The following is a 55473-nucleotide window of genomic DNA, read 5'->3' as shown; positions in this document are numbered from 1 at the left end:
GCCCGCGGAAATTTGTTTTATGCGCCGTGCCTGGATGATGCAAGGCTTTGGTCCCGTCCGGCTCAGGCGGTCTGGGAGGCTTCGCGGTTTTTGTCGCGCAGGAGCCGGATCAGGATGATGCCCCCGGCCAAGGTGGGCACGAACAGCGAGAAGAAGGCCTTGCAGAAAGCGGAGGTGAAGTTGTCCAGGTCCAGGGAGGCGGCGCGCATTCCCACGCAGAGCTCGGCCAGGATCGCCACGTCCACCGCTATCAGGACTATTCTCTGGCGCATGTTCATCGTTTCTTCTCCTTTTGGATGTCCGGGCCGGAGGGCCGGCGGAGTGGGGGGGCCGTTTGTTACTCGGCCCTCCGGTCCGGACTGTATGGCGTCCCGGGCGAGGTGGGGTGTCGTCCCGGTATGGCCTGCTTCCGACTACTTCTTGAAGATGTCGGTCTTGCTGATGTTCATGAACCTCAAGGCCTTTCCGTCTTCCTTGTAGTACACGCGGACTTCGTCGCCGGCGTCCCAGGCCGAATCCGGCAGGGCCATGTACTCATCGGGCACGCTGAAGGTCACGAGCATCTTCTGGCGGGCGGAGTAGATGGTCACGGTCTTCTTGGCCTTGTCCACCAGGGGGAAGGCCTTGGCCTTCTTGGCGGCCTGGTCGAACACCAGCGGGTGGTCGCGGTCCACGTTTTCCTGGATGTCGTGGATCTTGAAGGCGATGGTCTTGAAGGCCTGCGCCTGGGGATCATAGAGCACGATCTGGCTCTTCTGGGTGTCGAGCTTCATCCTGAGGCCGGCCTTGGGGGCGGGGCCCATCTCCTCCGGGTTGGAGGGCACGGAGTAGGTCACCGCGGGCAGGCCCGAGTAGTCGGGGGTCATGGGCTCGGCCTTCTTGTCCCTGATGAAGGTCACCTTGCCCGAGTCCTTGTCGTAGGCCACCACGCGGCCCTGGTCCACCTTGCCGAAGTCGCTGCATCCGATCAGGGAGGCCAGCGCCAGGATCGCCATGAGAAGTGATATGCGCTTCATGTTGTTCGCTCCTTTCGAGTGCGCCGGTTACGCGGCCTTCTTGGCGGCCAGTTCAGCCTTGGCGCCCTGGACCATCTTCACGAAGATGTAGGCGCTCATGCCGAACACCAAGCCCAGAATGAGGGCGGTGGAGCCCACGTCCATGATCGTGTAGAGATCCTTGTAGGCGGAGCCCAGCATCTTCATGGCGATGGACACCGCGCAGCCGATGACCGCCAGGCCGAACGCGACGCGGATGCCGTAGCCCTTGATGTACTTGGTGGCCACGGTGCCCACCTGAGCGCCGATGGAGGCGCCGCAGAGCATGATGATGGCGGCCACGAGTTCGGTGCGGCCCTTGTAGGTGTAGGAGGCGGCGCCGTAGAGGCCGGAGATCATGACTTCGAAGAGGTCGGTGCCGACGGCCACGTGGGTCGGGCAGCCGAGCAGGTAGATCAGGGCGGGCATGCGGATCAGGCCGCCGCCGATGCCCAGGATGCCGGCCAGCCAGCCGGTGAGGAAGCTCACGATGATGGGCAGCCATGCGGAGCAGTAGATGCCGGCGGCGTGCAGGTGCACCATGGGGGGAATCTTGATCTTGTGCAGGGTCTTGTGCCACTCGATGCCGGTGGCCAGGGCGTCCACCTGCTGACCGGCGGCCCGGGCGGCCTTTTCCTTCTGGCGGCGCTTGTTGACGTCGTGGAAGACCATCCAGGCGATCAGGAACAGAAGGATGAGATAGATGTAGCGGACGACCTTCTCGACGCTGCCCAGCCGTTCGAGCCACATGACCATCTGAGCGCCGACCTCGAAGCCGCCGACCGTGCCGACGATCATGATCACGCCCAGTTTGTAGTCAACGTTGCCGAACTTGCCGTGGCGCAGCGTGGCGATGAGCGACTTGCCCGCCATGTGCGCGATGTCGGTGCCGATGGCGAAGGCCATGGGGAAGCCCAGGATGTTCAGGCCGGGCGTGACCATCCACGCGCCGCCCATGCCGAAGAATCCGCCGATGATGCCCACGCCCACGCCCAGGATGACCAGGCCGGGCCAGAAAATCTTAACGCCCGCGATGGGCATGAGTATGTAGAGCCATTCCATGGTGTTTCTCCTTATGGTCTAGTGCTCGGCCAGCTCGCGCGACTTCAGGTCAAGCCCGATCCAGTGCATCACCAGGTCCGCCAGGACGCCCAGGATGATGCCGATGGTCGGGATCAGGATGACGGTCAGGATCGTGAAGTACAGATGGCTCTCGTTGTAGAGGTTGGCCCACCAGGCCATGATGCCGTCGAGCTTGCGGGTGTCGGCCACGAGCACGATGGGCGCGCCGCCCCCGCCTGCCGCCAGGGCGAGCCCGGGCATGGTCATGAGCGCCAGAAGCGCTGCGAAGATGTTCCTGATCCTCTTCATGTCCTTACTCCTTAGTTTCAGGGTTTATCTGACAACCATGACCGAGCATGGCGCGTGCGAGACGACCTTGGAGGCCACGCTGCCGACCAGGAAGCGGTCCAGGCCCTTCTTGCTCCTGTGGCCCAGCACAATGAGGTCGGCGCCGTTGGCCGTTGCGAATTCGATGATGCTGTCGGCGGGGGACTGGGCGGTCTCTACGGCGGTCTTGGCCTCGATGCCCATGGCCTTGGCGTCCGCCTGGGCCTGCTTGAGGCCCTTCTCGGCGGCGGCGAGGAGCTTTTCGCCCACGTGCGCCGTCTCGAGGTAATCCCCATAGGCATTGAAATTTTCCGCCACGCTGAAAAGGATAAGCTCAGCGCCTTGCTGCTTGGCCAGTTCAACCGACTTCGCAAGAACCGACTTGCCTTCGTCAGAGATGTCCAGGGCCGCCAGAATCTTCATGGTGTCCTCCTTGTTATTTTTCGCGCAATGTCGGCCAGTTAAGAGCAATGGGTGTGCCATGATGCGGAACTTGACGAAATGATTGTGAAATCGTAAGAACGCGCAACATTGCGCGAAGAGGCGGGCAACGCGGGTTGCGCTATTATGGCGTGTAATTCAGGCCAGTCGCGCAGGAAAGGGGGCAAGACGATGCCTTTTTTCGGTCCTCAACGCCCTGTGTGGGGCAGCCTGGTCGCCACCCTGGGGTCCTTTTCCGGCTGGAGCATCAGGCGCAAGCTTTTGGCCACTGTCATTCCCCTGGTGGCCGTCATGCTGGGCGTCACGGGCTACGCCACCAAGCTCGTCTCGGGGCGCTACCTGGGCATGTCGCTGGAGCGCACCACGAAGGTCCTGACCATGGGCCAGGCCGACGCGGTGGCCAGGCTCTTCGAGAGGGCGCGGCAGGACATCCTCTTCCTCGCCGCGGCGAGCGACGGCGAGGAGGACGCAAAGCGCTTCCTCCTGGTCAAGTCGCGCGTCACACCCGGCGTCTACCGTGAGGTGGCCTACGTGGCCGCCGACGGCGGCGACCGCTGGCTCTATGTCGATTCGGGCCGTGACGTCAGCCGCGTGGACACCGAGCAGGCCGGGCGCATCAGCAACTCGCCGCTCATGGCCCCGTCCAGGGGCGTGGACCAGCAGCCCGGGACCGTGGCCATGCTCGGCATGTCGGAGGCCGTCTATCCTCCCGGGATGCTGCCCGGAGCGGCCGCCGGCGCGACCCTGGCGGTCTTCAGGCTGGTGGCCCCTTCCGCCGACGAGTCCGGCGCGGTGAAGGGCTACTGGATCCTGAGCGTGGACGCGCGGGCGGCCCGGGACATCCTTTCCCTGCACAACTCACCGGAATCGCCTTTGGCCGCGTTTTCGCGCACGGCTGAAAAGCGCTACAGCTTCTTCTTCGACGGTCAGGGCTGGATACTCTTCCAGTCCGGCAACGTGGGCGAGCGCGACTATCCGCTCACCACCGACGTGGCCCGGGCCGGGCTCACGGGCGACCACGGCATGCCGGGCTTCCCCGGTGCGTTCCGCCCATCGCCCTCCAACGAGGCCTACTGGCGCATGGTCGTGGACGTGCAGGGGGCCAGTCCCGGGCTCGAAACCGTGGACGCGGAGATGGACGAGGCTTCCATCAGCCAGAGCAGCTACTCCCTGGGCTACGCGCCGGTGCTCTTCCGCGGGGCGCCCGACCGCGAGCCCGAGGTGGTCGGCGGCGTGGCCTACATGGACAAGACCAGGGTCCCCCTGGTCATGAACTACCGCATCTACGACCTGCTCTTCGTCATCTTCGTGGTGGCCGTGGCCGTGTCCGTGGTCATCGTCTACGTGGTCTCGCGCGTCATCACCAAGCCCATGCTGAACCTCGCCGCAGCCGTGAACGCCATGCTCCCGGGCGAAGGCCTCAAGCCCCTGGACGTCCAATGCCGCGACCGCGAGTCGCAGACCCTCAAGGACTCCATCAACCACCTGGTGGAGGCGGTGCTCTCCCAGCGCGAAGAGCTGCGCGTCAAGGACGCCCGCATCCAGGACCACATCAACCGCCAGCCCCTGGACCTGGGCGGCAGGATCCAGGCCCCTCCGCCCGCCGATTCCATGGAGGGGGTCATAGGCGAGAGCCCGGCCATGCGCGAGCTCAAATGGCTGATCCGCAAGGCCGCCTCGGTGGACCCGGACGTGCTCATCGTGGGCGAGACCGGCACGGGCAAGGAAGTGACGGCCCAGGCCATCCACAAGCTCTCCCGGCGCGCTCCGGGGCCGTTCATCTCCATCAACTGCGGGGCGCTCGACGAGAACCTGCTGCTGGACGCCCTGTTCGGCCACGTCAAGGGCGCGTTCTCCGAGGCCAAGACCGACCGCAAGGGCGCGTTCCTGGCCGCGCAGGGCGGCACGCTGCTCCTCGACGAGGTCGGCAACGCCTCGCCCAAGGTCCAGCAGGCGCTCCTGCGCGCGCTTTCGGTGCGCACCATCATCCCGCTCGGCAGCGACGAGGAGATCCCCTTCGACGCGCGCGTCATCGCGGCCACCAATGTGGACCTGCTGGAGAGCTCCGAGGGCGGCTCCTTCCGCGACGACCTCTATTACAGGCTCAAGGTGCTCACCCTGCGCACGCCGCCCCTGCGCGAACGCCGCGAGGACATCCCGCTCCTGGCCGACGCGTTCCTCAAGGACTCGGCCCGCGTGATGAACAAGCCGCCCGCCACGCTTTCGCGCGGGGCCTGGGACCGCATCGCCGCGCACGACTGGCCGGGCAACGTGCGCGAGCTCAAGCACTGCATCACCCGGGCCGTGGCCATGGCCGATTCGAGCACCATCCAGGCCGAGGACCTGCGCTTCGACGCACTGGCCGGATGGCGTGTCCCCGGCTCGGACGCGCAGCCGAGCCGCGCGGCGAGCCCGCAGGCGCGGGCGTCCGCCGCGCCCGGTCAGCCGGTCCCGGCCCCGGCTCCGGCCCCGGCAAAACAGGAGCAGGAGCCCGGGACGCCGGTGAGCGCCAGAGAAGAATCCGCGCCGGGGCTCAACGAGCGCCAGCGCATAGGAGTGGCCTACCTGCGGGAGCACGGGGTCATGTCACGTTCGCAGTACCAGGCCATCGTGGGCCGAAACGTCCCCTCGCGCACCGCGCAATATGACTTGCGCGATCTCGTGGACAGGGGCGTGCTGGTGGTGAAGGGCAAAGGTCCCGCTACCCGGTATCACTTGGCTCAGGAGCGCTGAGTGAGGCGGGTGTTGCGCGATGGGCGCGCTGCGGGATGGTTGTTTGGCGCGATTTTGCGGGCTTGCGCGATGCGCGTCCGGAAAAACCGGAAGAAAAATGAAAGGATATTGTAATATTTTCGAGTGAGGGGCGCTGCCCCCGGCGGGAAGGGTCCGGAGAGGGCAGCTCCCTCTCCAGTTCACCCGGCGCGGGATTCGCGGCGGGCCATGGCGGCCAGTATCTTCTTCTCCAGTTCGTCGGTGGGGCAGGGCTTGAGCAGGTAGTCCGAGCCGCCCCGGCTCATGATCTCGGCCGCCACGTCCACGGAAGCGTGCCCGGTCAGGGCGATAACCTCGATGGCGGGATCGCGCGACTTGAGCTCCTTGAGCAGGTCCACCCCGTCCATGCCGGGCATGCGGATGTCCACCACGGCCACGTCGAAGGCGCCCGGCCGGAAGGAGGCCAGGGCCTCTTCCCCGCCCGGGGCCGTGGTCACGTCCATGCCGCGCATCCCGAGAAGCTTGGCCATGGTGGAAAGAAAGCGTTCCTCGTCGTCCACGGCGAGAATCCTCGGCTTGCCGGTCATGGCTTGACTCCTGTTTCCTGGGCCTGGGCGGGCAGGGTGATGGTGAACGCCGCGCCCTTGGCGGGCAGGTTCTCGACGCTGATGAAGCCGCCCAGCTTGTCCACGATGCGCTGGGTGATGGAGAGCCCGAGCCCCGTGCCCTTGCCGGGCGCCTTGGTGGTGAAGAAGGGGTCGAACACGCGGCTTATGTGCTCGGGCCGGATGCCCGGGCCGTCGTCGCAGACCCGGACGGATATCCTGCCGTCGGGCGCGAGCGCGGTCTCCACGGTCACGGTGCCACCTTTCCCGGCCGCCTGCATGGCGTTGACCAGCAGGTTGAGCACGGCCTGGCGGAAGAGCGGCGGGTCCAGCGGAGCCTTGGGCAGGTTCGCGGCGTAGGCGCGCACCATGTGCACCCCGCCTGGCCTGGCCTCGCGCTCCACTAGGCGGACCATGTCCTCGATGCAGCGGTTCACGTCCGAGGGCTGGCGCACCGGGGTCCAGGTCCTGGCGAGATTCAAGAGGTTGCGCGTGATGTCGCCGCAGCGCGCCGTCTGGGACTGGATCACCTGAAGGCTCTGCTGGGCCTCTTCCGGCTGCGGCGGGTCGCTTCTCAACAGGTGGCCCAGCCATTCGGATTCCTGGGTGATCACGGCCAGGGGGTTGTTGATCTCGTGGGCCACCCCGGCCGCGATTTCTCCGATGGCGGCCAGCTTTTGCGATTGCAGGAGTTGTTCGTCCAGGGCGCATTTCTGGCGGCAGGCTGTGGCCAGCTCGCGCCTGAGCCGGAAAAAGCCCGTGAGCGCGGCCCAGCAGGACAGCCCGGCCGGAGCCAGCGACCACGGCAGGGGCAGGCAGGCGGCCGCAAGCGCCGAACAGGCGGCGAGGCCGGTCAGGAAGGCCGGTGAGGAGGCCAGGGCTCGGAGCGGAAGGGCGGTCATGGCGCTTGCGTCGTTTTGGGGACGCCCGGGGTCATCCGTTTCCGGCCACCAGCTGCTTGCGCTCGAAGGCCTGGGCGATGGCGGCCAGGAGTTCGTCGAAGTCCACGGGCTTTATCATGTAGGCGTTGGCCCCGATGGACATGCCCTGGACGCCGGACTCCACCGAGGCGTGCCCGGTGAGCAGGATGACCTCCATGCCGGGGTAGCGCTTCTTCACCTCGCGCAGCACCTCGATGCCGTCCATGCCTGGCATCATGATGTCCAGGATGGCCACGTCGAACTCCTGCCGGGAGAGCACCGAGAGCGCGTCCGGCCCGGAAAGGGCCGTCTCGGCGGTGAAGCCCCGCCTGCGCAGCCTCTTGACGATGGTCTCGTTGAAATCCCTCTCGTCGTCCACGACCAATACCCTGGCCTGGTCCATGTCGCCTCCCGCCTAGGCTGCCGGAATGATGATGGTGAAGGTGGTGCCCTGTCCCACGACGCTGGTCACCGTGATGCGCCCGCCCAGCTTCTCGATGATGCCGAACGCGATGGACAGGCCGAGGCCGGTGCCTTCGCCGGGCTTCTTGGTGGTGAAGAAGGGGTCGAATATCTTGTCGAGCTTGTCCGGGGGGATGCCGCAGCCCGTGTCCGCGATGCTCACGCAGATTTCGCCCTTGTCCGCCTCGAAAGTGGTGGACAGGTCGATGCGGCCGTTCTTCCCGATGGCGTCGATGGCGTTGTCGATCAGGTTCAGGAAGACCTGCTGCAACTGCGTGGGGTCGGAGGAGGTGGGAGGCAGGTCCTCCTCCAGTGTCTGGCGCACGTCGATGTTGCGCAGCAGGGCCTCGGTCTTGAGGAACTGCACGGTCTCGCTAAGGAGCTTGTTCACGTTCACGGACTGCTTCACGGGCTCCATGCGCCGCGCGAAGCCCAGCATCCGGTGCGTGACGTTCTTGGCTCGCTCCACGTGGTGTTCGATGCGGTGCACCGAGTCGAGTATCTCCTTGTACTGCGGCACGGCCTTGAGCTCGGGCTCCTCGGCCAGGTCGAGTATCCAGCCGGCCTGCTCCTTGATGATGGCCAGGGGGTTGTTGATCTCGTGGGCCACGCCCGCGGCCATCTTGCCGAGGGCCGCCATCTTGCCGGACTGGGTGAGCGTGGCGTCCAGCTCGGCCTTCTCGCGCTCGGACTTCTCCAGCCTGCCCACCATGCTGTTGGAGATCAGGATTGTCCCGGCGATGATCATGGCCACGCCGCCCGCCAGGAGTATCCAGACCAGGTATTCCGCCTCGAACAGCGGCTTGAGGCTGTCCTCGGGGTCTTCGCGGATGACGAGCAGCCAGTCCTTGTTCTCGAGCCAGGTCCATCCGTAGAGGTAGTTGCGGTGGTTCACCGTGTAGTTGGCGATGCGGATGCCCTGGAAGCGGCCCTCCATCCGGAAGGGCAGGGCCATGTCCTCCATGACGTGGCCCCCGAAGCGAGGGTTGGTCTGCAGCGCGAGCGTGGAGTTGACCAGGAAGGCGTCGCCCTTGAGCCCCATCTGCACGCGCTTGACGAAGTTCTCGAAGACGTCGGAGTCGATGGTGGCGCGCATGATCCAGGACTTGCCGCCCTCGCGCCTGAGCACCGCGATGATGATGTGCGGGTACTGCCTGAAGCCCATGAACACGTCCGAGATGTAGACGCCCTTGGCCATGACCTTGGCGAACCAGTCCTCGTTCTTGTAGTTGCGGCCTTCGAGGTTGTACGGCCCGGCGTAGGCCATGTGGTTGCCGTCGGCGTCGATCACGCCGATGTCGATGTAGTAGCGCGAGGTGGTCTGGAGCTGGGAGAAGATGCGCTCGAGGTTGCCCTGGTCCGTGGCTTCCTCCAGGGTGAGGGCTCCGGACAGGGTGGAGAGCTGGGCGATGCGCTCGGTCAGGAAGAGGTCGATGGCGTTGCGCTTGCTGTCCACCAGCGTGCGCAGGCTGCCCTGGAGCACGTCCTGGTAGGCGCTGGAGAAGCGCTGCTTCACGGCCAGCCCCAGCACGAGCAGCGGCAAGAGCGAGAAGCCCAGGGTGAACAGGATGATCGTCAGCCTCAGGCGCTTGAAGTCGAGGTTTTTCATCCAGCTGCCGCTCGTTTTGGGTTGTGGACCGTTTGCGCGTGCATCCTATCCCCATGGACAGCGCGGGGCAAGTCTGTCAATGCTGACGTGGCCTTGAGCCGGGAGTTTCGCATGTCCATCCGCCGCCCCAAGGGGCGTGATTCCTCATGACGCCTGCCAGAACCATCGCCTGGGACGGCCTGGCCCTCGAGGCCCCGGCCGGGTGGGAGCCCGCGCGCCTGGGCCTCGGCTACCTCTTCCTGGAGGACGCCTCCGGCCCCAGGCTGACCCTTCGCTGGCAGAGGCTCGCCCGGCCCATGCAGCCTGAGCGTTTGCTCAAGCGCCTGGCAAGGCGCAAGCAGCTCAAATCCGGCGTCAGGCCCCAGGGAGCCGTGGCCGCCGCGCTCGGCGCGCTGCCGCCGGAGAGCGGGGCGCTGCCCTGCGCGGACGCGGCCGGGCACGGGCCGGACGCCGTGCTCTTCACCCTGCCCGCGGCCGGCCTGGCCGTGCTGGCCGCGCCCCACGCCCGCCCGGACGAGAAGGCCCTGCCCTGGGTGCTGGCGCTCTCGTCGCTGCGCGCCGGCTCCCCCGGCCGCTTCGAGCTCTACGACGTGGCCGGGCAGGCTCCGGACGGTTTTTCGCTCAAGGCCTTTGCCGTGAACCTCGGCCACTACCATCTGCACTACCGCAGGGGCCGCGAGAGCCTCGATTTCCACCGCTTCGCCCCGGCCGGGACTATCCTGCGCGGCAAGACGCTCAGCCAGTGGGCGGATCAGGTCTTTGCCCAGGACCTGGGCAAGCGCCTGCGCTTCGCCCCCGCGAGTTTCGGCGGGCACGCGGCCGCGCTCGCGGACGGCTCCCCCGGTCCCGGCGCGGCGCCGGGCCTGCGCGCCCTGGCGGCACGCGTTTTCGATGCGGCCAGGTTCGCGCGGCTCATGGCCTGGCGGCCGGACGAGGCCAAGATCCTGGCCGTGGCCTCGGCCCACTCGGGCAGCGCGGCCCGGGAAGAATTCATGGAGGCATGCTCGGGTTATGTGGTTCGCACGCCGTAAGAAAACGCCTCCGCCGCCCCCCGCCCCCGGGGGAAGCCGCGAGCGCAGCATGGCCATGCGCCCGGCCGTGAACCGGCTGGTGCGCGAGGAAACGCTCGAATCGGGGTTCACGCGCCTGACGTACCTCTCCGCCTACAAGCCCTGGTTCGCGGGCGTGGCCCGGCGCATGGGCATGTGGGACGGCAGGCCGCTCGAGCGCAAGCTGGAGCTGGACGAGCTGGGCACGTTCTGCTGGAAGCTCGTCGACGGAGAGCGCTCGGTGAGCGAGATGGCCGCCGTGCTGGCGGAGAAATACGGCCTGCCGGGCCGCGAGGCCGAACTGGCCGTGGCCGCCTTCCTGAAGGAGCTCGGGAAGAGGGGAATCGTGGGGTTCAGGGAACCCGGGGACTGAAGAGCCTCCGGCGGCCGGGGGGAGAAGCCTCCCCCCGGACCCCGGCTTTCCGCTTCGCGACGTTCACCGTTCGCGCGGCTTTTCTGATGTAAGGATGATGGTTCTCTGAGCCATTGGCGCCTGTCACGATACAGCTGCGGCACACGAAATCCTCACGGGAATTCTTCTGTCGCTTCGCCCTCGAACCAAAGGGTTCTGCTTTCTGGCGTCGGCAAAGAGTAGTCATTCGCGAGGTATTATTTTCGATAAAGACCCGCCGTTGACCTTGTAGTTTGCCTCACTTGCGCCATCAAATGAGATGACTATCTCCGGGTTTTCTTTTGCGATCTGAAGAGCACGGAATCTGCTGGATGGGTCGTAGTACCCGGGGATCTGCTTTCCATTGCCAGCAATAAAAAACACTTTTTGATACGTGTTGAGCTTGTCTGCGTATGTTCTGTAGTAGCTGCATCGAGATGTGATGAATATTGCGTCTATGAAGAGATTCTTCTTTGAAACGGCGTAGTAAACTCCGTTGATGTTTTTTGATTTGTATATGTCGTAATTCGAATCGTGTGCCCTGGAGAATTCGAGTGTGTTCGCGTCGATCGGTTTCAGCCATTTGAATTCAAAAGCATTTGTGTTGTCGATCGTGTAGTCTGATGCGTGCGAGTTTGCGGGGAAAACGCCGTACACAATAAACAAGATGGCATAGAAGATTGTTCTCATTTCGAGTTTACCCCTATGAAAGTGCTGCTTGGATGTTGTTCGTTGTGGTACTTCGCCTCGTGTCAGAGTGAATGCATGGCGTGCCAGGAGAAAGTTGGCTCGCATCCCGGGCAACTTCGGGTCAAAGTTCCGCCACCACGGCCTTGAGGAGCGCCCCGAGTTGTCGCCCGGACGCCTCGGCCGCGGCCAGCACCTGCTCCACGCTCACCTCGGCCATGCAGTCCGGCAGGTTCTGGTTCACCAGGCAGGAGAGCCCAAGCACCTCGAGCCCCATGTGCCTGGCCGCGATGACCTCCATCACCGTGGACATCCCCACCGCGTCGGCTCCCAGAAGCCTGAGCATGCGCGTCTCGGCCGGGGTCTCCATCTGCGGGCCGTGCACCCCGGCGTACACGCCCCGCTCCAGGCGAATGCCCAGGCGCAGGGCGCAACGCCCCGCTATATCGAGCAGGCGTTTGGAATAAGCGCGGCTCATGTCCGGGAAGCGCGGGCCGAAGGAGTCTTCGTTGGGGCCGGAAAGTGGAGTCTTGCCGGTCAGATTGACATGATCGGTGATGGCCAGTAATCCCCCGGTTTCGTGGAGCGGGTCGAGCGACCCGGCCGCGTTGGTGATCACGAGCGTTTTGACGCCCAGCAGGGCCGACGCGCGCACTCCCAGGCAGACCTCGGCGGGAGAGCGGCCCTCGTAGAGGTGGAGCCGTCCCTCCCAGACCAGGACGTCCTTTCCCGAGAGGCGCGCGGCCGCGAGCACGCCGCCGTGCCCCGGGGCCGTGGACCGGGGGAACCCCGGCACTGCGCCGCAGGGAATCGACTCGAGTGTCTCCAGGTGGCCGAGCGACGCCCCGAGGCCCGTGCCCAGCACCAGGGCGATCCCGGGGGAGAAGCCGGCCGGAAGCCGCGCCTCGATCCAAGCGGCCGCGTCGCGCGCGGCCTGTGCGTCCTGCATGTCCTTCGCCTTCCGCGTTGGTCGTTTTCAAGTGGTGAGGTGACCGATGGACTTCGCGACTCTGCTCGGGCTGACCACAGGCATAGGCCTGATGGTGGGGGCGATCCTCATGGGAGGGTCGCTCTTGCAGTTTCTCGACGCCCCGAGCGCCATGATCGTCCTCGGCGGCACCACCGCCGCCATCTGCGTGAGCCACCCCGTGGAGGAGGTGATACAGGCCTTCAACGCGGGCTTCAAGATTTTCGCTTCCCGCAAGGTCACCGCGCAGGAGGTGGTCAACGTGATGGTGCGCATCGCGGAGATCTCGCGCAGAGAGGGCCTTTTGGCGCTCGAGAACATCCGCACCGACAACGTGGTGCTCAAGAAGGCCTGCAAGCTCATCGCGGACAACGCCGGGCCGCAGCTCATCCACGACACCCTGCGCATCGAGATCCATTCCCTCAAGCGCCGCCACCAGATCGGCGAGACGGTCTTCCGCTCGCTCGGCACCTTCGCCCCGGCCTTCGGGCTCATCGGCACGCTCATAGGCCTCGTGCAGATGCTCGCGCGCCTAAACGACCCCAAGAGCCTGGGGCCGGCCATGGCCGTGGCCCTTCTGACCACGTTCTACGGGGCCGCCCTGGCCAACCTCTTCTTTTTGCCCGTGGCGGCCAAGCTGCGCGCCCGCACCCAGCAGGAGGTGCTCAACCTGGAGATCATCTTCGAGGGCGCGCGCTGCATCCTGCAGAACAACAACCCGCTGCTCGTGCGCGACAAGCTCTCCTCGTTCGTGCCCCCCAAGGAGCGCTCCGGTGGCCGGTGACATGGACTGGATGGAGCCCGACTCCGACGACCTGGGCGAACTGCCGCAGGTCTGGCAGATCACCATGGCGGACATGTCCATGCTGCTCCTGTGCTTCTTCATTTTCCTGTTCTCCCTGGCCACCCTGCGCCCGGAGAACGTGGACGAGACCCTCGAGAGCGTGCGCCAGCGCCTGAAGGTGGAGGCGGGCCCGGAGAAGAAGACCCCCGGGGCCAAGGCCCAGAAGGAGAAGATCCTCGAGCAGCTGAGCCTGCGCGAGCAGCTGATCATGCGCCAGCGCCAGGTCCACGAGGACGCCACGGCGTACTTCAAGGGCCGGGGGGAGTCGCTTCTGAAGACCACGCTGGACGGACCGCGCCTGACCATCTCCATCCCCTCGGACGGCATGTTCGGGCCGGCCGACGTCACGGCCCTGACCGACGCGGGCAAGGCCCGGCTCAAGACCATCGCGGACTTCGTGGCCAAGCACCCGGACCAGCGCGTGCACATCAAGGGCTTCACCGACGACGTGGCGCCTCCGCCCGGGTCGCGTTTCAAAAACAACTGGGAAGTCTCTTCCCTTCAGGCGGTCGCGGCCTTACGCTATCTGATGACCCTGGGGGTGCCCCCGAACCGGTTGACATCCACCGGGTTAGCTGATTTAGAACCGCTGCTCCCCAACACGAGCGACGAAAACCGGAGCAGGAACCGCCGTCTGGATTTCGTCATGGAAGCGCAGGTTGCGGGATGAGCGAGCTATTTTTTTCGTACGAGCCGGAGAAGGAAGCCCAGAGGCAGGCCTACCGCGCCAAGGTGCCGGGCCTCAAGGCCAGGGACCGCGACTCGCTGGCGCTCTACGGAGTGCAGGACATCAGCGCGGGGGGCGTCTGCCTGGACGACCCGGCCGGGACGCTGGCGCCCGGCAAGTCCCTGGAGCTGGACGTGCTCATCAGGGAGCAGATCGTGATCGCCGGGCTTCCGGCCCAGGTGACCAGACGCCAGGGCGACATGGCCGGGCTCAAGTTCACCGGCCTGGCCCAGCGTCAGGAGGAGCGCCTGGACAAACTGGTGCTCGAAGTCCAGAAATACCTCATATCCAAGATGAAAAGCGGCGGGAGCCACATTGACGAAGAGCAACAGACATAAGGTTTTGGTGGCCAACCGTGGCGAGATCGCCATGCGGATCATCCAGGCCTGCCGCAAGCTGGGCCTGGATTTTGTTTGCGTCCACACCAAGGAGGACCACGCCTCCGGCCACCTGGCCTTGGCCAGGGAGCTGGGCGGGCAGGACTTCCGCATAAGCTCCTACCATGACGCCAACGAGCTCATGGCCGTGGCCGACCATTCGGGCGCGACAGCCATCCACCCCGGCTACGGCTACTTCGCCGAGGACTACCGCTTCGCGCGCCGCGTCAGCGAGCGCACCCGGCCCATCATCTGGATCGGGCCAAGCTGGCAGGTGATCCGCACGCTCGGCGACAAGATCAACACCAAGCGCCTGGCGCGCTCGCTGGGCGTGCCCACGGTGCCCGGCTCCGACAGGCCCGTCTACGACGAGCTCGAGGCCGAGGAGATCGCTGATTCGCTCTTCCGCTTCCAGGCCGAGCAGGGCATCGACCACGCCCGCGTGCTGGTCAAGGCCTCGGCTGGCGGCGGCGGCATGGGCATCGAAGAGGTCCAGAACATCGACCACTTCAAGACCGTGTACCGGCGCATCCGCAACTACTCCAAGCGCCAGTTCCACGACGAGGGCGTGCTCATCGAGCAGCGCATCCTCACCTTCAACCACCTGGAAGTGCAGATCGCGGCGGACCGCCACGGCAACCACGTGCACTTCGGCACGCGCAACTGCACCATCCAGTCCACCGGCCGCCAGAAGCGCGTGGAGATCGCCCCGGGCTTCGCCCCGGACCAGATCAAGTACCGCTTCGACGCGGGCAAGGTGCTAAGCGACATCACCGCCCACTCCCTGGCCATCGCCCGGGAGGTCGGCTACGACAACGTGGGCACCTGGGAGTGGATCGTCACCCCGGCGGGCCAGCCCTTCCTCATGGAGGTCAACACCCGCATCCAGGTGGAGAACGGTGTGTCCGCGGCCATCGCCCGCATCAAGGGCGAGGACGGCGTGGACATCATCAAGGAGCAGATCCGCATGGGTCTGGGCGACCCCATGGGCTTCACCCAGGACGACATCACCTTCGAGGGCATCGGCATCGAGTACCGCATCATCGCCGAGGACCCGGCCAACCGTTTCACCCCCTGGGTCGGGCGCATCGAGCGCTTCGCGCCCGTGGACGCGCCCTGGGTCAAGCTGCACACGCAGATCCCCCTGGACAAGCCCTACGACATCCCCACCGAGTTCGACCCCAACCTGGCCCTGGCCATCGTCTGGGGAAAGGACCTGGCCGAGGCCAAGGCGCGCGGCGTCGAATACCTCGACAGGCTCGCGCTCGAGGGCCGCGACCAGGAAGGCAACCCCATGAAGTCCAACATCGCCTTCCTGCGCGAGAAAACGGCGGACATCCTGGTATTCTGATGCCCGCCCCAGGCGTTCGCCCGGCCGCCTCCCCGAAGCGGGGGGAGCGATAACAACACCTGGCCTGCCCGGACGCGAAAACGCGCCGGGCGGCGCGGCGCAGGCTCCAGGCGCCGTCACACGAGAAGCCGAACCAACCTATGGACATAGAAAAAAGCATCCAGGAGCTTGCCGACAGGCTCCAGTACATCCAGGACATTTTCGGCGCCCGCCAGCCCGAGGACGTGGCCCTGCTCGCGTCCAGGCTGGCCGAGTTCCGCACCCGCGAGGGCGCGCTCTCCATGGCCGAGAAGGTGAAGATGCTCTCCCAGGTGGAGGACCTCTTCGTCTTCGTGGAGAAGAAGCTCGACGCCGAGCTCACGCCCATGGACAAGGTGCGCATCGTGCGCCACCCCCAGCGCGTGACCTTGAAGGACATCCTGGAATTCTGCTACGACAACTACACCGAGATCGGCGGGCAGGACGAATACTCCATCGACCCGTCCATGGTCATCGCCCGGGCCTACATCACCCGCAGGCAGGGCGACAAGGTCCACAACCAGCCGGTGATGGTCATCGGCCAGGAGAAGGGCCACGGCCAGGAGTTCCGCAACGGCGGCTCGGTGAAGCCCTGGGGCAACGCCAAGGCCCTTCAGTACATGAAGGTCGCCGAGACCGAGAACATCCCCATCCACGCCTACGTGTTCACCCCGGGGGCCTTCCCCGTGGAGGACTACCCCGGCGCGGCCCAGCAGATCGCGCGCAACCTCTACGAGATGGCCGCCATCCGCGTGCCCGTGATCGCCTGCTTTTCCGAGGGCGGCTCCGGCGGCGCGGAGGCCATCGCCCTGGCCGACACGCGCCTGATGCTCTCGCACGGCTACTACTCGGTCATCTCCCCCGAGGGCGCGGCCGCCATCGAGTCCGGCATCCGCCAGGGCCAGCGCGCCCCGGCCGAGCTGATCGAGGAGTGCGCCTCCCGGCTCAAGATCACCGCCGAGGACAACCTGCGCATGGGCTACATCGACCGCGTGGTCCAGGAGCCGCCGCTGGGGGCCAGGCCCACCCACTACGACTTCTTCAAGCGCCTGCGCCAGGAAATGATCATGGCCACGGACGAGGCCTTCATGTCCGTCAAGGGCCTGCACTTCGTGCGCGCCGCGGCCATCAAGCGCCGCAAGCAGGCCGCCCTGGCCGACGCCGAGTCCTTCTTCGTGCGCTGGGTGCTCGAGGAGCGCGCGGCCGAACGCCTGGTCTGGAAGCGCTACAGCAAGTTCCGCAACATGGCCAAGCGCGCCTGCACGGACAAGACGCCCGTGTCGCGGCGCATGGCGGACTCGCTCCAGCAGATGAGTTGGTCCACCTATTCCTACCTGCGCTACGAGTTCCTGCGCGGCTACGGCAAGCGGCTCAAGCACCTGGCCGAGGAGGCCGAGGCCGAAGTGCGCGTGGTCGCGCGCAAGCTGCTCAAGCCCTTCAAGCGCCAGGGCTCCAAGAAGGTGGACTCCGAGACCATCCAGAAGCTCACCTCGCTCTCCTGCGCGGAAGAGGGCATCTGCCTGGACGGCGACCTGGGCGGCGGCTACCAGAGCCCCAAGGCCCGGGAGGACAAGTCCGTCACCTGCCCCAACTCCGCCACCCACGGCTGCCTGGACCTCTGGGCTCCGGACCTCTTCGGCGACTTCGCGGGCGTGTGCCAGTACTGCGGCCACCACTTCCCCATGGAATACCAGTGGTTCACGCACAACGTTCTGGACCAGGACGCGCAGCACGAGTTCGGCCAGGACGTGGAGGCCGCCAACCCCCTGTCCTACCCCGGCTTCGAGGAGAAGCTGGAGGACGCCAAGAAGAAGAACAAGCTGAAAAGCTCCTGCATCACCATCGAGTCCTCCATCGAGGGCGTCAAGGTGGTGGTGGGCATCCTGGTGGCCCCCTTCAGGGGCGGCACCGTGGGCGCGGCCGAGGGCGAGAAGCTCATCCGGGCGCTCTCTCGCGCGCGCAAGAAGCACTACCCCTTCCTGGCCTACGTGCACGGCACCGCGGGCATCCGCATCCAGGAGGGCACCAACGGCGTCATCCAGATGCCCCGCGTGACCATGGCCGTGCGCCGCTACATCGAGGCGGGCGGGCTCTACCTGGTTCTCTACGACACCAACTCCTACGCGGGCCCCGTGGCCAGCTTCCTGGGTTGCTCGCCCTACCAGTTCTCGGTGCGCTCGGCCAACATCGGCTTCGCCGGGCCCGGCGTCATCAAGGAGACCACGGGCACGGACATCCCGCCGAACTACCACCTGGCGTACAACGCGCTGGCGCGCGGCCACATCCAGGGCATCTGGGACCGCCGCGAGATCAGAAAAAACCTGGTGCAGGCCTTCCAGACCATCGGCGGCCGCAACCTCTACTACCGCTAAGGGGTCAGCCGTGCAGGACGTCAAAGCCATACTCGAGGAAATCAAGGCCTCCCCCTTTGAGGAGGTCGAGGTGCGCGCGCCCCACTGCGGCGTGGTGGAGTTCAAGGTGCCCGGCGACGGGGCCAAGGTGCTCGGCCCCAGCGGCACCTGGAAGGAAAAGCCCGGCACGCTCCTGGCCACGCTGACGCGCGAGCGCAATCCCAAGCCCATCCACTGCTTCCGCAAGGGCGAGGTGCAGAAGGTCCACGCCCACCTGAACGGCAAGTTCGTGGACGCCGGGACCCCGCTCATGGTGCTCAGGCACTTCTTCACCAAGGACGAGGTAACGCAGCAGATCCTGAAAAAGGTGCTGTTCCTCTTCTCGGCCCCGGAGCGCGCCAAGTACTACTTCGTCCCCGAGGTGGACAAGAAGGTCAAGGCCACGGGCTGCCAGACCGTGAAGGTCAAGGACGGCATGGACCTGTTCATCGTCTCGCGCATGAAGCGCGAGAAGGGCCTCGCCTACGCCGGACCCGAAGGCATCATCTACGCCACCTACTTCTCCCACGACCAGAACGTGGACGCGGGCCAGCCCCTCATCAGCGTCTGCCCGGAAGACCAGATGAGCGTCATCCGCGACGTGGTCAACCGCGTGCAGTCCGACTGGGAAGAGCGCGACTAGAAGGGGCGGGAAGGCAGCCTCGGAAGCCTCCGGCGGCCAAAGGGGCAGCGGCCCCTTTGGAATCCCTTCCGGCTTCGCGCCTGAAACCGCGCGAAACGGTTTTCAAGGAGGTTCTCCATGGGCAAGCTTCTGCAAGTCCGCGTGATGGCCTACACCGTGGACCCGCTCAAGGTCGAGGACGCCTGGCCGGTGCTCGGCCACTTGGCCTATCCGCCCGGCCACGAGTACGCCCCGGCCGCCAGGGGGGTGCTCGAACTCATCTCCACGCTGCACGCGCGCATGACCGCTGGAGAGATCCCGCCCAAGGCCGCCGAGGCCCTGAAGCCCGGCGTGGACGAGGCCGTGCGGCTGTCCGCCCAGTTGGAGGCGGCCCTGGCCGCCTGGCAGCCCGACAAGGCCCGGGCGCTCACCGACCGCATCGAGGACGCACTCGACGGCCTTGAAGAGAAGGCCGGATACAGGTAGCACACGAAGGGCGCGCGCGGATTTTCCGTGCGCCGCCCGGTTGTCATCCTTTCGTTAAACTGGCGAAGATCGCCGGAACATATCAGGAGGCCCGCACATGGCTGGCAGCGTCAACAAGGCGATCATCGTCGGGCGCTTGGGGCAGGACCCCAAGCTGACCTACCTCCCCTCGGGCGCGCCCGTGGCCGAGTTCACCGTGGCCACGGACGAATCCTTCAAGAACCGCGAGGGCCAGAAGGAAGAGCGCACCGAGTGGCACCGCGTGAAGGTGTTCGGCAAGTCCGCCGAGTTCTGCTCGAACTACCTCTCCAAGGGCCGCCTGGTGTACATCGAGGGCAGCATCCGCACCCGCAGCTGGGACGACCAGCAGGGCCAGAAGCGCTACATGACCGAGATCGTGGTCTCCGGGCCGCAGCACACGGTGCAGTTCATGGATTCCAGAGGCGGCGGCGCGGAAGCCGCGCCCATGGACGGAGGCTACCAGGGCGGCTACCAGAACGGCGGCCCCCAGGGGGGCTATCAGGGCCAGGGCGGCCCCCAGGGCGGCTACTCCGACGGCGGCCAGCGCCGCGCCCCCCAGGGCGGGCAGGGCCAGGGCGGCCAGCAGCGCCAGCAGTACAACAACAATCGCCAGCAGCAGCCGCGCGAGGACGACATGGGGCCTGCTTTCCCGTCCGAGGCCTCGGGCATGGACGACGTGCCGTTCTAGAGCGCGGTGCGCCGCGCGGGCGGCAGGATCGAGAGAAGAGAAGAACGAAGGCCGGTCGAAGGACCGGCCTTTTTCTTTTGGGCGGGCGAGGGAAGACAGGCAAGCGGATGGTCAGACCACCACGTTGAGGCCGCTCGGGCGGCCGGAGATCTCCTTCAGGACGATCTCGGGCGTGAGGCTCACGATGAGAAAGCGACGTTCCAGCCCGAGCGCGGAATCCTGCGCCACCTGGGCCAGCAAACGCTGGCCGTCTATCTCCACCCAGGCCAGCCCCTGGGACTGCCACTCCATGATCGTCCCCCGCACCTTCTGCCCGGCGCGGTGGGACTTGCGGAACCGCTCGGAGCGGGCGGAGTCGCGGCGTTCGCCGCCGGAGCCGAAGGGGGATGAGCCGTGGCCGCGTATGCGCATGGGGGGAGGATACGGCAGTTTGGGGAAGGCGGGAAGAGGGGGCCGGCGGTGGGGTGTAGTGGCATTGCGTGGCGGGGGGCGGCCCGCTGAGTTCCCTGCGCGCGGAACCGAAACATTACTCGGCGCAAAGCCGCCTGCGGGTTTCGGCCCCGCGCGCCGGGCCCTCCTCGGGCCGCCACCCGCCACGGCCCCGGGAGTCTCGCCGGTCGTGTGCGGGAAAGAGAGGAGAGAGGCTTGTGCGCGCGGGAAGGGCGCGAAGCTGAAGGGGTTTCCAAAGAGCGGGAGCCCTTTGGCCGCCGGAGGCAAGGCACGTCTGGACATGCCGGAACAGACAGGGAGGGGGTGAAACGCAGCGCGTGCGGGAGAGGCGCGAAGCTGATGGGGATTCCAAAGGGCGGCGGCCCTTTGGCCCCCGGAGGGCTCTTATCCCTTGGCCTGGCTGATGATCAGCTCCACTTCGTCCTGGGAAAGGCCCGTGGACTTGGCCAGCTCCCTGGCGGACTGGCCCTTCTTGAGCCCGGCCAGCACCACCTGGCGCAGGAAGTCCGGCGAGCGGCTCACTTCCTCGGCCTGGCGCAAAAGCTTGGAGAGCTCCTTCTCCCGGATGGCCAGCTTGTCCTCCAGGCGGACGAGGGCTTTCTGCCGGTCCTCGAAGGAGTCGAGCAGTTCCTGCTCTAGGGCCGCGCTTTTCTGCAGCTTGCCCATGAGTTCGGCCTGGTTGTTCTGGAGCGCGCTCAGCATGTCTTCGGAGCGGCGCAGCCTGGAGAAGAACCCGACGACCAGCAGCAGAAGCAGCAGTTCGCTTCCCGTCAGGACGATGAGCAGCCATTCTTGCAACGACACGGACTAGACCTTCCTGTTGACCAGATGCCCCAGCCAGGGGGACGAGGTGGCGGGTTGTTCTTCCTCTTCGGGTTCGCGCTTTTTCGCCTTGCGCCCGAGCATGGCGGCTTCGCGCCGCCTGCGGCCCGCCTGCTGCTCGTCTTCGTCCTTGATGGCGTCGCTGCCTTCCTGCTTCTCGACCTTCTGGACCTGCTGGGCTTCTTCCTTGAGGGTCTGCTGGGCCATCTGCGCGGCGAAGATCTGCTGCGCCTCCGGGTGCGCGGCCTGCGCCCCGGCGACGTTCTGCAGATTGGGCATCTGCGCGATGGAGGTAGTGATGTTGATGTCGGACATCATTTCACCAGCAGTTCCTCGAAGAGCACCTGCTCCACCTGTCCGGTGTTCAGGTAGTTGTTGACCACGCCGCGCAGCTCCTCGCGCAGCTGCTCCACTGAATCCTTATCGGTCAGGTTGGCGAAAGATTTATTCTTTAGATTGTAATACAGGCCGTCGCGCAAGGCAAAGTTCTTGGCCTGGAGCTCGTTTGCGAGCTGGGGGCTCTCCTTGTAGACCAGCTTGATCTTGAGCGTGAGCACCTTGGCCGTGCCTTTCTCGTCGATCTTCTCGACCAGGAAGGGCTCCATGGGCGCGAAGACGTCCTGGGGCGGCGGCGGTGGCGGCGGCTCCACGGGCTTGGGCGGCTCTTGGACGGGGGGTGGCGGCGGTGGCGGCGGTGGCGGCTCGGTGGAGCGCAGGAAGAACCACCAGACCCCGAATCCGGCGAGCAGCAGGAGCGCGGCGGCCGCGCCGATGAGCACCTTCTTGTTCTTCCAGAAGGGCAGCTTGAGCGGGGCTTCCTGCTCCACGGACGGGGCCGCGCGCTCGGGGGCCTCCTCCTGCGCCGGCGGCGGGGCCTCGTCGTCCTGCAGGAAGGGGGCGTCGTCGAGGTCGAGCTCCACCTTTTGCAGGGCGCGCGGGGAGCCGACATTGAGTTCGGTGTCGTCGAGCTTGGCTTTTGCCTCGTCGCTCTCGGGGTTCAATGCGTCCGTGCGAGCGCCAGGCGAGCCGTTACCGTCGGGCGGCGTCATGGCGGGGAGATGCGGGCGGGGAGGGCCCCGCCCGGTCCTGATTTATTTGTCGAAGATCTTGTCGATCTTCTGGCCGAGCGTCTCGGCCGTGAAGGGCTTGACGATGTAGTTGGACACCTTGGCCTGCACGGCCTCGATGATGTTCTCCTGCTGGGCCTCGGCCGTGACCATGAGGAAGGGCATGGTGGCGAACTCCTCGCTTGCGCGCACCTTGCGCAGAAGCTCGATGCCGGACATCTTGGGCATGTTCCAGTCGGAGATGACGAACTCGATCCTGTCCTTGTTGAGCGTCTCCCAGGCGGTGGTGCCGTCGTCGGCCTCGATGATGTTGGTGAAGCCGAGCTGGCGCAGGATGTTCTTGATGATGCGGCGCATGGTGGAGAAATCGTCCACCACGAGTACGCGCATATCTTTGTTGTAACTCATACCGCTCTCCTTTTGCGAGCCCGCCTGGGGCCTGGTGTGCCGTGCCGCCCTATCCGGGCGTGGCGTCATGCGTCCACGATGCCGTACTGGGCGTGAAACTTGGACCGCAGCTTGGCCAACGCCTGCGAATGCAACTGCGAAACCCGGCCCTCGGTGATGCCCATGACCTCACTGGTTTCGCGCATGTTCAGTTCTTCCACGTAGTAAAGGGACAGTACGAGTTGTTCCCTTGGTGTCAGTTCATCAATAAGCAGCGCCAGTTTGTCAACGATTTCTTTGAGCGCCGCCGATTTGTAGGGTTCGTTGTCCAACTGCTGCTTGAACGAGGTGAGGTTCTCGGTGATGGCGTCCAGGCTCAGGCAGAGCTGGCTCTGCATGGCTTCCATGGCCTGGGCGACCTCCTTGTGGCTCATGCCCGTGGCCTCGGCGAGCCGCTCCACGGTCGGGGTCTCGTCGGAGACGGCTTCCATGCGCCGGATGGCGTCGTCGACGACGCGCACGCGGTGGCGCTGGCCCCGGCTGAACCAGTCCAGCTTGCGCAGCTCGTCGAGCATGGCGCCCTTGATGCGCGATTCCGCGAAGGTCTCGAATTTGATGCCGAGTTCGGGCTTGAAGCGCCCCAGCGCCTCCATGAGCCCCAGCGCCCCGGCGCTGACCAACTCGCCGAGCTCCACGCTGGGCGGGAGCTTGGCCTTGAGCCTAAGCGCCAGGAGCTTGATCTTCGGCGAGTAGTGCCGGACGATCTCCTGGCGTTCCTGGGCCGAGAAGTCCTGCCAGGGCCTTGCTCCGGCTTCGAAGCTAAGCCACGGACTGCTCTTGGAAGAGGAGTTTTTTCCAGAAGAACTTGATGTTTCCATCCAGGTGCGCGTCGCTGTCCCAGGTGGTGATTTTTCGGGCTATCTCCGCGATCTTCAGGCTCGCCGGAGCCTCGGCCGCCATGTGGCAGACGGGCACCTGCTTGATCACCGCCTGCCGGACCGAAGGATCATGAGGGATAAAATCAACAAAATCCAGAGAAATTCCATCGAGGAAGTGGTCGCAGGCGGCGTAGAGCTTGCCGAACACCTGTTTCGCGGCCTTCTCGCTCGGGGCCATGTTCACCACCACGCGGAAACGGTTCACCGCGTGGCTCGTGTGCATCACCTTCACCAGCGCGTACGCGTCGGTGAGCGAGGTGGGCTCCGTGGTGAGCACCAGCAGCCGCTCGCGCGCGGCCAGGTTGAAGTAGAGCACGTTGTCGCTGATGCCCGCGCCCGTGTCCACGATGAGGTAGTCGATGCGGTCTTCCAGGTAGTCCATGGCCTCCAGCAGGTCGAGCTTCTGGCCCGTGGAGAGCGAGAGCATCTCGGCCACGCCCGAGGACGCGGGCAGGATGTGGAAGCCGAAGGGCGTCTTGTAGAGCACCTTCTTCAGGCTCACGCCCTTGTGGAACAGATGGAAGAGGTTGAGCTCCGGGGCCATGCCGAGGAGCACGTCCACGTTGGCCAGGCCCAGGTCCGCGTCCAGGAGGACCACCCGCTTGTTCATCTTCGCCAGGCTGACGGCGAGGTTGACGGAGATGTTGGTCTTACCCACGCCGCCCTTGCCGGACGTGACGGAGAAGACCAGGGGGAGATTGGATGGCATAGATGTGTTTTCCGTTTACGCGGCCTGCTCCACGTTCTGGCTGTTGGATCCGGCTCCCGGCATCTGATGGGAGAACACCAGCCGCCACAGCGCCTGGGACTCGGCCTGGACCATGGCCCCGGCCACTCCCGGGCCGAAGGACAGGGCGGAAGCGGGCAGGCCGGTCATCTGGGCCGCGTTGACCAGGCTTCCGAAATTACAGGCTTCGTCGAGTTTCGTCCAGATGATGCTTTTCACCAGGGGGGAGCGGTACTGTTCCCAGAGCGTGCGGTAGTGCGCGGGGGCGAAGTGGGGGGGCAGGGCCAGATGAACGGCCACGTCGTCGCGCAGGGCCAGGCTGCGCTCGGCCAGCCACTGGCCGAGGGACTCGGCGCGCGGCAGCGACGGAAGGTCCACGAAGATCACGTCAAAGTTCCGGCATGCCAGCAGAACCTTGATGAAATCCTCGGGCTCCGGGGCCTCGGCGTAGGTCAGGCCGGAGAGCTCCGCGTAGCGCTTGAGCATGGCCTTGCCGCCCACGCCCCGGCCGTCGCAGTTGAGGATGCCGATGCGTTTCGACGGGTCGGCGCGCTTGGCGGCCACGGCCATGCGCAAAAGCACCGTGGTCTTGCCCACGCCCGTGGGGCCGGTCACGATCTGGAACTTCTCCTGGAACTGGGCCGTGGGCTTCACCTTGACCACCTTGCCGAGCTCCGCCAGGAGCGACACTCCGGGGCCGGAAGCCAGGCGGCGGTACAGGCCCAGGCGGATGGACTCGTCCACGCCCTCGCGCTCCAGGTACTCCATGGCCACTTTCTGACGCGGGGAGAGGCTGTCCAGGTTCATGTGCGGCTTGAGGAGGGCGGCCAGGTGGCCCTTCATCTCGTCCCATTCGCGCTCCCAGCCGCTTGACGGGCTCTTGGCGCGTCCGGTTTCCGGCAGGGCCTCGTCGCCTCCGGCCTGGCGGTCGAGCCCGGGCTCCACGGCGGCCATGATCTCGCAGACGGTCCTGCCGTCCTCCTTCCTGGTCTGGTTGGAGAGGATCACGGCCTCGGGGCCCAGTTCCTTCTTGATCCGGGCCATCACCTGGGCGGCGCTTTCGCCTCTGAACGTCTTAACCCGCATGGTTCATTCCTATGGTTGCGAGTGAATGCAGCCTGATCTCGGCCGGGATTTCCGCCTGCGAGATCACCGGCAACGTCGGGAGGAACCTATTCAAGAGTTGGGCCAGATGGGGCCGGGACATGGGGGAGACGAGCAAAACAGGCTGGCCTTCGCTGATCACGGCCCGCTCCATGTTCTGGTTCAGGTTGGCGATGAGGTTCTGGGCCGCGCCCGGGTCCATGGCCAGGTAGGAGCCGTGGTCGGTGTGGCGGATGGATTCCTGCACCAGGCCCTCCACGGTGGGGGCCAGGGTGAAGATGGGCAGGGTGGCGTCGCTGGTCAGGAAAGGCTTCACGATGGAGCGGCCCATGCGCGCGCGCACGTACTCGGTGAGCTGGTCCGGGTCCTTGGTGGCCAGGCCGTAGTCCGCCAGGGTTTCGACGATGGTCAGCATGTCGCGCACGGACACGCCCTCGCGCACCAGGTTCTGGAGCACCTTCTGCACCTGGCCCAGGGTGAGCACGCCGGGCACCAGTTCCTCCACGGCCTTGGGGGCGCGCTTGTGCAGGTTGTCCAGCAGGGCCTGGACTTCCTGGCGGCCCAAAAACTCGTGCAGGCTGCGGCGGAAGACTTCCGTGAGGTGGGTGGAGATCACGGTGGCCGGGTCCACCACGGTGTAGCCCGCCAGCATGGCCTCCTCCTTGGAGGCTTCGGGTATCCACAGCGCGGGCAGGTTGAAGGCGGGCTCGCGGGTGTCCACGCCCTGGATGCGGTGCTTCACGTCGCCCGGGTCCATGGCCAGGAAGTGGTCGATGAGGATTTCCGCCGAGGCCACCTCGTTGCCCTTGATGAGCACGGTGTACTGCCCGGGCTTGAGCTGCAGGTTGTCGCGCAGGTGCAGCGAGGGGATGATCACGCCCATGTCCAGGGCGAACTGGCGGCGGATGGAGCGGATGCGCGCCAGGAGGTTGCCGTTCTGGTCCTCGTCCACCAGGGGGATCAGGCCGTAGCCCACTTCCAGCTCCAGGGAATCCAGGGGCAGGAGTTGCTGGACCTCCTCGGGGGTCTCCAGTTCCTTGAACGCGGGCTTCTGGTCGTCCTTGCCGCCTTCGAGGTTGTCCTGCTGCTTCTTGCTCACGCGCGAGAGCCCGTACATGAGCCCGGCCAGGATGGTGAAGGGGATGAAGGGCATGCCCGGCACGATGCCGAAGAGGAACAGGATGCCGCTGACCAGGGCCAGGGCCTTGGGGTGGCCGGTGAGCTGGGCGATGAACTCCTCGCCCATCTTGGCCTCGGCCGCGGCGCGCGACACGATGAGGCCCGCGGACACCGAGATGACGATGGAGGGGATGATGGAGACCAGACCGTCGCCGATGGTCAGGATGGTGTAGGTGGCGGCCGCGTCCTTCCAGTTCATGCCCTTCTGGAGCACGCCGATGAGGAAGCCGCCCACGATGTTGATCATCGTGATGAGCATGGTGGCTTTCACGTCACCGGCCACGAACTTGCCGGCGCCGTCCATGGCTCCGTAGAAGTCGGCCTCTTTGCGGATGGCCTCGCGGCGCTTGGTGGCCTCCTGCTCGTCGATGAGCCCGGCGTTCAGGTCCGCCTCGATGGCCATCTGCTTGCCGGGCATGGCGTCCAGGGTGAAGCGCGCGGCCACTTCCGCGATGCGGGTGGTGCCCGCCACGATGACGGTCTTGTTGAGCGAGAAGAGGATCAGGAAGACCACGACGCCGATGATGTAGTTGCCGCCCACCACGAATTCGCCGAAGGCCTTGATCACCTGTCCGGCCGCGCCCGTGCCCTCGTCGCCGTGCAGGAGGATCAGGCGCGTGGAGGCCACGTTCAGGGCCAGGCGCAGCATGGTGGTCACCAGGAGCAGCGACGGGTAGATGGAGAACTCCAGGGGCGAGCTCATAAACATGGACGTCACCAGGACCACCAGGCTCACCGAGATGGACAAGGTGAGCATCAGGTCGATGACCAGGGTGGGCATGGGCACGAGCATGACGAACAGGATGAGCACCACGCCCGCGGCCAGCATGACGTCGCCCTGCTTGGAGAACTTGGCGTAATCGAAATTCACTGCGAGCGATTTGGCCATATCTTTGACACCCGGTCGCTGCTTGCCTTGCGGGCCCCTCTCGGGGGCCCGGGCTTCAGCGTCTTCTGTTGCGGAACTTGTCCAGCTGGGCCAGCACGGCGGCCACGGCCTGGAACAGGGCCTCGGGGATCACCTCCCCAACTTCGGCATCCTTATACAATGCCCGTGCCAGGGGTTTGTTCTCCCGGACTGGCACGCCGTTCTCCCGGGCGATCTCCTTGATCTTCTGGGCCAGGTGGTCCGCGCCCTTGGCCACCACGATGGGCGCTGGCGCGAGCATGGGGTTGTACTGCAAGGCCACGGCGATGTGCGTGGGGTTGGTGATGACCACGTCCGCCTTGGGCACGTTCTTGAGCATACGCTTGCCCATGATCTGGAACATCTTCTGGCGCTGCTTCTGCTTGACCTCGGGGTCGCCCTCGGTGTTGCGCTGCTCGTCCTTGACCTCGCTCTTGGTCATCTTGAGGTTCTCTTCGTAGTCCCAGCGCGTGTACCAGGTGTCGAAGGCGGCGATGAGCACCATGGGCACCATGGTGTACCAGAGCATGGTCAGGGAGATGTCCAGCATGTAGGCGGCCAGCTGCTGGGCGTTGGCGTAGAACAGGGGCAGGAAGTTGGGGAACTCGCTTCTGAGCACCAGGAAGGGCGCGATGCCGATGGCCGCGGCCTGGGCGGCCTGGCGGCCCAGGCGGATGAGCGTCTTGGGGTCCAGGATCAGCCTTTTCACTCCCGCCATGGGGTTGAACATCTTGCCCATGTCGAAGTTCTTCCAGGGCAGCACCCACAGCTTGCCCACCTGGAGGCGCAGCACCAAGTAGGCCGTCCCGGCCAGGATGAGCATGGTGGGCAGCATCATCTTGGCCATGCGCCAGGACACGTCCTGCATCAGAATATTGACGCTGGTGGTGGTGAGCTGGGTCTTCATGCCTTCGCCCAGGAACCAGCGGAAAATGTCTTTGAGTTCGCGGTCGTAGATGCCGATGGTGTACTTGGTGGCGATCATGCCCATGAGCAGCAGCGCCAGCTTGGAGAGCTCGCCGCTCTTCGGGACCGACCCCTTCTTGCGCGCGTCGTTGCGGCGTTTCGGGGTTGCTGGCTCTGTTCTTCCCGGTTCCCTCTCGGCCATGGGCTACCTCGGGGTCCTTTGCATCACCGCCGCGAACATGGGGCCGAGCTCCGAGATGTAGTCGGCCACGAAGTGGGCCACGGCGCTGAGGGTGAGGGTCATGAACAAAAAGCCGACGCCGACCTTCAGGGGGAATCCGATCTGGATCACGTTCATCTGCGGCGCGGCGCGCGAGACCAGGGCCAGGGCCAGGTCCACCAGGAAGAGCGAGGCCACCACGGGCGCGCTTATCTTGATGGCCAGCACGAAGAGCTGGGCCGAGAAGCGCAGCACCGAGTCGGCCAGGCCCGGGTCGATGAAGAGCCCGCCCGGGGGCACCAGCCTGAAGCTCTCGGCCAGGCCGGAGAGCAGGAAGAGATGCCCGTTCATGGTCAGGAACATCAGGATGGCGCACTGGTAGAAGAGCTGCGCCGTGACGGTCTCGGAGGTGCCGGTCATGGGGTCGAGCACGCTCATCATGGCGAAACCCATGGAGAAGCCCACCATGTGGCCCCCGAACATGATCGCGGAGAAAAGAAACCGGATGATGATGTCCAGCACGAGCCCCAGCACCACCTCGCCTGCGAGCATCAGGATGATGCCCAGGGTGTTCAGCGGCAGGAGGTTTCCGGGGAAGGAGAGCCTGGGGAAGATGGCCAGGGAGAGCACCAGGCACAAGGCCCCCTTCACGGCCGCCGGGATGGGCCCGGCCCCGAAGAAGGGCAGCATGAAGACCACGATGCCGACGCGCATGATGGTCAGGAAGAAGCTGAAGAAGTCGACGGCCTGTACGTTGAAGATCTCCATGGCCGGTGCGTTAGCAAGACGCGGGCCAGCATGGGGGGAGGAGAATTCGCAAGGGCCGTAACCTTTCGCCCTCCCGCGCGACATACCTGCCGGGCGCGTGCGCCCGAAAGAAAACGCAGGGAAGCGCCATGAAGAAGATCATCGCCGCGCTGGCGGCGCTCGCAGTGCTCGCAGGGGCCGGGTGGTGGGGCATGAGCCGCTACGAGGCCTCCCAGGCCCCGGCCTACAGGACCGTCCCCCTCGGCCGGGGCGAGATCGTCTCGGGCGTGTCCTCCACGGGCGCGCTCACGCCCGTGGTCAATGTGCAGGTGGGCACCCCGGTGTCGGGCATCGTCAAGGCGCTCTATGTGGACTACAACTCGCCGGTGAAGGTGGGCCAGGCCATCGCCCAGATCGACCCGGCCATCTTCCAGGCCCAGGCCGACCAGGCCAAGGGCAACTACCTGAGCGCCCAGGCCAACGTGCTCAAGGCCCAGGCCACGGAAATAGACGCCAAGCGCACCCGGGACCGCTACGCGAACCTGCGTTCCCAGGGGCTCATCGCCAAGAGCGACTTCGACACGGCCGACACCGCCCACAAGACCGCCGTGGCCGCGCGCGAGGCCGCCCAGGCGGTGGTGGTCCAGGCCAAGGGCTCCTACGACCAGGCCCGGACCAACCTGGACTACTCGACCATCCGCTCGCCCGTGGACGGCATCGTCATCTCCCGCAACGTGGACGTTGGGCAGACCGTGGCCGCGTCGCTCCAGGCCCCGACCCTGTTCGTCATCGCCCAGGACCTGGCGCGCATGGAGATCGACACCAGCGTGGACGAGGCCGACGTGAGCAAGATCACAGAGGGCTGCAAGGTCAGCTTCACCGTTGACGCCTACCCCGAGGCGCGCTTCCCCGGCCAGGTGACCCAGGTGCGCAACTCGCCCGTGACCGTGCAGAACGTGGTCACCTACGTGGTGGTGGTCTCCGTGGACAACGCGGACCTGCGCCTGAAGCCCGGCATGACCGCCAACGTGACCTTCGAGGTGGCCCGCAAGCAGTGCGACCTGGTGGCCCCCAACGCGGCCCTGCGCTTCAGGCCCCGCGACGGGCAGGAACAGGCCCAGGCCCCCCGGGGCGCGCGCGAGGGCGGCGCCCAGTCCCAGGCGGGCAAGGAGTCCGCCGGGGACAAGCGCGTCTACGTGGCCGGCCCGGACGGCAAGCCCAGGGCCGTGCGCGTGCGCACGGGCATAGCCGGGGACCGCGAGACGGAGATCTTCTCCAAGGAGCTCAAGCCCGGCGACCAGGTGATCGTCGAGCAGCTGGGCGGCAAGCGCAGGGCCGACTCCGGCCCCGGCCCCATGGGCCCGAGGTTCTGACCATGGCCGACGTCGTGGTGCTGCGCGAGGTGCGCAAGGCCTACCTGGTGGGCGGGGAGCTGGTGGAGGCGCTCAAGGGCGTGTCGTTCTCCGTGGGCGCGGGGGAGTTCACGGCCATCATGGGCTCGTCGGGCAGCGGCAAGTCCACGTGCATGCACATCATGGGCTGCCTGGACACACCCACCTCCGGCGACTACCTGCTGGACGGCCAGAACGTGGGAGGGCTTTCGCCAAACGAGCTGGCCGACATCCGCAACCGCAAGCTGGGCTTCGTGTTCCAGGGGTTCAACCTGCTCAGGCGCACCACGGCGCGCGAGAACGTGGAACTGCCCCTGGTCTACGCCAAGATCCCGGCCAGGGAGCGCAGGGAGCGGGCCATGGCGGCCCTCGAGATCGTGGGCCTGGCGGAGAGGGCCAACCACGCCAGCAACCAGCTCTCGGGCGGGCAGCAGCAGCGCGTGGCCATCGCCCGGGCCCTGGTGAACGACCCGGCCCTGATCCTGGCCGACGAGCCCACCGGCAACCTGGACTCGGCCATGAGCGAGGAGATCATGGGCGTCTTCGCCCACCTGAACGCCAAGGGCATCACCATCGTCATGGTCACCCACGAGCCGGACGTGGCCGCCAGCGCGGGCAGGATCATCACCTTCAAGGACGGCCGCGTGATCGCCGACACCGCCGCCAAGGCGGGGGAGGGCGGGCCGTGATAGAACTGCTGTTCTCCCTGGACATCGCCCTGCGGGCGCTTCGCGCCAACAAGATGCGCTCGTTTCTGACCATGCTCGGCATCGTCATCGGCATCGGCGCGGTGATCGTCATGGTGGCCCTGGGCTCGGGCGCGTCCAAGCGGGTCAGCGAGCAGATCGCCACCATGGGCAGCAACCTGATCCTCATCCTGCCCGGCACCACCACCAGCGGCGGCATCCGCGCGGGAATGGGCTCGCTGCCCACGCTCACCGACGGCGACGTGAAGGCCCTGCGCGCCGAGTGCCCCTCCATCGCCCTGGTGGCCCCCACCGTGCGCGGCACGGCCCAGGTGGTCTCGGGGAACATGAACTGGTCCACGCTCATCCAGGGCGTCACCCCGGAGATGTTCGCCATCCGCGAGTGGGAGGCCGAGGCGGGCAGGACGCTCTCCCAGGCGGACGTGGACGGCGCGCTCAAGGTCTGCGTGCTCGGGCGCACCGTGGCCGAGACGCTTTTCGGCGACCAGGACCCCGTGGACAAGGTGGTGCGCATCAAGCAGGTGCCCTTCACGGTGGCCGGGGTGCTCACGGCCAAGGGGCGCTCGCCCCAGGGCAGCGACCAGGACGACGTGGTCTTCATCCCCATCACCACGGCGGTGCGCAAGATCATCGGCTCGCCCCTGCCCAACACCGTGGGGGCCATCCTGGTCCAGGCAACGGGCGAGGACCGCCTGGACGCGGCCCAGCAGGAGGCCACGGAACTCCTCGACCAGCGCCACCGCATCGGCCCGGCCAAGGAGCGCGACTTTTCCGTGCGCAACCTGACGGAGATACTCGAGGTGGCGGAGCAGTCCTCCAGGATCATGTCCATGCTGCTCGGAGCCGTTGCCTCCATCTCGCTCCTGGTGGGCGGCATCGGCATCATGAACATCATGATGGTCTCGGTGGTGGAGAGAACGCGCGAGATCGGCGTGCGCATGGCCTTGGGGGCCAGGCCGCGCCACGTGATGCTTCAGTTCCTGGCCGAGGCCGTGCTGCTGACGCTCTTCGGAGGGATCGCGGGGATCGTTTTGGGAGTGGCGTCGGCCGTGGCCGTGTCCGCCCTGTTCAACTGGCCGGTGCTCGTCTCGCGGGAGGCCATCGTCGTGGCCGTGGCGTTCTCGAGCGCCATCGGGGTGTTCTTCGGCTACTACCCGGCGCGCAAGGCGGCCAGGCTCGACCCCATCGAGGCCCTGCGCCACGAATGACACGCCCGGGCCGGGCCGTCAGGGCAGGTGCTTCCTGGGGTCCACGGGCGCGCCGTGCAGGCGCACCTCGTAGTGCAGGTGCGGGCCGGTGGAGCGGCCTTCCTGGCCCACCGCGCCGACGGCCTCTCCGCGCTCCACCTTCTCCCCGGCCTTCACTTCCAGGCGCTGCATGTGCGAGAACGTGGTCACGTAGCCGCCGCCGTGGTCCAGCACCACGGCCAGGGTGCCCTCGGCGTCCTCGCCCGCGAAGGTGACGCCGCCCGGTGCGGGGGCGCGCACTGGGGTTCCGGCCGGGGCCATGATGTCCAGGCCCTTGTGGAACTCCTCCTCCCCGGCGAAGGGCGAGAGCCTGGGGCCGAACTCGGAGGAGACCACGCCCTTCACGGGCCAGGCGTCCGGGATGTGGCCGAAGGCCGGGGGGCCGCCCGCGTAGAGCGCGTGCAGGGCGTCGCCGCGCAGCACGGCCAGGCGCACCGGGCGGTTCAAGGCCCTGATGAACGCGGCCTGCACCTCCATGCGCGCGAGCAGTTCCTTGGGGTCGGGCCTGTCGCCCTGGCCCTCGTCCAGCCCCTGGGCGGCCTTCTTGGCCTCCTTGTCCAGGCGGATCATCTCCCTGAGCTTGCCGTCGGCCTCGCGCAGCCGCGAGACCCCGGACTCGATGTCCTGGGACTTCTCGCCCAGGCGGTCGATCACCTTCTGGCGCGCGGCCCTGGAGCGGGAGTGCTCGTCCAGCTCGTCCTCCAGGGCGGGCCTGTTCAGGCTCGCGGCCAGCCACCAGGCGTTGGCCGCCGCCACCAGCGCGAAGGCCGCCAGGAGCGCCAGCAGGAGGCGCTTGCGAGGGGCGACGCGCCTGTAGTGGTTGTCGCTGTCGCGGAAGACTTCTATGAGCGGCGGCTTGGGCATGGGGTTCCGGTGGGCGCAAGGGGTTTCGCGCCGGGGCGCGCGAGGCCTCGAGGGCGGAAAGCTAGGCCTGGGGCTGGCCGGTGTCAAGCTGCCAGCGGGTGAGCGCGCCGAAGGCGTTGGCCTGGAAGCGCCTGTCCCGGGCGTACATCTCCTTGAGCCAGGCCTCGAAGTCGGAGCGGCGCGTGTTGCCCGCCGAGGGGCAGGGGTTGGCCCAGATGGGAAGCTTCCACTGCCGGGCCGCGCGCTTGATGTGCTCCTTCTCCACGGTGATCATGGGCCTGATCATCCGGAGCCTGCCGCCGAAGAAGGGTTCCGAGGCGCTCAGCCCCTGCACGCGGCCGGTCTGGAAGAGGTTCATGAAGAACGTGGTCACCAGGTCGTCGGCGTTGTGGCCGATGGCCAGGTGCGTGAGGCTGTAGCGCTCGCAGAGCTGGAAGAGCCGGGTGCGCCGAAGCATGGCGCAGTAGAAGCAGGCCGAGGCCTTGCGGTTCTCGGGGGAGTGGGCCCTCGGGCCGTGGTCGGTGGTCTCGGCGTGCAGGGCCACGCCGTGGTCCGCGCACCAGTCGCCCAGGGGCGCGTGCGAAGCGGGGTCGAACCCCGGGTTCACGTGCAGGGCCAGCACGTCGAAACGGAAGGGCACGATGCGCTGGCGCAGGCGCAGAACGTTCAGGAGCACGAAGCTGTCCACGCCGCCGGACACGGCCACGCCCACCCTGGCCCCGGGCCCGAGCATCTCCAACTGCCGCATGACCTTGCCCGCCTGGCCCACGCAGACCTTCTGGGCGTAGGTGGCCTTTTCCTCTCGGACTCGTCTGAATTGCATGGGCGGGCCTCTAGCTCAAGGCCGCGCGAACCTCAAGCGCGATCCGGGGGCGCGCCCGTCATTGCCCCCCGGGGCAGCCCTGGCGCAGCTTGAGGCGCTCCATGGCCTCCTCGTGGCGGCGGCGGTCGTCCTCGTTTGCGAGGATCAGGCCTGGGACCGGGGTGGGGCGGCCGTCCGTGCCCATGCCCACGAAGGTCAGGTAGGCCGAGGCCGTGTGGCGCACCTCGCCGGAGAACAGGTTCTCGGACTCCACGCGCACCCCGATCTCCATGGAGGTGGTGCCCACGCGGTTCACCTGGGCCTTGAAGGTCACGAGTTCCCCCACGCGCGACGGGGCCAGGAAGCTCACGGAGTCGATTGCCACGGTCACGGCGTTGCCCCGGCAGTGGCGCATGGCGGCCATGGCCGCGGCCGCGTCGATGTGCTTGAGGATCACGCCCCCGTGGATGGAACCGTAGGGGTTGGCGTCCTGGGGGAGCATGGCCACGGAGAGTTCGGTGCGGCTGGCCGCCGGGGGCTTGCCAAGTCTGGGGGGCTGTTCCATACCGTCCGTCTAACACCTTGCCGGGTGCGCGCGCAATCCCGGCGGACCCGAGGAGGAAGAGGGCATGGACCACGCCGCCGGCGCCTGCTGCACCCTGGAATTCGACGGACGGCGCTGGAGCGCTTCACTCACGGCCCGCCTGCCGGACAGGCCCGGGGCCCTGGCCGGGCTCGCCGGGCTGGCCGGGGACCGGGGCGTGAACATCGACAGGCTCCTCTACGACCGGGGCCGCGACCCCAACAGGGTGGAGCTCGCGCTCTCCTGCGAGAAGGCGGCCCTGGCGGGCGAGGCCCTGGACGCCATGGCCGCGTTCGGCTTCCTGGGCGGGCAGGCTGGGGGCGAATCCGGCGAGGAGCCCCTGTCCATCACGGACATGTCCGGGGTGCTCAGCTTCAAGGTGGCCCTGGCCGACAGGCCCGGCCAACTGGCCGCCCTGGCGGAGCTCTTCCGGGAGCTCGGGGCCAACGTGATCCACATGCGCTACGATCCGGCCGAGTCGCCCGGCATGGTGGAAGCTTCCGTGGCCACCAGCGGGGCGGCCCAGGTCTCGGACCTCCTGGGGGAGCTCACCCGCTCCGGCTACCACTACCATGTGCTCTGGCGCGGCGGGGAGGACTCGGACGTGGACGAGGTGCTCGGCATCTCCGGCGTTGAGGCGTTCCTCTTCAAGCTCCGGAGCGTGCTGCCGCCCGAGCGCATGAACACCCTGGAGGACCTCTTCAGCACCTCGCGCGCGGTGCGCCAGGCCCTGGCCGAGTTCCGCAGCGCCTCCGGGGCCACGGGCGAGACCCTGGCCGCCTCGGAGGTGTTCTCCAACATCCTGCGCCTGGCCGCCCTGGCGCTGGGCAGCACGGGCGAGCGCTTCACCCCGCGCCTGGCCGGCCCCGTGCGGCTTACGCCCAAGGTCAGCCTGTACATGCTCTCCTGCCCCGAGGGGGCCAACAGCTACGTCCTGCGCCACCCCGGCGGGCTTTGCATGGTGGACACCAACTTCGGCGTCTACTTCGAGGACGTGGCCGCCTGGCTCGCCGCCCACGGCTTCGACCCGGCGGCCACCACGGCCGTGCTGGCAACGCACCCGGACGCGGACCACGCGGGCTGGGCCGGGCCCATCCAGGAGCGCTACGGGGCGAAGGTGTTCATGCACCCGGACGCTGCCCTGGTCTTCGAGCGCGAGGACCGCACCCTTGGCCGGGGGCCGCTGCACGGCATCAACAGGCCCTTCACCAGGCTGGTCTGCCGGCTCTCCGGCATGGTCGCGCCGAAGAGCATCGAGCCGTTCGAGCAGGCCTCCGGCGAACACGGGGGCTTCAAGGTGATCGGCAAGGTCACGGTGGCGGACCTGGAGCTTCTGGCCCTGGAGAGCCTGGGCGGGCACGCGGCCGGGCAGGTGTTCTACTTCAACCCGGAGCGGGGTTTTCTTTTTTCCGGGGACTATCTGCTGGACGCCGCGAGCCTGTCGCCGCGCGAGCGCGACGCGCTCTCGGTGCACAAGTCGCTTTTGACCAGCACCAACACGGATTCGGCGCTCTTCGGCAGGGAAATGGGCATGCTCAAGGCGCTCATGAACGAGACGGACGCGCGCCTCAGGCGCGAAGGGGGCAGGGCCATGGTCTTCCCCGGCCACGGCGACTTCTACGCCGTGGAGCAGGCGGGCTGGTAGGGGCGGGTCAGCCGCGTTCTTCCTGTTGCTGCGCGGCCAGGGCCTCGCAGCGCAGCTGCCTGAGCGCCTCGCCGGACCTCTCGCCCAGGTCGCGCATGTCCTCGGGCAGCTTGACCTTGCGGATGGTCCGCAGGTCGCGCCGGGCCATGGCCAGGATCTCGCCGGGCTGCCTGGGGGCATCCTGGGGCTTGCCCGCGCTGTCGGCCTCCTCCAGCTTGAAGAGCCTCGTGGTCAGGCCCTTGGCCTCCAGGCGCACGAGCATGTCCACCCTCGGCCCCGGGCGCATCCCGGGGTAGCGCCTGGCCCGCATGTGCTCGGCCGAGGCCGTGGCCCCGGCCTCCACGTAGGCCGTGGGCAGCCGGAGCCTCAAACCCAGCGCCCTGGCGGCGTCCTCGCCGAGCTTCTCGTGGCCGTGGTGGCTGGGCCAGCCGTCCGGTGGGGTCAGGGCCTTGCCCAGGTCGTGCGCGAGCCCCATCCAGGCCAGCAACGGGTCTCCCGCCAGGCGGTCCACCACCTCGAGCACGTGCCTGAAAACGTCCTTGTCGTGGTACTTCGCCGGTCCGGCCGGAATCCCCACGCACGCGGCCACTTCGGGAAACCACGGACCCAGGCAGCCGGACTTTTCCAAAATGTCGAAAAAGCGCGACGGCATGGGCGCGGCCAGGGCCTTGCGCACCTCGCCCCCCACGCGCTCGGCCGCGCATCCGGCCAGGGCGCCGCTCTCGGCCTCGCGGCGCATGGCCTCCAGGAGTTCGGGGCTGGCCGTGAAATCCGGGAACAGGGCTGCGAAGCGCGCGGCCCGAAACACGCGCAACGGGTCCATGGCCATGGACCTCTCCGAGCAGGGGCGCAGCACGCCCGCGCGCAGGTCTTCCAGGGCCTTGGGGTGGGCCGTCAGCACGCCGTGCTCGTCCAGGGCCATGGCGTTAATGGTCAGGTCCCGAAGCTCCAGGTCGGCCTCGATGGAGCCCCCCCTGGGCCAAGCGTATTCGTTGCCGTCCAGCAGGAATACCGGAAATGACTTGCCGACCAGGCGGGCCGTGGGATACCGCGCCTTGAAAGAATCTTGAGCAGCGTGGTCCACAAGATAGTCGCGGTCGGTGACGGGGCGTCCGAGCAGCATGTCTCGCACCGCGCCGCCGACCAGGTAGATTTTCATGGAGGGTTCCGATCCGTGACGGAGCATGACGGCCCCCGGGTTCCCGGGCCGGCGGCGCTTCTCTGGGCGATGGGGAGAGAAGAGCTTGCCGATCCGCTGGACCCTGACGTTTTGGCGGGTTTCCATCCGGTCTGGGAAAAAGATGCGCGGCAATTCGCGCCTTGGCAAGAGATTTCGGTCTATTGGGGCACGTGCTGCGCCGAGGAGTCGTGGTGGGTCTCCGGCCAGCGCTTCGCGAACAACGTGTTGGTCTGCGGGGCGTGCTCCTCGGCCCTGGACGTGGCCCGGCCCCTGGCGGAGAACAGGATGCTCGGGCCCTGGGACTCCGTGCTGGCGGTGCGCCAGTGGTCCGGCCGGGGGCAGTTGCGCCGCGCGTGGGATTCCCCGCCGGGCAACCTCTACGCGGTGCTGATCCTGCCGCCCGTGCCCCGGAGCCTGGACTCCCTGGCCCCGCTCATGCTGGGCTACTGCATCGCGGCCTTCTTCCGGTGCAAGAAGCTCGACGTGGGCATCAAGTGGCCAAACGACCTGATCCTGGGCGGCAGAAAGGTCGGCGGCATCCTCCTGGAGGAGCGCAAGGGCACGCTGCTGGCGGGCGTGGGCCTGAACCTGCACTCCTGCCCGGGGCCCGAGGCCCTGCGCGAGGAGCACGCCGTCCCGGCGGGCTACCTCAAGGCCGCCGGGTTCGACGCCACCCCCCTGGGGCTGTGGCGCGAACTTGTGGACTTTGTAAAAACATGCTACGAAACCGCTCTTATCCAAGGTACGCCAGAAGACGTGGCGGCCCTGGTCGAGCCGCTCCTGTGCTGGGTCGGCCAGGACGTCTCGGTCCGCGAGGGAGGGTCACCCCCGTGGACGGGACGCCTCGCCGGTTTGGCCAGTGACGGAGCCTTACGGGTCGAGCCTGCTGGCGGAGCGGGCGAACGGCTCCTCACCTCCGGCAGCATCTGGCGGGCTTCCTAGGCCCGCGCAAGCATCCAGGTTAGGTACAATCCCAATGGGCGTGAAGACCTTTCAGGACGTTCTCCAGGAAATCCAGGGCAAGAAAATTCTCGTGGCGAACCGGGGCATTACCGCCCGGCGCGTGCTGCGCTCCATCAGGGAGCGTTTCCAGGCGGTTCCCGTTCTCACCGCCACCAAGGTGGACATGACCTCCCCCTCGGTGGCCGGCGCGCACGAACTGATCCTTCTGGGCGAGGACCCCAGGGCCTACCTCGACATCGACCTCGTCATCCGCGAGGCCAAATCCCGGCGCATCGCCGCCATCCACCCCGGCTGGGGCTTCGCCTCCGAGGACCACACCTTCCCGGCCAAGTGCGCCGAGGCGGGCGTGGTCTTCATCGGCCCCACCTCCGAGGCCATGAACCTCCTGGGCAACAAGGTCGCGGTGCGCAACGTGGCCAAGGAGCTGGGCATCCCCGTGGTCCCGGGCTCCGAGGGCGCGGTGAGCGTGCCCGAGGCCCGCGAGATCGCGAGCCAGATCACCTTCCCCATCATGCTCAAGGCCGAGGGCGGCGGCGGCGGGCGCGGCATCTACGTGGTGCACGAGCCCAAGCAGCTGGAGGAGGCCTTCTCCAAGGCCTCGGCCCTGGCCCAGGCGAGCTTCGGCAACCCCAGGCTCTACGTGGAGAAGTACCTGCGCAGCGTGCGCCACATCGAGATCCAGGTCATCGCCGACAAGCACGGCAACGTCCTGGCCCTGGACGAGCGCGACTGCACCGTGCAGCGCAACCACCAGAAGCTGGTCGAGATCACCCCCTCGCCCTGGAAGGGCATGACCAGCGAGCTCCGCGAGCAGCTCAAGGAGTGGTCCGAGAAGCTCATCAAGCACGTGGGCTACTACTCGCTGGCCACCGTGGAGTTCCTCGTCGAGCCCGACGGCACCCCCTACCTGATCGAGGTGAACACGCGCCTCCAGGTGGAGCACGGCATCACCGAGTGCCGCTACGGCATCGACCTGGTGGAGGAGCAGATCGCCGTGGCCTTCGGCGCGAAGCTCCGCTACACCAAGAACAACACCAAGCCCTTCAACTGGGCGCTCCAGGTGCGCATCAACTGCGAGGACCCGCGCCAGGGCTTCACGCCCAACGCGGGGCTGATCACGCGCTACATCTCGCCCGGCGGGCCCGGCGTGCGCCTGGACTCCTGCATCTCGGCCGGGTACGAGTTCCCCTCCCAGTACGACTCGGCCGGGGCGCTGCTCATGACCTACGGCCGCACCTGGGACAAGGTGCTCGGCACCATGGACCGCGCGCTTCGCGAGTACATCGTGGGCGGGGTCAAGACCACCATCCCCTTCCACCTCCAGGTGGTGAACAACGAGCGCTTCCGCTCCGGCGACTACGACACCAACTTCGTGGCCACCGCGCCCGAGCTGCTCGAATACCGCGACGTGGAGCCCGAGCACCTGCGCCTGTCGCGCCTGGTGGCCGAGATTTCGGCCAAGGGCTTCAACCCGCACGTGCAGCTGGGCGAGTACAGGGGCCGCTCCGACAAGCGCCTGGGCCGCTTCACCCCGGCCATGCCCATCCTCGACCACAAGGCCTGGAAAGCCCCGTACCCGCGCGGCGACCGCCAGGCCCTCCTGGACCAGATCCGCGACTCGGGCGTCGTGCACTTCGTGGACACCACCACGCGAGACATCACCCAGTCCAACTCGGGCAACCGCTTCCGCATGGCCGAGGACGCCCTCATCGGGCCCTACCTCGACAACTGCGGCTTCCTCTCGCTGGAGAACGGCGGCGGCGCGCACTTCCACGTGGCCATGATGGCCAACATGACCTACCCCTTCACCGAAGGGCAGCAGTGGAACTGCTTCGCGCCCAAGACCTGCAAGCAGATCCTCATCCGCTCCACCAACGTCCTGGGCTACAAGCCGCAGCCCAAGAACCTCATGCGCCTCACCGGCGAGATGATCTGCGAGCACTACGACATCATCCGCTGCTTCGACTTCCTGAACCACATCGAGAACATGCTGCCCTTCGCCGAAGTGGCGCTCAACTCCAAGGGCAACATCTTCCAGCCCGCCATCTCGCTCTCCTGGGCCAAGGGCTTCGACGTCCACCACTACATGGGCGTGCTTGAGGACATCCTGGAGACCTGCGGCAAGGTGGCCGGGCTCTCCAAGAAGAAGGTCACGAAGATCATCACCCTGGGCCTCAAGGACATGGCCGGCGTGTGCCCGCCGCGCTTCATCTCGGCCTTGGTCACGGCCATCCGCCAGAAATACCCGGACCTGGTGGTGGACTACCACCGCCACTACACCGACGGCCTGTTCGTCCCGGCCGTGGGCGCGGCGGCCAAGGCGGGCGCGCACATCGTGGACACGGCCATCGGCGCCTCCGTGCGCTGGTACGGCCAGGGCGAGGTGCTCTCCACGGCGGCCTACCTGGAGGACGAACTGGGGCTCAAGACCAGCCTGAACAAGGACATGATCCGCACCTGCGGCTTCGTGCTCAAGCAGATCATGCCCTACTACGACCGCTACACCGCTCCCTACTTCCAGGGCATCGACTACGACGTGGTGGAGCACGGCATGCCCGGCGGGGCCACCAGCTCCAGCCAGGAGGGCGCGCTCAAGCAGGGCTACATCCACCTGCTGCCCTACATGCTCAAGTTCCTGGCGGGCACCAGGCGCATCGTGCGCTACCACGACGTGACCCCGGGCTCGCAGATCACCTGGAACACGGCCTTCCTGGCCGTGACAGGGGCCTACAAGCGCGGCGGCGAGCGCGCCGTGCGCGACATGCTCGAGGTGCTGGAGGCCACCAGCCACCACCCCGACGAGTGCATCACCCAGGCCTGCAAGGCCGACCGGCTCATGCTCTACGCCGACGCCAACGACGCCTTCCGCCAGCTGCTCCTGGGCAAGTACGGCAAGCTGCCCCTGGGCTGGCCGCCGGACTGGGTCTACGAGTCCGCCTTCGGGCCGGACTGGCGCACGGCCATCGAGCAGCGCACCACGGACTCGCCCCTGGCCTCGCTCAAGGACGTGGACCTGGACGCCGAGTTCTCGGCCCTGGCCAAGCGCCTCCAGCGCGAACCCTCCCAGGAGGAGTTCGTGATGTATTTGAACCATCCGGGCGACGCGCTCAAGACCATGGAGTTCCGCGTCAAGTTCGGCGACCCCAACCGCCTGCCCTTGGACGTCTGGTTCGAGGGCCTGGAGCCGGGCCAGGAGCTCTTCTTCGAGGACTCGCGCGGCAAGCCCCACACCCTGACGCTCCTTGACATCTCGGCCCCGGACCACCAGGGCATGAGCGTGGTGCGCTACGTGCTGGACTCCGAGATCCTCTCCCACCAGGTGAAGGTGGCCGAGGCCGTGAGCGGGCGCGACGCGCAGTCAGTTGAAATGGCCGACCCCAACAACCCCTTCCACATCGCGGCCCCCTGCAACGGCGACCTCTGGGTCATGCACGTGAGCCCCGGCGACTTCCTCAAGCCCGGCCAGGAGGTGCTGAACATCTCCGTGATGAAGCAGGAGAAGTCCATGGTCTCCCAGGTGGAGGGCGTGGTGAAGCGGGTGCTGAAGAACGCCGACTACTTCGAGGACAAGAAGATGGTCCCGGTGAAGGAGGGCGAGCTCCTGGTCGAACTCATGCCCATCGGCAAGACCTGCCCCGGCTGCAAGGAGCCCCTGGCCGCCGAGGACTTCCACTACTGCCCGTGGTGCGGCTACGGCATGGAATACACCGAGTAGAGGGCCGTCCGCCCCGCCCGGAGCGTTCCGGGCGGGGCGCGACCCCCTTTTTCCCGCTCCCCGGCCATGGAAAACGCCAGGAGCGTTTCAGGCCTGCTGACAAGGCCGCGCGGAATCTGCTAGAGGTTTCTCACGGGGACAATCCCTGGACATATCAGGAGGAAACGAATGGCTAAAGCCAGCCCCAACGCTCCCGCCAAAGACACGAAAGAAATAGCGAAAAAGCTCATCCTCAACGGCGCGGACATCGTCGCCATGGGCGAGGAGGCCGAGCTCTTGGTCGGGGGCAAGAACTACAACACCGCCATCATCAGCCAGGTACCCGGCATCCGCGCCCCCCAGTTCAGGGCCGTGTCCTCCCAGGCTTTCCACAAGCTCCTCGACGAGACCAAGGTCAACGCGGCCCTCATCCGCCAGACCGTGGACCACGAATACAATCGCATCGACTGGACCGGCGAAGAGGTCAACAAGGACCCCGAGTTCCTCAAGCATTTCACGCGCACCCTGGCCCAGGAGGTGAAGGCCTCCGCCCAGGAGAAGGCCACGCTCATCAAGCTGCGCACCTTCGTCAACAACGTGGTCGAAGGCTTCGCCACCTCCCCCGAGGGCATCGACCAGTTGCGCAAGCGCTCCGTGCTGGTGCAGGTGGCCATCCTCTGCGTGGAGATGCCCGCCGACGTGGCCGACGCCGTGCGCAGCGCCTACCAGGAGATCTGCCGCGACGCGGGCCTCGAGGACGTGCCCGTGGCCGTGCGCTCCTCCGCCGCGGGCGAGGACTCGCGCAAGAAGGCTTTCGCGGGCCTCCAGGACACCTACCTGAACATCGTGGGCGACGACCGCGTGGTGGAAGCCTACCAGTGGGACTGCGCCTCGGCCTACAACCTGCGCTCCATGACCTACCGCCGCGAGGCCATCCTGGACGCGGTCCAGCTGGCCGAGCGCACCGGCGACGACACCATCGCCGAGAAGGCCAAGCACGAGTGGGCCATCGAGAACACCTCGCTCTCCGTGTGCATCATGCGCATGATCAACCCGGTGATCTCGGGCACGGCCTTCTCCGCCGACACCGCCACGGGCTGCCGGGGCACCGACCGCCACGACCTGGTCTCCATCGACTGCTCCTACGGCCTCGGCGAGGCCGTGGTGGGCGGCATGGTCACCCCGGACAAGCTCTTCGTGTTCCAGAGCGAGGATGCCCGCGAGGTGGTCATCCGCTTCATGGGCTTCAAGGACAAGAAGATCATCTACGACGAGCGCGGCGGCACCAAGATCGTCCCCGTGGACGAGCTCGAGGCCTACCGCTGGGCGCTCTCCCTGGCCCAGGCCGAGGAGGTCGCCAGGGGCGTGCGCCAGATCTCCAAGGCCTACGGCGGCATGATCATGGACACCGAGTTCTGCATCGACCAGTCCGAAAGGCTCTGGTTCGTGCAGGCCAGGCCCGAGACCCGCTGGAACGAGGAATTCGAGCTGCACCCCGACACCATCTTCATGCGCCGCATGGAGGTGGACAAGAACGCCCTTGCCCGCGCCGAGGTGATCCTCGAGGGCAACGGGGCCTCGCGCGGAGCGGGGCAGGGCACCGTGCGCTTCCTGCGCTCGGCGCTCGAGCTCAACAAGATCAACAAGGGCGACATCCTGGCCGCCGAGCGCACCGACCCGGACATGGTCCCGGGCATGCGCGTGGCCTCGGCCATCCTGGCCGACGTGGGCGGCGACACCTCGCACGCGGCCATCACCTCGCGCGAACTCGGCATCCCGGCGGTCATCGGCATCCAGCGCGCGGAGCTCCTGCGCTCCCTGGACGGCCAGGAAGTCACCGTGGACGGCTCTCGCGGCCTGGCCTACCGGGGCCTTCTGCCCCTGGTGGCCGTGGGCGGCGAGATGGACCTCTCCAAGCTGCCCGCCACCAAGACCAAGATCGGCCTGATCCTGGCCGACGTGGGCCAGGCGCTGTTCCTGTCGCGCCTGCGCACAATGCCCGACTTCGAGGTGGGCCTTTTGCGCGCCGAGTTCATGCTGGGCAACATCGGCGTGCACCCCATGGCCCTCGAGGCCTACGACCAGGGCACGCTCAACCAGCTGGTGGAGAAGAAGCTCCAGGACTACGAGATGAGCCTGACCAAGGTCATCAAGGAGCAGATGGCCGCCGGCTACATCCCCATGGACCTGAAGCTCAGGCAGTACGTGGGCCTGGTCACCGGCCTGGCCAAGGAGCTCGAGCAGCTCACCGAGCGCGAAGGCGCGCGCGGCACCGACGAGGTGCTGGCCATCCACCGCAGGCTGCGCGAGCTGGACAAGAAGCTCGACGAGTACCTGGGCAACGCCACCCGCCGCCTGGACGTGCTCAAGACCTCCGTGAGCCTGGACGACCACGTGGCCGTGATCATGGGCTACTGGGAAGAACTCCAGGACGGCTCCAACCACGCCGACGCCGTGAAGCGCCGCATGGAACTCAAGGCCCACGTGGGCGAGCGCGCCCAGGCCGTGGCCCACGAGCCGCTCATCGTGGAGACCATCGAGAAGATCAAGACCATGCGCGCCGAGATCGCCCGCCAGGTGGGCATCCAGCGCGACATGGAAGAGGTGCGCACCCTGCCCGGCCGCATCGCCAAGCAGCTGCGCTCGCGCGGCTACCGCACCGGCAAGGAGCTCTACGTCCAGACCCTGGCGCAGAACCTCGCCCTCTTCGCCATGGCCTTCTACGGCAAGCCCATCATCTACCGCACCACCGACTTCAAATCCAACGAGTACCGCAACCTGGTGGGCGGCATGCTCTTCGAGAACTTCGAGGACAACCCCATGCTCGGCTACCGGGGCGTCTCCCGCAACATCCACGACTGGGAGATCGAGTCCTTCAAGCTCGCGCGCGGGATCTTCGGCGGCAAGAACCTCCAGATGATGCTGCCCTTCGTGCGCACCCTCGAGGAAGCCCGCAGCATGCGCCGCTACCTCTCCCGCGTGCACAAGATGCGCTCCGGCGAGGACGGCCTGAAGCTGCACCTGATGAGCGAGATCCCCTCCAACGCCATCCTGGCCAAGCAGTTCATCCAGGAGTTCGACGGCTTCTCCATCGGCTCCAACGACATGACCCAGATGGTGCTGGCCACGGACCGCGACAACTCGAGCCTCAAGCACATCTACGACGAGGAGGACCCCGCCGTGGTCTGGGCCATCCTCGCCACCATCTTCACCGGACAGAAGATGGGCAAGAAGGTGGGCTTCTGCGGCCAGGGCGTGTCCAACAGCGTGATCCTGCGCGGGCTGGTGTCCATCGCGGGCATCGTCAGCGCCTCGGTGGTGCCCGACACCTACTACCAGACCAAGTTCGACGTGGCCTCGGTGGAAGGCCAGAACATCCCCGTGGCCAACCTGGGCGCCTGGCTGGCCGAGCAGCACCTGAACCGGCTGCACGAGCTGCTCCAGTCGCACAAGTACGAGCACATCCTGAAGAAATACCAGAGCGCCAAGGACCTCTCCGAGTGGTACGAGGGCGAGCAGACCAGGCTCGCGGGCCAGCTGCGCGACCACCTGGACACCCCCAAGGAGTCCTTCTACCGCCAGGAGCTGGAGAAGTTCCGCCGCGCCTTCCACAAGCCGGTGATCTACGCCGCCTGGAACTGGGAGGAGACCGTGCTGGACGCCCTGAACCACGCGGGCTTCAAGGACTGGGACGAACAGGCCAAGGCCCTGGAAGAGCAGCGCAAGAAGACCTGGTAAGAGCGAGAAAGGCCGGAGTGATGAAAGCCTCCGGCGGCCGAAGGGCAAGCTCCTTTGGAATCCCTGATAAGCAAAAAGGCGGCCGAAAGGCCGCCTTTTTGTTAAGGCGTGTAGCCATGGCTGGAGGGTGTATGTCAAAATATATGTTGCGCCTTGTCGCAATAAGTAATGGGAATTTTGATCTCGACAAAGATGAGATACGTAAGATCGAACTGAAAATAAGTGATGGTGTTCAGGCAGAGGTCAATTACGGAGAGAGGGGTGATCAGAAGGCGATTAGGATTCAAATTGAAGACATCGAATCAAGAGAGCGGGCGTCGGTGCTGGGAGAGTTGTTGAAAAAAGCAATAACATTGTGCGGTGTCAGGCTTAGATGTGGAGTTTTTCTTGGCAACGATAAATCTAGTTTGAAGTTCTCTGACCAACTGGTTGACGGTGTATTTGAGAAAACTGGTTACACTCTGATTCCAGAAGCAATAGGAATTAATATTGTTGAGCAGTCAAAGCGGCCGGGTTTTATTAATTTAAATGCAACTGGTACAATTAGTGGGCGTGGACATGACATAGTGTCTTGTTTATTTGAGGTGGTAAAGTTTGCTGATGCGATGGATAAGAGGGTTTTTAATGCTGCGAAACTGTATACAACGTCACGATTTCTGAAAAATCAGGTTACACGCTTGCTCCTATTGGTTTCAGCAGTTGAGATTGTTTCACGTCAGAGAAATGCTTCAGAAAGACAAAAGTCATTTGTTACAGATGTTATTTGGCCGCTTGTAAACGGTTATTTTGAAAATGAAAATGAGAGTGAGTCTGTGCGTAAATTGTTGAATGGGATGTTGAATTATGGAGAGAGTAAACTTGAGTCTTGTAGGCGGATGTTGAATGGATACTGTTCTGAAAGTCAAGTGAATGTGTTTGTCTCTATGTATAACGCAAGGAGTAGGTTTTTGCATGATGGAATTGTACCTAAAGACGATTGTATGTCTTTAATTGATGACCTTGATTGTCTTGTTTCTGGTTTGCTGTTACGAATAGTTGGGTGTGTCGTCTCTCATGGGCGGATCATTGCTTAAATTTCTGTTTATGTCGGGTAGGGATAGAGCGTGCGATCGAGGGTGTTTCGAAATTAACCCCGAGATATTGTTTCCTGATATAATGGTGGCAAGAGCGCGTCGGCGCGCTTCACAAGAGGGTATATCCTAATGCTTCGCGGACGCATCTCGCCGGAAGTTCACCGAAGGGCATGCCCCTTTGGAATCCCTGATAAGTAAAAAGGCGGCCGAAAGGCCGCCTTTTTGCGTGGCCGCGCGCGATGCGCACTGGACGCGCGGCAAACTCGTGACCATACTGCCCCCATGCCGCGCACGCCCATCCCCCAACCCGAATTCCTCCCCATGACCCGGGCCGAAATGGACCGCCTGGGCTGGGACGAACTGGACGTCCTCATCGTCACCGGCGACGCCTACGTGGACCACCCGTCCTTCGGCGCGCCGCTGCTCGGGCGCTGGCTCGTCAGCCACGGCTACCGCACGGGCATCGTGGCCCAGCCCGCCTGGGAGGACCCCTCGGCCGTGGCCGCCATGGGCCGCCCGCGCCTTTTCGCGGGCGTCACCGCCGGGTCGCTCGACTCCATGCTCGCCCACTACACGGCTTTCCGCAAGAAGCGCTCCGACGACGCCTACACCCCGGGCGGCCGCGCGGGCAGCCGCCCCAACCGCGCGAGCGTGGTCTACGCCAACCTCGTCCGGAGGGCCTTTCCTGGCCTGCCCGTGGTCCTGGGCGGCATCGAGGCTTCGCTTCGCCGGGCCTCGCACTACGATTTCTGGTCCGACTCGCTCAGGCGCTCGGTCCTCTTCGACGCCAAGGCCACGGCCGTGCTCTACGGCATGGCCGAGCACTCGCTCCTGGCCCTGGCAGAGGAATTCGAGCGGCTGGAGGCGGATGGCGGCGACGTCCAGGGCGTTCTCCAGGCCATCCCGGGCGCCGTCTATTCCGTGCGCCCCGGGGAGCTGCCCGAGAGTGCGGACATTCTGGAACTGCCTTCCCACGAGGCGATGCTCGCCGACCCCGCGCTTCTGGTGGAGGCCACGAAACTTCTCGAGCGCCACGTGCACCAGGACCGCCAGATCGCGGTGCAGGCCTGCGGGGACCGCCTGGCCGTGCTCAACCCGCCCGGCCGGGGCCTGGAAGGCGCGGACCTGGACGCGCTCTACGCCCTGGCCTTCACCCGGCGCGCGCATCCGTCCTACTCCGAGCCCGTCCCGGCGGCGGCCATGATCGAAGGCAGCCTGAACATCCACCGGGGCTGCGCCGGGGGGTGCTCGTTCTGCACCCTGGCCCTGCACCAGGGGCGGCGCATCCGTTCGCGCAGCCGGGCTTCCGTGCTGGACGAGGCCCGCAGGCTCACGGACGTGTCCGGCTTCTCGGGCAGCGTCAGCGACGTGGGCGGCCCCAGCGCCAACATGTGGGGCGGACGTTGCACCGGGGACATGGCCGCGTGCAGGCGCGCCAGCTGCCTGACCCCGTCCGTGTGCAAACACTTCAAGGTGGAGCAGGTGAAATTCGTGGAGCTCCTGCGCGCGGTGCGCCGCGTGCCCGGCGTGCGCCACGTGCGCGTGGCCAGCGGCTGGCGCATGGACCTGGGGCTGGCCGAACCCTCGGCGCTGGGGCCCATGGTGCGCGAGTTCACGGGTGGCCAGGCCAAGGTGGCCCCGGAGCACTCTTCGGCCCGGGTGCTGAAGCTCATGCGCAAGCCGCCGTTTTCCGTGTTCGAGCGCTTCGTGGAGTTCTTCGCGGCCGAATCCGGCAAGGCGGGCAAGGAGCAGTACGTCGTGCCCTACCTCATGAGCGCCCACCCGGGCTGCACCGAGGAGGACATGCGCGAGCTCTCGCGCTGGCTCGCCGGGCGGGGCTGGAAGCCCAGCCAGGTGCAGTGCTTCATCCCGCTGCCCGGGACCATGGCCGCGGCCATGTTCTTCTCCGGCGTGGGGCCGGACGGCGAGCCCCTGCACGTGGCCAGGACAGACGCCGAGCGCCTGCGCCAGCACGCCGCGCTGACCGGCCCGGGAGGCGTTGAGCGCCACCGTGGGCCTGACGGCAGGGGAGGCAAGGCCCGGACAGGTGAAGGCGACCGCCGAAGCCGCCAGGACGGCAAATCCGCGAACCCCGCGCGTGAAGGGCGGGGCGCGCGGCAGGACGCGCCCTCCAAGGGTGGCGGCGCCGGGAATTCCCGCCCTCGCGGCCCCAAGCCCCCCCGCAAACCGGGCCGTGCGCGAGGCTGACCGCTGGCCATTTTTATTCTTCAATAAAAATTAGTCTGTTGCAAAGAACGAACAAAAAAGACGGGTGACTCCCGTCTTTTTTCGTTGCTTCGCCTCCTGTCCGTGCTATTGAGGAGATAAGCCGTTTAGGCTTGATGTTGCGATTCAATCCTACCAAGGAGGCACGTTATGCGCGGTTGGCTCTCTCTTCCGGTTCTCGATGGCGTCACCGGGGAAATCGTCGGCATGATCGCTCCCAGGCAGGGCCTGAAAACCAACCACGGCGCGATCCTGCGCTACGACGGCAGCGGCGATTTCACCTTCGCGGACGACATGGGCGTCATCGTCCAGCACCGCGACGCCAGCCCCTGGGTGGAAGAGGAGGAGGCCCTGCGCTGGGGCTTCGTGGACCACGCCCGCCTGGCCACGGCCATCGCCGTTTGACGCCTTCGCGCCTTCGCTTCACGACGAGGTTTATTGCATGAAGATGTTCGGACGTACCACGGCGTGGTTTTTCACCTTGGTCGCTGCTGGCTGCATCTGGCCGCTGGGGGAGGGCGCCCAGGCGGTGACCTCCCAGGACCTCGAGCCGAAGGCCGGGGAGGCCGTGGCCACGTTCGCCGGCGGCTGCTTCTGGTGCACGGAGTCCGACTTCGAGAAGCTGCCGGGCGTCGTCCGGGTCATCTCGGGCTACAGCGGCGGCAAGGAGCCGAACCCCACTTACGACCAGGTCTCGGCGGGAACGACCGGACACGTGGAGTCGGTGCAGGTCTATTACGATCCGTCCAGGCTGAGCTACGCCGACCTGGTCGAGTACTTCTGGCGCCACGTGGACCCCACCGACGCGGGCGGCCAGTTCGTGGACAGGGGCAGGCAGTACGTCTCGGTGATCTTCTACCGCGACGATGAGCAGAAGCGCGTGGCCGAGCAGTCCCGCGACGCCCTGGCCCGCTCCGGCAAGTTCGGGGCCAGGCCCATCGTCACGGGGATAGTCCCCTTCGAGAGCTTCTACCCGGCCGAGGACTACCACCAGGATTATTACAAGCATAACCCCATCCGCTATAACTACTACCGCTTCGGCTCGGGCCGCGACCAGTTCCTCAAGAAGACCTGGGGCGAGGAGGCCGAAAAGGGCGCTCCCCAGGGAGCGGCCCAGCCCGTGCCTCCGCCAAGGCCCTTCGCCAAGCCTTCCGACGCCGAGCTCAAGAAGTCGCTCACCCCCATGCAGTACAAGGTGACGCAGCACGAGGGCACGGAGCCGCCCTTCAACAACGAATACAACGACAACAAGCGCCAGGGCATTTACGTGGACGTGGTCTCGGGCGAGGCGCTCTTCTCCTCGCTGGACAAGTACGACTCCGGCACGGGCTGGCCGAGCTTCACGCGGCCCCTGGAGCCCGGAAACATCGTCACGCGGGAGGACCGCTCGCTCTTCGCCACGCGCACCGAGGTACGCTCGCGCCTTGCCGGCTCGCACCTGGGCCACGTCTTCGAGGACGGCCCGCCCCCCACGCGCCTGCGCTACTGCATGAACTCGGCCGCGCTCAGGTTCGTCCCCGCCGAGGACCTCGAAAAAGAAGGCTACGGCCAGTATCTGAAGCTCTTCAAAAAGGAATGATGATGCGAAAGACCGTTCTCGTCCTGGCGGCCCTGGGTGTCCTGCTCGGGGCCGCTTCGGTTCGCTCCGCGAGCAACGAAGCGCCCGAGTGGAGCTTCGACCCGCCGCACTGCTCGGTGCTCTTTTTCGTCAAGCACATCCTGGCGGACATCCCCGGGCGCTTCGACTCCTTCTCCGGTGTCGTGCGCTTCGACCCCGAGAACCTGGCGGGCAGCCGCATCGACGTCACCGTGGACATAGCGAGCATCGACACCGGCGTGCCCAAGCGCGACGAGCACCTGAAGAGCAAGGACTTCTTCAACGCCGCGTCTTTTCCCTCCATGCGCTTCGTCAGCAAGGAGATAGCGGTCCTGGGCGGCGGGCGCTACGTGGCCAAGGGCAGCATGACCATCAAGGACGTGACGCTGCCCGTGGAGATACCCTTCGAGTTCCTGGGCGTTGTCACCTCGCCCATGGAAAAGGGCAAGCAGGTGGCGGGGTTCAGGGCGCGCTTCGCCCTGGACATGCTCGATTACCACGTCAGCGACGGCGGCTTCAAGAAAATGGGCGTCATGGGCAGCCAGGTGGATATTCTCATGAACCTGGAACTCTTGCGCTAGGCGGCCATTGCGTTGCACCCGGTGAACGGCGCGAAGCTCTTGCCGGGTGCAGGGGGAGGCGCTCCCCCTGCCGGGAGAGGCCCGGAGAGGGCGGCGCCCTCTCCGGTCGCATCTAGGCTATCTCCACCACCACCTTGCCCACGGCCTTGCCGGAGGCCAGGTAGTCGTGCGCCTGGCCGATCTCGGCCAGGGAGAAGATGCGCTCGGCCAGGAGCGGCTTGAGCTGGCCCTTGGCCGCGAGCTCGGCGGCCAGCGAGAGTATCTGCCCGTGGCGCTCGCGGCCTTCGCCCGTGACGAGCGGCAGGAGCATGAACACCACCGAGAGGGTCAGGCCCTTGGCGTGGGCCGGGGAGAGGTCGTGCGTGGAGCGCGTGTTGGTGGAGGCCACCACGCCCATGATCCTGGCCGCCTTCATGGAATCGTCCAGGGTCCGGCCGCCCACGGTGTCGAACACCACGTCGAAGCCCTTGCCGCCGGTCAGGCGCGAGATGTAGGTGTCCACGGCCTCCTGGCGGTAGTTCACGATTTCGTCGGCTCCGAAGGATGTGGCCAGGCGGGCCTTTTCCTCCGAGGACACCGTGGCGGCCACGCGCGCTCCGCAGGCCTTGGCCAGCTGCACGGCCACGTGCCCGACCCCTCCGGCTCCGGCGTGGATCAGCGCGTGCTGGCCCGGGGCCAGCCGGGCGCGGTCGAACAGGGCCTCCCAGGCGGTGATCGTCACGAGCGGCAGGGCCGCCGCCTGGAGCATGGTCAGGCTGCTGGGTTTCTTCGCCAGGAGCCTGGCGTCGGCCGTCATGTACTCGGCCAGGGCCCCGGGCATGTCCGCCAGCCCCCCGGCGCAGCCGAACACCTCGTCGCCGGGCTTGAAGCCCGTGACGCCCTCGCCCGCCTCCTCGACCACCCCGGCCAGGTCCATGCCCAGGATGGCGGGCAGGTGCGGCGCGAAGGCCGGTTTCATGGTGCGTATCTTGATGTCCACGGGGTTCACGCTGGTGGCGGCCACGCGCACGAGCACGCGGCCGGGCTTGACCTCGGGCTTGGCCACGTCGGCGGGGTGGAAGTCGGGCTTTTCGCCGAAGGAGTGCAGGAGCTGCGCTTTCATGGGTGTCTCCTTGGAGCTTGCTGCCGCCGGGCGGCGGTCCTTGCCTTTGCATACCGGATTTTCAGGCCACGGCAATGCCTCCCGGGGCACTGGGCGACGAAAAAGGCCCGGAGCGCTGCGGTGCGCTCCGGGCCTTGCTTCCAATCGTCCCGGGGGCCTACTGGAACTTGCCGGTGATGTTGTCCTTGATCCAGTGCGGGTCCCACCATTCGATGGGCTGCACCTCGATGCCGTTCAGGACCACGCCGAAGTGCAGGTGGTCGCCCGCGGCCAGGCCGGTGGCCCCGGTGTTGCCGATGATGTCGCCCTTCTTGACCATGTCGCCTTCCTTCACGCCGATCTGCGACATGTGCGAATAGATGGTCTGCAACCCCCAGCCGTGGTCTATGATCACGGCGTTGCCGTAGATGCCGAAGAACCCGGTGAAGATCACCCGGCCGCCGTTGGCCGCCGGGACCTGCGCGTTCTCGAGCGACGCCAGGTCCACGCCCAGGTGGGTCTGCTCGTCGATCTTCTGGCCCTTGTACAGGTAGGTGCGCCCGTCGCCGAAGGCGGCCCTGGGCGCGGCGTTGGGCAGGCGCAGGAAGGCCCCCTCCCAGAGCATCTCGGGCGCGGTCTTCTTGGCGAACTCGTGGAGCCTGGCCACGTTCTCCTTGCGCAGGTCGCGGTTGACCTTCACGTAGAGCTGGGCCGGGTCCTTGATGTCGGGGTACATGGTCTCGAACTGGGGCATCTTGGACTGCAAAAAGTCGTCGCCCACGTTTATGCTGTCGTGTTTGAACTTGGTGGGCTTGGCCTGGTAGCGGAAGGTGATGGAGCGCTCGTTGCCCGCCGAGTCCTCGGCGTACAGCTTGGGCTGGAAGTTCCGGGGGTCCATGTTCCAGGGGAAGGCGAAGAGGCAGGCGTAGTTGCCCGAGGGCAGCTTGTAGCCGGGGAAGAACTGGTCGCCCACCACGATGCCGGAGCGCTCCACTTCCTTGTTGATCTGGTAGACCACGCCGCACACGCCGCCCTGCTTGATGTTGTGCGCCAGCGACAGCACGCTGATCACGGGCGGGCGGTTGTCCAGGGTCATGGTGCGGGTGACGCGCGTGGTGTTGCCCGCGCCGAAGTTGAACACGGACTTGTCCGTGACCACCACGATCAGGTCGAACTGGCCCTCGCGCAGCCCGGCCTGCTCCAGGGTGAAGGCCTCGGTGACCTGGTGCGGGGCGGGCTCGAAGGTCTTCTGGACGAGGACGGTTTCCTTCTGGGCCTGGAGCACGGAGACCTTCACGGATTTCACGCCCGCGCCCGGGTCGCGCGCGGCGAGGGTGAACTCGCGCTTGGCCCCGGTGGAGGCGCGCTCGGGGGCGAGGGACACTTCGGGGGCGGTCATGTCCCTGGTGAAGAAGTACGCGCCCACTCCGAGCGCGACCAGGATCAGCAAAAGAAGGAAGGAAATGAATTTACCCATTTTGAACCGGACTGTGCTGTTTGAGGTGTCGCGCCTGAACCGCGGCGCCGAAGGGGCCTTCCTAACCCGCGCCTGGGCCGGGCGCAAGCGGGAACGGCGCTGTTTAGAGACTCCGCGCCCGTTTCCAGCGGACCGTGGCCCGGGGCGGCCTCCCCGCTCCGCGCCCCGGCGTTCTGGACGCGGGCGCGCAAACCGGATAACCATCCGGCAAAACACATAACGCCGAGGCGTTCGCCGTGAGAATCATCCTTGCCCTCGTCCTCGCCTTTGCCGTCCTGCCCGGTTGCGACAAGAAGAAAGAGGCCCCGCCGCAGCGGCCCGTGAACGTCAAGGCCATCAAGGCCCAGCTGGCCGACGCCCCCGTGACCGTCACGGGCGTGGGCAACGTGGTGGCCCAGCGCACCGTGGCCGTGCAGGCCCAGGTGACGGGCAGGCTCTCGGCGCTCAGGTTCGAGGAGGGCAGGCTGGTGCGCGAGGGCGAGCCCCTGGCCGAGATCGACGCCGCGCCCTTCGAGGCCCGGCTGGCCGAGGCCCGCGCCGCCCTGAACCGCGACTGGGCCAAGGCCGAGCAGGCCGGGCGCGACTACCTGCGCTACCGGGAGCTCGTGCGCCAGGCCGTTGTCAGCCAGGACGAGTACGAGCAGCGCCGCACCGACTTCGAAACCGGCTGGCGCCAGGTCCAGGCGGACCAGGCCGCGCTCGAGAGCGCGCGCATCGACCTGGCCTACTGCCGCATCGCCTCCCCGGCCACGGGCGTGGCGGGCTACCAGCTGGTCAAGCCGGGCAACAGCGTCAGCGCCTACACCACCACCATCGTCACCGTAAACCAGGTCCAGCCCGTGCTGGTGCGCTTCTCCGTCACCGAGAAGGACCTGGCCCTGGTGCGCCAGTACTACGGCAAGGAGGCCATCAAAACCTCCGCCCGCTTCCCCAAGGACGAGCAGGACCTCAAGGAGACGGGGGTGCTCACGGCCATCGACAACACCCTGGACGTGCAGACCGGCATGATCGTGCTCCAGGCGCGCTTCGACAACGAGTCGCTCACGCTCTGGCCCGGCCAGTTCGTCACGGTCACGGCCACGGTGGCCGTTGAAAAGGACCGCGTGGTCATCCCCTACGACGCGGTGATGACCCGCCAGGACGGCTCGTTCGTGTTCGTGGTGGACGCCTCGTCCAGGGCGCAGCTGCGCAAGGTGGTCACCGGCCGCCAGGTGGGGCGCAAGGATGTGGTGGTGCTGGAGGGCCTGGCCGCGGGCGAGACGGTGATCACCGAGGGCGTCATCCGCGTGGCCCCGGGCGGGCCGGTGAGCGTCGCGGGCCAGGACCAGGCCGGGGCGGGGCCACGCGGTCCCGGAGCCGGTTCATGACCGACGTCTTCAT

53 protein-coding genes (1 of these 53 running past the window's edge) are annotated in these 55473 nt (G+C 66.5%); 25 read left to right on the top strand and 28 right to left on the bottom strand.

Annotated elements, in window-relative coordinates:
* Window positions 1–62: 62 nt before the first annotated feature.
* The 5 genes from ACZ5V4_RS03930 to ACZ5V4_RS03910 all read right to left on the bottom strand — a co-directional run bounded on the left by ACZ5V4_RS03930 (window position 63) and on the right by ACZ5V4_RS03910 (window position 2846).
* Window positions 63–272, bottom strand: a complete 210-nt coding sequence (locus tag ACZ5V4_RS03930; RefSeq protein ID WP_464316871.1) for a hypothetical protein — start codon at window positions 270–272, stop codon at window positions 63–65.
* 141 nt (window positions 273–413) lie between these two features.
* The gene (locus tag ACZ5V4_RS03925) at window positions 414–1016 is read right to left on the bottom strand and encodes a DUF4881 domain-containing protein (RefSeq protein ID WP_464316870.1); all 603 of its coding nucleotides are present in this window, start codon (window positions 1014–1016) and stop codon (window positions 414–416) included.
* Between the two features lie 27 nt (window positions 1017–1043).
* Window positions 1044–2096 (bottom strand): sulfite exporter TauE/SafE family protein, encoded by a 1053-nt coding sequence (locus tag ACZ5V4_RS03920; RefSeq protein WP_464316869.1) that lies wholly within the window; start codon window positions 2094–2096, stop codon window positions 1044–1046.
* Window positions 2097–2114: 18 nt separating this feature from the next.
* Entirely contained in the window at window positions 2115–2405 is a 291-nt protein-coding gene (locus ACZ5V4_RS03915; RefSeq protein WP_464316868.1) for a DVU0150 family protein, read from the bottom strand.
* 24 nt (window positions 2406–2429) lie between these two features.
* Window positions 2430–2846 carry a universal stress protein gene (locus ACZ5V4_RS03910; RefSeq protein WP_464316867.1) on the bottom strand — a complete coding sequence of 139 codons (417 nt, stop codon included), beginning with the start codon at window positions 2844–2846 and terminating at the stop codon, window positions 2430–2432.
* A gap of 189 nt (window positions 2847–3035) precedes the next feature.
* Here ACZ5V4_RS03910 and ACZ5V4_RS03905 point away from each other — a divergent pair, with 189 nt between their 5' ends.
* A complete protein-coding gene (locus tag ACZ5V4_RS03905; RefSeq protein ID WP_464316866.1) occupies window positions 3036–5597 on the top strand; it encodes a sigma 54-interacting transcriptional regulator in 2562 nt (853 codons plus the stop codon).
* A 179-nt stretch (window positions 5598–5776) separates the two neighbouring features.
* Here ACZ5V4_RS03905 and ACZ5V4_RS03900 read toward each other — a convergent pair whose 3' ends face one another.
* From ACZ5V4_RS03900 to ACZ5V4_RS03885, 4 genes are read right to left on the bottom strand one after another with little or no spacing between them, the layout of a single operon-like run.
* Entirely contained in the window at window positions 5777–6163 is a 387-nt protein-coding gene (locus tag ACZ5V4_RS03900; RefSeq protein ID WP_464316865.1) for a response regulator, read from the bottom strand.
* Complete coding sequence (locus ACZ5V4_RS03895; protein ID WP_464316864.1) at window positions 6160–7083, bottom strand: sensor histidine kinase; 924 nt, start codon at window positions 7081–7083, stop codon at window positions 6160–6162. Before ACZ5V4_RS03895 ends, ACZ5V4_RS03900 begins: the two co-directional genes overlap by 4 nt.
* A 31-nt stretch (window positions 7084–7114) precedes the next feature.
* The gene (locus ACZ5V4_RS03890; protein WP_464316863.1) at window positions 7115–7504 is read right to left on the bottom strand and encodes a sigma-54-dependent transcriptional regulator; all 390 of its coding nucleotides are present in this window, start codon (window positions 7502–7504) and stop codon (window positions 7115–7117) included.
* Between the two features lie 12 nt (window positions 7505–7516).
* Window positions 7517–9172, bottom strand: coding sequence for a sensor histidine kinase (locus ACZ5V4_RS03885; protein ID WP_464316862.1), 1656 nt, complete (start codon window positions 9170–9172; stop codon window positions 7517–7519).
* A gap of 146 nt (window positions 9173–9318) precedes the next feature.
* On the opposite strand from ACZ5V4_RS03885, the gene ACZ5V4_RS03880 reads away from it, so the two are divergent.
* Both ACZ5V4_RS03880 and ACZ5V4_RS03875 read left to right on the top strand, forming a co-directional pair.
* The gene (locus tag ACZ5V4_RS03880; RefSeq protein WP_464316861.1) at window positions 9319–10203 is read left to right on the top strand and encodes a hypothetical protein; all 885 of its coding nucleotides are present in this window, start codon (window positions 9319–9321) and stop codon (window positions 10201–10203) included.
* Window positions 10204–10252: 49 nt separating this feature from the next.
* Window positions 10253–10594, top strand: coding sequence for a PqqD family protein (locus tag ACZ5V4_RS03875; protein ID WP_464316860.1), 342 nt, complete (start codon window positions 10253–10255; stop codon window positions 10592–10594).
* Between the two features lie 222 nt (window positions 10595–10816).
* Here ACZ5V4_RS03875 and ACZ5V4_RS03870 read toward each other — a convergent pair whose 3' ends face one another.
* Together ACZ5V4_RS03870 and ACZ5V4_RS03865 are read right to left on the bottom strand one after the other, a co-directional pair.
* Window positions 10817–11302: a hypothetical protein gene (locus ACZ5V4_RS03870; RefSeq protein WP_464316859.1), complete on the bottom strand. Its 486-nt coding sequence runs from the start codon at window positions 11300–11302 to the stop codon at window positions 10817–10819.
* Window positions 11303–11423: 121 nt separating this feature from the next.
* Complete coding sequence (locus ACZ5V4_RS03865) at window positions 11424–12248, bottom strand: purine-nucleoside phosphorylase (protein ID WP_464316858.1); 825 nt, start codon at window positions 12246–12248, stop codon at window positions 11424–11426.
* Window positions 12249–12294: 46 nt separating this feature from the next.
* Here ACZ5V4_RS03865 and ACZ5V4_RS03860 point away from each other — a divergent pair, with 46 nt between their 5' ends.
* The 8 genes from ACZ5V4_RS03860 (at window position 12295) to ACZ5V4_RS03825 (ending at window position 19790) form a co-directional block, all read left to right on the top strand.
* On the top strand, window positions 12295–13050 hold the full coding sequence (locus ACZ5V4_RS03860; RefSeq protein WP_464316857.1) for a motility protein A: 756 nt from the start codon (window positions 12295–12297) through the stop codon (window positions 13048–13050).
* Window positions 13040–13780: an OmpA/MotB family protein gene (locus ACZ5V4_RS03855; RefSeq protein ID WP_464316856.1), complete on the top strand. Its 741-nt coding sequence runs from the start codon at window positions 13040–13042 to the stop codon at window positions 13778–13780. Before ACZ5V4_RS03860 ends, ACZ5V4_RS03855 begins: the two co-directional genes overlap by 11 nt.
* Complete coding sequence (locus ACZ5V4_RS03850) at window positions 13777–14175, top strand: PilZ domain-containing protein (protein WP_464316855.1); 399 nt, start codon at window positions 13777–13779, stop codon at window positions 14173–14175. The genes ACZ5V4_RS03855 and ACZ5V4_RS03850 overlap by 4 nt, the downstream gene beginning before the upstream one ends.
* A gap of 31 nt (window positions 14176–14206) precedes the next feature.
* Entirely contained in the window at window positions 14207–15565 is a 1359-nt protein-coding gene (locus ACZ5V4_RS03845; RefSeq protein WP_464317809.1) for an ATP-binding protein, read from the top strand.
* A 140-nt stretch (window positions 15566–15705) separates the two neighbouring features.
* Window positions 15706–17955: an acetyl-CoA carboxylase carboxyl transferase subunit alpha/beta gene (locus ACZ5V4_RS03840; RefSeq protein WP_464316854.1), complete on the top strand. Its 2250-nt coding sequence runs from the start codon at window positions 15706–15708 to the stop codon at window positions 17953–17955.
* Between the two features lie 10 nt (window positions 17956–17965).
* Window positions 17966–18616: a biotin attachment protein gene (locus ACZ5V4_RS03835; RefSeq protein WP_464316853.1), complete on the top strand. Its 651-nt coding sequence runs from the start codon at window positions 17966–17968 to the stop codon at window positions 18614–18616.
* Window positions 18617–18733: 117 nt separating this feature from the next.
* Window positions 18734–19081 carry a hypothetical protein gene (locus tag ACZ5V4_RS03830; RefSeq protein ID WP_464316852.1) on the top strand — a complete coding sequence of 116 codons (348 nt, stop codon included), beginning with the start codon at window positions 18734–18736 and terminating at the stop codon, window positions 19079–19081.
* 97 nt (window positions 19082–19178) lie between these two features.
* Window positions 19179–19790 carry a single-stranded DNA-binding protein gene (locus ACZ5V4_RS03825; RefSeq protein ID WP_464316851.1) on the top strand — a complete coding sequence of 204 codons (612 nt, stop codon included), beginning with the start codon at window positions 19179–19181 and terminating at the stop codon, window positions 19788–19790.
* 111 nt (window positions 19791–19901) lie between these two features.
* Here ACZ5V4_RS03825 and ACZ5V4_RS03820 read toward each other — a convergent pair whose 3' ends face one another.
* The 11 genes from ACZ5V4_RS03820 to fliR all read right to left on the bottom strand — a co-directional run bounded on the left by ACZ5V4_RS03820 (window position 19902) and on the right by fliR (window position 29265).
* The gene (locus ACZ5V4_RS03820) at window positions 19902–20201 is read right to left on the bottom strand and encodes a hypothetical protein (RefSeq protein ID WP_464316850.1); all 300 of its coding nucleotides are present in this window, start codon (window positions 20199–20201) and stop codon (window positions 19902–19904) included.
* Between the two features lie 423 nt (window positions 20202–20624).
* Complete coding sequence (locus ACZ5V4_RS03815) at window positions 20625–21044, bottom strand: hypothetical protein (RefSeq protein ID WP_464316849.1); 420 nt, start codon at window positions 21042–21044, stop codon at window positions 20625–20627.
* A gap of 3 nt (window positions 21045–21047) precedes the next feature.
* Window positions 21048–21380, bottom strand: a complete 333-nt coding sequence (locus tag ACZ5V4_RS03810; RefSeq protein WP_464316848.1) for a hypothetical protein — start codon at window positions 21378–21380, stop codon at window positions 21048–21050.
* The gene (locus tag ACZ5V4_RS03805; protein ID WP_464316847.1) at window positions 21377–22111 is read right to left on the bottom strand and encodes a flagellar basal body-associated FliL family protein; all 735 of its coding nucleotides are present in this window, start codon (window positions 22109–22111) and stop codon (window positions 21377–21379) included. The genes ACZ5V4_RS03810 and ACZ5V4_RS03805 overlap by 4 nt, the downstream gene beginning before the upstream one ends.
* Window positions 22112–22153: 42 nt before the next feature.
* The gene (locus tag ACZ5V4_RS03800) at window positions 22154–22537 is read right to left on the bottom strand and encodes a chemotaxis response regulator CheY (protein ID WP_464316846.1); all 384 of its coding nucleotides are present in this window, start codon (window positions 22535–22537) and stop codon (window positions 22154–22156) included.
* A gap of 65 nt (window positions 22538–22602) precedes the next feature.
* On the bottom strand, window positions 22603–23394 hold the full coding sequence (locus ACZ5V4_RS03795) for a FliA/WhiG family RNA polymerase sigma factor (RefSeq protein WP_464316845.1): 792 nt from the start codon (window positions 23392–23394) through the stop codon (window positions 22603–22605).
* Entirely contained in the window at window positions 23336–24163 is an 828-nt protein-coding gene (locus ACZ5V4_RS03790) for a MinD/ParA family protein (RefSeq protein ID WP_464316844.1), read from the bottom strand. Before ACZ5V4_RS03790 ends, ACZ5V4_RS03795 begins: the two co-directional genes overlap by 59 nt.
* A 15-nt stretch (window positions 24164–24178) precedes the next feature.
* Entirely contained in the window at window positions 24179–25267 is a 1089-nt protein-coding gene (locus ACZ5V4_RS03785) for a flagellar biosynthesis protein FlhF (RefSeq protein ID WP_464316843.1), read from the bottom strand.
* The gene (gene flhA, locus ACZ5V4_RS03780; protein ID WP_464316842.1) at window positions 25257–27353 is read right to left on the bottom strand and encodes a flagellar biosynthesis protein FlhA; all 2097 of its coding nucleotides are present in this window, start codon (window positions 27351–27353) and stop codon (window positions 25257–25259) included. Before flhA ends, ACZ5V4_RS03785 begins: the two co-directional genes overlap by 11 nt.
* Window positions 27354–27408: 55 nt before the next feature.
* A complete protein-coding gene (gene flhB / locus ACZ5V4_RS03775) occupies window positions 27409–28479 on the bottom strand; it encodes a flagellar type III secretion system protein FlhB (protein ID WP_464316841.1) in 1071 nt (356 codons plus the stop codon).
* A 3-nt stretch (window positions 28480–28482) separates the two neighbouring features.
* Window positions 28483–29265 carry a flagellar biosynthetic protein FliR gene (fliR, locus tag ACZ5V4_RS03770; protein WP_464316840.1) on the bottom strand — a complete coding sequence of 261 codons (783 nt, stop codon included), beginning with the start codon at window positions 29263–29265 and terminating at the stop codon, window positions 28483–28485.
* Window positions 29266–29393: 128 nt separating this feature from the next.
* Here fliR and ACZ5V4_RS03765 point away from each other — a divergent pair, with 128 nt between their 5' ends.
* Genes ACZ5V4_RS03765 through ACZ5V4_RS03755 form a run of 3 tightly spaced genes read left to right on the top strand, consistent with a single transcriptional unit; the run spans window position 29394 to window position 32550 of the window.
* Window positions 29394–30617: an efflux RND transporter periplasmic adaptor subunit gene (locus tag ACZ5V4_RS03765; protein ID WP_464316839.1), complete on the top strand. Its 1224-nt coding sequence runs from the start codon at window positions 29394–29396 to the stop codon at window positions 30615–30617.
* 2 nt (window positions 30618–30619) lie between these two features.
* Complete coding sequence (locus ACZ5V4_RS03760; RefSeq protein WP_464316838.1) at window positions 30620–31324, top strand: ABC transporter ATP-binding protein; 705 nt, start codon at window positions 30620–30622, stop codon at window positions 31322–31324.
* Window positions 31321–32550: an ABC transporter permease gene (locus ACZ5V4_RS03755; RefSeq protein WP_464316837.1), complete on the top strand. Its 1230-nt coding sequence runs from the start codon at window positions 31321–31323 to the stop codon at window positions 32548–32550. The genes ACZ5V4_RS03760 and ACZ5V4_RS03755 overlap by 4 nt, the downstream gene beginning before the upstream one ends.
* 18 nt (window positions 32551–32568) lie before the next feature.
* On the opposite strand, the gene ACZ5V4_RS03750 is transcribed toward ACZ5V4_RS03755, so the two are convergent.
* The 3 genes from ACZ5V4_RS03750 to ACZ5V4_RS03740 form a co-directional block, all read right to left on the bottom strand.
* A complete protein-coding gene (locus tag ACZ5V4_RS03750; RefSeq protein WP_464316836.1) occupies window positions 32569–33453 on the bottom strand; it encodes a M23 family metallopeptidase in 885 nt (294 codons plus the stop codon).
* Between the two features lie 61 nt (window positions 33454–33514).
* Window positions 33515–34276: a tRNA lysidine(34) synthetase gene (locus ACZ5V4_RS03745; RefSeq protein WP_464316835.1), complete on the bottom strand. Its 762-nt coding sequence runs from the start codon at window positions 34274–34276 to the stop codon at window positions 33515–33517.
* Between the two features lie 58 nt (window positions 34277–34334).
* Complete coding sequence (locus tag ACZ5V4_RS03740) at window positions 34335–34820, bottom strand: acyl-CoA thioesterase (protein ID WP_464316834.1); 486 nt, start codon at window positions 34818–34820, stop codon at window positions 34335–34337.
* Between the two features lie 64 nt (window positions 34821–34884).
* On the opposite strand from ACZ5V4_RS03740, the gene ACZ5V4_RS03735 reads away from it, so the two are divergent.
* The gene (locus tag ACZ5V4_RS03735) at window positions 34885–36483 is read left to right on the top strand and encodes an MBL fold metallo-hydrolase (protein ID WP_464316833.1); all 1599 of its coding nucleotides are present in this window, start codon (window positions 34885–34887) and stop codon (window positions 36481–36483) included.
* Between the two features lie 7 nt (window positions 36484–36490).
* Here the strand turns inward: ACZ5V4_RS03735 and ACZ5V4_RS03730 are convergent, their stop codons facing one another.
* Window positions 36491–37642, bottom strand: a complete 1152-nt coding sequence (locus tag ACZ5V4_RS03730; protein ID WP_464316832.1) for an HD domain-containing protein — start codon at window positions 37640–37642, stop codon at window positions 36491–36493.
* Between the two features lie 243 nt (window positions 37643–37885).
* On the opposite strand from ACZ5V4_RS03730, the gene ACZ5V4_RS03725 reads away from it, so the two are divergent.
* The 8 genes from ACZ5V4_RS03725 to ACZ5V4_RS03690 all read left to right on the top strand — a co-directional run bounded on the left by ACZ5V4_RS03725 (window position 37886) and on the right by ACZ5V4_RS03690 (window position 51535).
* Window positions 37886–38605, top strand: coding sequence for a biotin--[acetyl-CoA-carboxylase] ligase (locus ACZ5V4_RS03725; protein WP_464316831.1), 720 nt, complete (start codon window positions 37886–37888; stop codon window positions 38603–38605).
* A gap of 34 nt (window positions 38606–38639) precedes the next feature.
* Window positions 38640–42341, top strand: coding sequence for a pyruvate carboxylase (locus ACZ5V4_RS03720; RefSeq protein ID WP_464316830.1), 3702 nt, complete (start codon window positions 38640–38642; stop codon window positions 42339–42341).
* Window positions 42342–42509: 168 nt separating this feature from the next.
* Window positions 42510–46058 carry a PEP/pyruvate-binding domain-containing protein gene (locus ACZ5V4_RS03715; protein WP_464316829.1) on the top strand — a complete coding sequence of 1183 codons (3549 nt, stop codon included), beginning with the start codon at window positions 42510–42512 and terminating at the stop codon, window positions 46056–46058.
* A gap of 20 nt (window positions 46059–46078) precedes the next feature.
* Window positions 46079–47131 (top strand): hypothetical protein, encoded by a 1053-nt coding sequence (locus ACZ5V4_RS03710; RefSeq protein WP_464316828.1) that lies wholly within the window; start codon window positions 46079–46081, stop codon window positions 47129–47131.
* Between the two features lie 282 nt (window positions 47132–47413).
* Entirely contained in the window at window positions 47414–49339 is a 1926-nt protein-coding gene (locus ACZ5V4_RS03705) for a YgiQ family radical SAM protein (RefSeq protein ID WP_464316827.1), read from the top strand.
* 168 nt (window positions 49340–49507) lie between these two features.
* Window positions 49508–49762, top strand: coding sequence for a hypothetical protein (locus ACZ5V4_RS03700; RefSeq protein ID WP_464316826.1), 255 nt, complete (start codon window positions 49508–49510; stop codon window positions 49760–49762).
* Between the two features lie 43 nt (window positions 49763–49805).
* Entirely contained in the window at window positions 49806–50936 is a 1131-nt protein-coding gene (gene msrB / locus ACZ5V4_RS03695; protein WP_464317808.1) for a peptide-methionine (R)-S-oxide reductase MsrB, read from the top strand.
* A 2-nt stretch (window positions 50937–50938) separates the two neighbouring features.
* Window positions 50939–51535: a YceI family protein gene (locus ACZ5V4_RS03690; protein WP_287495542.1), complete on the top strand. Its 597-nt coding sequence runs from the start codon at window positions 50939–50941 to the stop codon at window positions 51533–51535.
* Between the two features lie 112 nt (window positions 51536–51647).
* Here the strand turns inward: ACZ5V4_RS03690 and ACZ5V4_RS03685 are convergent, their stop codons facing one another.
* The gene (locus tag ACZ5V4_RS03685; RefSeq protein WP_464316825.1) at window positions 51648–52637 is read right to left on the bottom strand and encodes a zinc-dependent alcohol dehydrogenase family protein; all 990 of its coding nucleotides are present in this window, start codon (window positions 52635–52637) and stop codon (window positions 51648–51650) included.
* A 157-nt stretch (window positions 52638–52794) separates the two neighbouring features.
* Window positions 52795–54093, bottom strand: coding sequence for a M23 family metallopeptidase (locus ACZ5V4_RS03680; protein WP_464316824.1), 1299 nt, complete (start codon window positions 54091–54093; stop codon window positions 52795–52797).
* A gap of 236 nt (window positions 54094–54329) precedes the next feature.
* On the opposite strand from ACZ5V4_RS03680, the gene ACZ5V4_RS03675 reads away from it, so the two are divergent.
* A complete protein-coding gene (locus ACZ5V4_RS03675; protein WP_464316823.1) occupies window positions 54330–55460 on the top strand; it encodes an efflux RND transporter periplasmic adaptor subunit in 1131 nt (376 codons plus the stop codon).
* Window positions 55457–55473, top strand: the 5' end (the start) of a protein-coding gene (locus tag ACZ5V4_RS03670; RefSeq protein ID WP_464316822.1) for an efflux RND transporter permease subunit. It continues 3079 nt past the right edge of the window; 17 of the gene's 3096 nt are visible here — the first part of the coding sequence; its start codon is at window positions 55457–55459; its stop codon lies beyond the right edge, outside the window. The genes ACZ5V4_RS03675 and ACZ5V4_RS03670 overlap by 4 nt, the downstream gene beginning before the upstream one ends.

It is taken from the genome of Fundidesulfovibrio sp. YSD1 (genome assembly GCF_055397115.1).
Note: the sequence above shows the minus strand (reverse complement) of the source record. Positions and strands in the feature narration are given on the sequence as shown.

Coding starts and splice junctions, on each gene's coding strand:
- ACZ5V4_RS03930 (WP_464316871.1), bottom strand. CDS start 272: ATGCGCCAGAGAATAGTCCTGATAGCGGTGGACGTGGCGATCCTGGCC.
- ACZ5V4_RS03925 (WP_464316870.1), bottom strand. CDS start 1,016: ATGAAGCGCATATCACTTCTCATGGCGATCCTGGCGCTGGCCTCCCTG.
- ACZ5V4_RS03920 (WP_464316869.1), bottom strand. CDS start 2,096: ATGGAATGGCTCTACATACTCATGCCCATCGCGGGCGTTAAGATTTTC.
- ACZ5V4_RS03915 (WP_464316868.1), bottom strand. CDS start 2,405: ATGAAGAGGATCAGGAACATCTTCGCAGCGCTTCTGGCGCTCATGACC.
- ACZ5V4_RS03910 (WP_464316867.1), bottom strand. CDS start 2,846: ATGAAGATTCTGGCGGCCCTGGACATCTCTGACGAAGGCAAGTCGGTT.
- ACZ5V4_RS03905 (WP_464316866.1), top strand. CDS start 3,036: ATGCCTTTTTTCGGTCCTCAACGCCCTGTGTGGGGCAGCCTGGTCGCC.
- ACZ5V4_RS03900 (WP_464316865.1), bottom strand. CDS start 6,163: ATGACCGGCAAGCCGAGGATTCTCGCCGTGGACGACGAGGAACGCTTT.
- ACZ5V4_RS03895 (WP_464316864.1), bottom strand. CDS start 7,083: ATGACCGCCCTTCCGCTCCGAGCCCTGGCCTCCTCACCGGCCTTCCTG.
- ACZ5V4_RS03890 (WP_464316863.1), bottom strand. CDS start 7,504: ATGGACCAGGCCAGGGTATTGGTCGTGGACGACGAGAGGGATTTCAAC.
- ACZ5V4_RS03885 (WP_464316862.1), bottom strand. CDS start 9,172: ATGAAAAACCTCGACTTCAAGCGCCTGAGGCTGACGATCATCCTGTTC.
- ACZ5V4_RS03880 (WP_464316861.1), top strand. CDS start 9,319: ATGACGCCTGCCAGAACCATCGCCTGGGACGGCCTGGCCCTCGAGGCC.
- ACZ5V4_RS03875 (WP_464316860.1), top strand. CDS start 10,253: ATGGCCATGCGCCCGGCCGTGAACCGGCTGGTGCGCGAGGAAACGCTC.
- ACZ5V4_RS03870 (WP_464316859.1), bottom strand. CDS start 11,302: ATGAGAACAATCTTCTATGCCATCTTGTTTATTGTGTACGGCGTTTTC.
- ACZ5V4_RS03865 (WP_464316858.1), bottom strand. CDS start 12,248: ATGCAGGACGCACAGGCCGCGCGCGACGCGGCCGCTTGGATCGAGGCG.
- ACZ5V4_RS03860 (WP_464316857.1), top strand. CDS start 12,295: ATGGACTTCGCGACTCTGCTCGGGCTGACCACAGGCATAGGCCTGATG.
- ACZ5V4_RS03850 (WP_464316855.1), top strand. CDS start 13,777: ATGAGCGAGCTATTTTTTTCGTACGAGCCGGAGAAGGAAGCCCAGAGG.
- ACZ5V4_RS03845 (WP_464317809.1), top strand. CDS start 14,207: ATGCGGATCATCCAGGCCTGCCGCAAGCTGGGCCTGGATTTTGTTTGC.
- ACZ5V4_RS03840 (WP_464316854.1), top strand. CDS start 15,706: ATGGACATAGAAAAAAGCATCCAGGAGCTTGCCGACAGGCTCCAGTAC.
- ACZ5V4_RS03830 (WP_464316852.1), top strand. CDS start 18,734: ATGGGCAAGCTTCTGCAAGTCCGCGTGATGGCCTACACCGTGGACCCG.
- ACZ5V4_RS03825 (WP_464316851.1), top strand. CDS start 19,179: ATGGCTGGCAGCGTCAACAAGGCGATCATCGTCGGGCGCTTGGGGCAG.
- ACZ5V4_RS03820 (WP_464316850.1), bottom strand. CDS start 20,201: ATGCGCATACGCGGCCACGGCTCATCCCCCTTCGGCTCCGGCGGCGAA.
- ACZ5V4_RS03810 (WP_464316848.1), bottom strand. CDS start 21,380: ATGATGTCCGACATCAACATCACTACCTCCATCGCGCAGATGCCCAAT.
- ACZ5V4_RS03805 (WP_464316847.1), bottom strand. CDS start 22,111: ATGACGCCGCCCGACGGTAACGGCTCGCCTGGCGCTCGCACGGACGCA.
- ACZ5V4_RS03800 (WP_464316846.1), bottom strand. CDS start 22,537: ATGAGTTACAACAAAGATATGCGCGTACTCGTGGTGGACGATTTCTCC.
- ACZ5V4_RS03795 (WP_464316845.1), bottom strand. CDS start 23,394: ATGGAAACATCAAGTTCTTCTGGAAAAAACTCCTCTTCCAAGAGCAGT.
- ACZ5V4_RS03790 (WP_464316844.1), bottom strand. CDS start 24,163: ATGCCATCCAATCTCCCCCTGGTCTTCTCCGTCACGTCCGGCAAGGGC.
- ACZ5V4_RS03785 (WP_464316843.1), bottom strand. CDS start 25,267: ATGCGGGTTAAGACGTTCAGAGGCGAAAGCGCCGCCCAGGTGATGGCC.
- flhA (WP_464316842.1), bottom strand. CDS start 27,353: ATGGCCAAATCGCTCGCAGTGAATTTCGATTACGCCAAGTTCTCCAAG.
- flhB (WP_464316841.1), bottom strand. CDS start 28,479: ATGGCCGAGAGGGAACCGGGAAGAACAGAGCCAGCAACCCCGAAACGC.
- fliR (WP_464316840.1), bottom strand. CDS start 29,265: ATGGAGATCTTCAACGTACAGGCCGTCGACTTCTTCAGCTTCTTCCTG.
- ACZ5V4_RS03765 (WP_464316839.1), top strand. CDS start 29,394: ATGAAGAAGATCATCGCCGCGCTGGCGGCGCTCGCAGTGCTCGCAGGG.
- ACZ5V4_RS03760 (WP_464316838.1), top strand. CDS start 30,620: ATGGCCGACGTCGTGGTGCTGCGCGAGGTGCGCAAGGCCTACCTGGTG.
- ACZ5V4_RS03750 (WP_464316836.1), bottom strand. CDS start 33,453: ATGCCCAAGCCGCCGCTCATAGAAGTCTTCCGCGACAGCGACAACCAC.
- ACZ5V4_RS03745 (WP_464316835.1), bottom strand. CDS start 34,276: ATGCAATTCAGACGAGTCCGAGAGGAAAAGGCCACCTACGCCCAGAAG.
- ACZ5V4_RS03740 (WP_464316834.1), bottom strand. CDS start 34,820: ATGGAACAGCCCCCCAGACTTGGCAAGCCCCCGGCGGCCAGCCGCACC.
- ACZ5V4_RS03735 (WP_464316833.1), top strand. CDS start 34,885: ATGGACCACGCCGCCGGCGCCTGCTGCACCCTGGAATTCGACGGACGG.
- ACZ5V4_RS03730 (WP_464316832.1), bottom strand. CDS start 37,642: ATGAAAATCTACCTGGTCGGCGGCGCGGTGCGAGACATGCTGCTCGGA.
- ACZ5V4_RS03720 (WP_464316830.1), top strand. CDS start 38,640: ATGGGCGTGAAGACCTTTCAGGACGTTCTCCAGGAAATCCAGGGCAAG.
- ACZ5V4_RS03715 (WP_464316829.1), top strand. CDS start 42,510: ATGGCTAAAGCCAGCCCCAACGCTCCCGCCAAAGACACGAAAGAAATA.
- ACZ5V4_RS03710 (WP_464316828.1), top strand. CDS start 46,079: ATGAAAGCCTCCGGCGGCCGAAGGGCAAGCTCCTTTGGAATCCCTGAT.
- ACZ5V4_RS03705 (WP_464316827.1), top strand. CDS start 47,414: ATGCCGCGCACGCCCATCCCCCAACCCGAATTCCTCCCCATGACCCGG.
- ACZ5V4_RS03700 (WP_464316826.1), top strand. CDS start 49,508: ATGCGCGGTTGGCTCTCTCTTCCGGTTCTCGATGGCGTCACCGGGGAA.
- msrB (WP_464317808.1), top strand. CDS start 49,806: ATGTTCGGACGTACCACGGCGTGGTTTTTCACCTTGGTCGCTGCTGGC.
- ACZ5V4_RS03690 (WP_287495542.1), top strand. CDS start 50,939: ATGCGAAAGACCGTTCTCGTCCTGGCGGCCCTGGGTGTCCTGCTCGGG.
- ACZ5V4_RS03685 (WP_464316825.1), bottom strand. CDS start 52,637: ATGAAAGCGCAGCTCCTGCACTCCTTCGGCGAAAAGCCCGACTTCCAC.
- ACZ5V4_RS03680 (WP_464316824.1), bottom strand. CDS start 54,093: ATGGGTAAATTCATTTCCTTCCTTCTTTTGCTGATCCTGGTCGCGCTC.